Genomic DNA, 57,671 nt, shown 5'->3' with positions numbered 1-57,671 from the left:
GCGACACCCAGCGAGGTGTCGCAATCCTCGAGTCAGCGGCGCTCGAAGGCTCGCTGCTTGCGCACCGCATACTCGGAAACGTCTATCGCGACGGCACGGCGGTTCCTCAGGACTACACGGCGGCGCGCAAGTGGTTCGAATCGGCTGCTGCGCAAGGCGATGCAGTCTCGGCCGATGTGCTCGGCGCGATGAGCGCCAACGGCGAGGGACAACCGGTCGATAACACGGCCGCGTACCGGTACTTCGTCCAGGCCGCCGACGCAGGCTCCGCGAACGGCGCGGCCAACGCGGCGCAATTTGCTGCGTTCGGGCGCGGCGTGCCGCGCGACCCCGCCGTCGCCGCTGCGTGGATGATTCGAGGTGCGACCGGTGGCGATGCGGGCGCCCAGTTCCTGCTCGGCTTCGCGTTATTGCGCGGCGAAGGCGTACCGAGCGATCCCGCAAACGGCATTGGGTGGTTGCGCGCGGCCATGCGCCAGGGCAACCTCGCTGCCGGGGCAGTGCTGGGCGACGCGTATCTGGAGGGCGTGGGTGCGCCGCGTGACGCCCACCGTGGATTCGCTCTGATGTTGCGCGCAGCAACGCGAGGTTCGGTCTACGCGCAGCGCAGGGTTGGCGATTTCTATGCAACCGGCACCGGCGTCGCAAAGAACGATGTCGAGGCGCGCGACTGGTACCGAAAGGCGTCGCTCGAAGGCGATGCCGCCGCTCGCGCCGCGCTCTCCGGCCTCTATCGCACCGGCCGTGGCGGTCCCGTTGACCTGGAAGCCGCGCTCGGCTGGATGCGTGGCGCAGCGGACGCCGGTTCGGCGTCGGCACAAAACGATCTTGGCGTGATGTACCGCGAAGGCTGGGGCACGCACAAGAACCCCGCCGAAGCGCACAAGTGGTTTGCAAAAGCGCAGGCGCAGGGGCTTGCCGTCGCCTCGCTCAATCTCGCGGTGTATGCACTGCACGGAGAAGGTGAGCCGGTCGATCCCGTCAAGGCGTTCAGGCTCGCCAGACAGGGCGCCGAGCGCGGCAGCACCGCCGCGGCGGTCACTGCGGCCGCCTGGGCGTGGCAGGGGCAAGGCACGCCCGTCGACAAGGACCAGGCGATGCGCTGGTATCGCTTCGCTGCGGACCATGGCCACGTCGAGGCGGCGCGCTGGATCGGCAACCAGTATCTCGCCGGTACCGAAGTGCCGCGTGACGAATCTCTCGGGCTGCATTACCTGACGCTCGCGACGGACGCGGGCGATTCCGCGAGCAGCGTGTCGCTCGGGGCGTATCTGACGGAACATCATCAGTCTCTGGCGGGAAAGACGGGCGTCGAGTGGCTCGAAGCGGCTGCGACACGCCGTGTTCCCGCGGCTTATGGCGTACTCGGCTATACGTACGCGGGCGGCATCGCGGGCAAGCACGACGCTGGCGCAGCGCTGAACTGGTTTTCCCAGGGCGCGCAACTCGGCGATCCCGCGTCCCAAGCATGGCTTTGCAGCACGTACACGTTCGGGAGCCCGAGCGTGCAACGTCGTCCCGACTATGCGGCGCGCTGGTGTCAGGCCGCCGCACGCAGCGGCAACGCGATGGCGATGAAAGCGCTTGCCGACAAGGGCAACGGCATCGCCAGCGACACTGATCGTGTGTATTGGCAATGGACGGTCGCGAATCAAGGCGACGCGAAATACCAGTCGATGCTCGGCGACAGCTACGATCTCGGCGAAGGCGTCACGCCCGATCTGTCGGCGGCGACCTACTGGTTCCGGCGTGCTGCGGAACAGGGCAACGCATCGGCTCAAACTTCGCTCGCATGGCATCTCTTCACGGGCCTGGGCGGCCGGGTCGACGAGCATGAGGCGCTCACGTGGGCATCGAAGGCGGCGCCCGCCGACGCAGAGGCCAAACGGATGGTGGGTGTGGCGTACGCCTATGGGCGCGGCGTCGGGCGCGATCCCGACGCGGGCCGCGTCTGGTTAGGAAAAGCGCTGGCGGCCGGCGACGACTGGGCAGCCAGCGATCTCGCGACCCTGTACGAAATCGGGCCGCGCGCGATGCGCAACCCCGCGCAGGCGATGCAACTGCATCAACAAGGCGCGCGAGGCGGCGCGGAGCAGTCGCAGATTGCGCTCGCTTTGCATGCGTTGGCGACGGGCGCGGAATCGGAACTCACCAGCAATCAGCGGCGTTGGCTGGTTCCAGCCGACGCGGCGTCGAATCCGTGGCGCAACGATTCACTCACACCCGCGGACGAACTGCGTCAGCGCTGGGACGGTCTGTCATGTCTGAACGAGGCATTGCTGGGCAATCCCTTGATGCAATACGACATCGGCATGCGTTTTCTGGCCGGCAACGGCGTGCCGCGCGACCGTTCGCTCGGCGCGGCATGGATAGCCCGTGCGCGCGCCGGTTTCGAAGCGAATGGCGGGATACCGGCGTATGCCGCTGCGATCAGGATCATCGAGTCGAGACTGGCCGAACGCCTGAGCGACGACGAGAAACAACGCGCTCGCGAGATCGCCGCGAACCTGAGCGCGACGGTGACGGAATTGCGCTGAAGCGACAACACTGCCGTTTTGCTGAGTTCCGATGGCGCAGGCAAGCGCCGTGCGGCGGGCGCTTTCACATGCGGAACCGCCGCCGAAACGAACGCGGAGGAGGCGAGCAATGTCAGACATCGCACCCTTCATCGTGCGCCGTTCATGACTCCGTCGAAAATGGCCGCATGCCTCTGCGGAGGCGCGCGCCAGTACTGCCGGGGGGCTTCGACGGTAGCGCCGAGTGTCGCCGCTGCGTGCCACGTCCAACGTGGGTCGTAGAGCATGCCTCGAGCGATAGCCACAGCATCCGCCTGGCCACTGGATAGAATGTCCTCGGCCTGTTGCGCGTCTGTTATCAGACCCACGCAGATAGTCGTGACGCCTGTTGCTTTCCTGATCTGGTTGGCAAACGGAACCTGATAGCCCGGGCCCAACGTGATTTTCTGCAGCGGCGAAATGCCGCCTGAAGACACGTCGATCCAGTCAACGCCTCGTGTCTTCAGTGCCTTCGCAAACTCGATGGTCTGCTCTATGTCCCAGCCGGCGTCCATCCAGTCCGTAGCCGAAACCTTGACACCAAGCGGCTTGTGCTTCGGCCAGACAGCGCGCACCGCGTCAACTACCTCCAACGGATAACGCATTCTGTTCGCGACGGTCCCGCCGTACTCATCGGTCCGTGTGTTCGAAATCGGGGAAAGGAACTCGTGAAGCAGATAGCCATGGGCACAATGCAGTTCAATCGCGTCGATGCCAAGCCGGTCTGCGCGCCGCGCGGCCGAAACGAAAGCGTCCCGGATGCGGATCATCCCTGCGCGATCCAACTCACGCGGCAACTCCTCGCCTTCTTTCTGCGGCAACGCCGAGGGGGCGTCCGCGATCCAGCCTCCATCAGCCACAGCGATCTGTTGGCCGCCTTTCCACGGCACTTCGCTGGACGCCTTACGTCCTGCGTGCCCCAACTGGATGGCCAGACGAACGTTCGAGTGGCGCCGCACCGCGTCCACGACCGGCTTAAGCGACATTTCAGTTTCGTCGTCCCACAGGCCCAGGTCGCCAGGCGTGATACGGCCGCCTGGCTCCACTGCCGTTGCTTCGATGCAAAGCAAGCCCGCACCCGAGTTGGCCAGACCGCCCAGGTGAATCATGTGCCATGCGGTAGCTTTACCCTCTTCAGCAACGTATTGGCACATTGGCGAAACCATCACTCGATTCGCAAGCTTGAGTTCCCCCAATTCGAGCGGGGAAAACAGGATACTCATTTTCTTACCTCCAGAAAGGCGGCCGCAGATGCCCGATGTTTGTTATCGGGCGGCGGCAGGTGACGCGCAGGCTTTAAGCAGCAGTTCGTCCGCCGTTGACTCTAAGCACTTCTCCCGTCATATAACTCGCCTTATCCGACGCGACGAAAACGATTGCATCCGCAATTTCTTCCGGCGTTCCCGCGCGCTGAAGTGGCACGGTGGCGAGCATGGTCGCCTTGCTCTTTTCGGAGCCCGTTATCCGATCGAGCATTTCGGTTTGTATGGGCCCAGGTGCGACCGCATTGACACGAATATTGAATGCTGCGGCCTCGAGTGCAGCGGACTTTGTGAGACCCTCTACGGCGTGCTTGCTGGCGACATAAAGCGCATTCCTAGCAGCGCCGCGGATTCCCATCGTCGATGACACATTGACGATGCTCCCGCCGCGCTGGGCCGACATTGCCCGAAGTTCGTGCTTGATCGCGAGTAACGTGCCTAGCACATTCGCGTCAAAGACAGAGGCGTATCGATCGACAGTCTGTTCGACTATCGGTCCGGGCTCGCCCTCATAGCCTGCGCTATTCACCGCGATGTCCAAACGACCGAAGCGGGCAATAACGCTTTCCACCAGAGCTTGCACTTGCTCCTCGAATCGCACATCCGCTTGTACGAACTCTGCTTCGGCACCGAACGAGCGCAACTCCTCTGCTAGCCGCTTGCCCTCTTCCGGCCGGCGCCCCGAGACGACCAGCCGGGCTTTCTCCCTGGCGAAAGCAATGGCTGTCGCTCGACCGATACCGGCAAGCGCTCCAGTGACGAGTACTACAGGTGAACTATTCAATTTCGGATTCCTTCTTAAAACCTTCCCAATCACTCAAAGTTGTTCGAGTCGATCAGTGCAAAATGCATCGCGTCGCTCGCGCAACCTCACGCGCTATATCCGCCGTCGACTGGAATAATCGCTCCCGTGATGAAGCTCGCCGCAGGACTGGCGATAAAGGCGACTACGGAAGCAATCTCTTCCGGGCGGCCAAAGCGTCCGAGTGCAGTTGCAGCCGCTTGTGCTTCTGCAAAGGGGCTATTGTCCGGGTTCATCTCGGTGTTCGTCGATCCGGCACCGATGACATTCACAGTAATACCCTTCGCTCCGAGATCCCGGGCGACACCTTTGCTATAGCCCTCGATTGCGCGTTTTGTCGCGCTGTAGTCTGCAAGCCCGGGCCAGGTCGAGCGTAGCGCGAGGGCCGACGAGATAGAAATAATCCGGCCGCCGCTGACCATCACTCGCGAGGCTTCGCGGATCGCAGTCACGACCGCTTCGTAGTTGATCTTCAGTTGGCGTTCAAAGCCGGATGTCTCCGTGGTTTCCTCGACAGTGCCCGTTTCGAAAACGGCCGCGTTGTTGACCAGAATGTCGAGCTTGCCCAAACGCTTGACGACTTCCGCGACCAATGTTTTGACCGCGGTTGCGTCCGCCTGGTCAGCCTTCAGCGCAATCGCCTTACCACCCGACGCCTCGATTTGCGCGACGACATTCCTCGCTGCGGCTTCACTGCTGGAATAACTGAATGCTACGGTGGCGCCTTCCGAAGCCAGCTGGATAGCGGTTGCTGCACCGATACCGCGTGAGCCGCCCGTGACGAGGGCGACCTTTCCCTGAAGAGTATTTGCCATGATGTTGTCCAATATCGTGTGGACCCGTTGTGTCCGTTACGCGCGCGTAGTTCGCCCGCACGTTTTTCGTGACGCTCGAGATCCAGGTCAAAAGTTGCGCCAGGCCGGAAGCTCGCTCCCGGCTTCTGCCGCGATGACCCAAGCGTACTGGCAGCCCATCACGTCGTCTAATCAATGATTTAGTGGAGTATCATCATTTTTCGTGATGACAGAGGGCGGGCAAAACCGGCGGACACAGCATGAAAGACCTCGATCTCCATCTGGTTTCGATATTCGATGCGGTCATGACGGAAGGATCCGTTACCAAGGCGGCAGAGCGTCTGGCGCTAACCCAGTCCGCCGTCAGCAATGCAATCGCCCGGATGCGAGTGGTCTGGGATGATCCGCTGTTCACCCGACACGGCCGTGGCATCAAAGCCTCCGCCAGAGCGCAAGAGCTTTGGCGGGAAATCCAGGAACCGCTTGCGGCAATCCGCATGGCCGCGTCGCCTGTCCGATTCGATGCGGCCACATCGACCCGCGCATTCCGCGTCGCCGTGACCGATTACATGTCGGGTTCCCTGTGGCCGTCCCTGCGTCAGCATATCGAGCGGCACGCGCCTGGAATTCGAGTTCTCGCGGTGCCCTACACCAGTCAGGAAACGGGTGCCCGGCTACGAGACAACAATATCGACATATGCATCGGCGGGCTTCAGCATATGGGCGATGAAATCAAGCTTCAGCGGCTTTTCAGGGAAGACTGGGTCTGCGCGATGAGGCCGGATCATCCGCTCGCGCGGTCGCCACTGACTGAGGAGACGTTTCTCGAAGCCGAGCACCTTCTCGTCTCCCTTTCGGGCGATCCTGTTGGCATTGCGGATGCCGCGCTGGAGCGCGCCGGAAAGCGCCGTCGAGTCGCGATGACACTGAACAATTTTTCAGGCGCGCCATCGCTTCTTCTCTCGTCCAGCCTGATCGCTGTGCTGCCCGCAGGGGTGGTGCGAACCCATCCCCTCAAAGACCAGATTTACTCATGCGATGTACCGCTGACACTCGCACCGTTCGACTGTCAAATGGCCTGGCATACGCGATACGATCGGGATTCTGCTCACCGATGGATGCGGGCGCTCATCGTTCAAACCTGTAATCAGATTTGGACAGCGGGCTAATGGAATCAGGGGCTGGTTTTTTTCTGGTTGCTTGTGAAACGTACTTCTTCAAGCGAAGAAGCGGCAACCGCTGCCTGTTTGGGCGACTGCGCGGGCGACCGGATCGATACCGTTACTCTGCTTTTCCGACGCAGCCCCAATTTCACCCATGATGTCAGCCCACGCGGTGGACGCGTCCGTATTATCTTGTGCGAGCACGCCGCGCGACAATGCAGGTACGTTGTTTGCGTCGACCGCACTCACTGGTCCGGTTAATTAACCGCTCGTGAAGTGGCAGGCGAAAGAAAGCGCATCCGGAAAGATCACCGACAGCTAACTGACTCAAGATCAACTGAGCGGAGCCGCAGGGATCCCGGCGCATGAATCGTCATGCAAACAACCGACGGTTAGACCGCGCGCAACTTACTTCGCTCAAGGCGGCCGGACCAGCCTTCCGTCCCTCTCCAACACCAGCTGCTTTCGAAATCCACTATCTGCTATCTCGGGTGACCGCAGGTTTCGGGATCACCGCCAACCGGCAGTCGTCTAAATCTAATCGAGATACGCGAACGGCGCATGCGAATCCATCCAGTCATATCGACTGCTTGATGTCGTCCACGCCCACTTTCGCTCGAGATCGAGACTCATCTTGCCAAATTCGTCAATGCGCTGAATTTGCGTGCGGTTGCACTCGCCGTTACGTTGCCGAGCGGCGTGGTTTTCCTGTGTTTCGTGTTTCATGATTAACGTGTTTGAATGAAGTTGATGGTATGCACTCTTGTGTCTGCCTCTCGAGTCGAGAGGAGGCGAGCTATTCAAGGCCAACTGCGTCAGTCCCAGCTCCAGCAGTTGCGTCACAGCGCATGCCTAAGCGGCAAATGATTAGTTTGACTCGACGACATCGAGGTCCACCCCATGCAACCAGCACGCTGCAGGGCGGCACGCGTGGCCGGGAGAACATTTGAGTGAATCGTATCCTCGGAGGGCGCGGGCCGGGTGTCCAATCTGGACGATCTATTGACATCCTTGGCCACGTCGGGGCGGTTCAGGTACTTTGAACGGCGTTTTTAGAGCCCGTGCGCATCTAACCCGCCCCGTTCGCGCCGTTCAGGCAAACGCAGTCTCTAGGGCCGCTTTCGAATGCCCAACGGCCATCCAAGCACATCTAACCTCGGGGCATGCCAGGTTTAGGCAGTTTCGCCGATGCGTAAGCGAAGCGTTGCCCGAGATTCAGCGAGGCGATCCACGTCAAACGGGACTGGTCATTGAATAGAAGTCCCCACTGAGGCACTCCTGGCCAGGCGGGATAAGGGTTGTTGGGATGAACGACGAAACCTGGCGATGCAGGCACACCCGCTGGCAAGTGTGAATAGCTGCGCAACGCGAATTCATGCAGTTTTGGCAGCGGGCTGACAACAAAAATGTCGGCGCCCGTGTTCAGCTTCGAATTGGCCCAGAACCCAACCAGAGGTTCCGACTCAGTGCAAGGTCGCCTCGGCAATGCCGGCCAGCGCACATAGCGCGACGACGGCGAGCGGCGGAATCCTCCAGCGTGTCAGCAAAAAAAACCCAATGGCTGCGATGGCAAAGTCGAGCTTCGAGAGAACCGCGCTGGTCCAGACCGGCGAGTACAGCGCGGTGGCCAGCAGTCCAACGACCGCCGCATTCACCCCCGCAAGCAGCGCAGCCATCGATGGGTGAGCGCGCAGCGCTTGCCAGTAAGGGAGCGCCGCCAGCACGAGCAGAAGACCCGGCAAAAAAATGCCCACTGTGGCGAGCAACGCGCCGGTCCAGTGATTCGGCGCTTCGGTCATCATCCATCCAAGAAATGCAGCGAACGTGAATAAGGGGCCTGGGACGGCCTGTGCGGCACCGTAGCCTGCGAGAAAATCGTTCGGCGAGACCAGGCCGGCCTCAACGGTTTGCTGTTGAAGAAGCGGCAGCACAACGTGACCGCCGCCGAAGACCAGCGCGCCCGAGCGATAGAACGCATTGAAGACCTCGAGTGCCTGGCCCGCGTGGAATCGGACCAGCGCGGGAAGCCCGAACAGCAAGACACAGAACAGGATCAACGCGACGGCGCCCACCGTGCGGGATACACGGATTTCGTGCGTGTGTCGTGATACTCGACTGGTATCTGACAATGTCGTTGTCTGGCAGAACGCGAGTCCGAGCATAGCGCCGAGGGCGATAACGATGAGTTGCGCATAGACGGTCGTCAGAATGCTGAGCACCCCGATGGCGATGAGCGCGATGGCAGCACGGCGTTGATCCGGACAGAGGCGCCGTGCCATATCCCATACTGCTTGAGCGACGACAGCGACAGCGACGAGCTTCAGACCATGGATCAAACCGCCACCGACCGGGCCGCCAAGACTCGGGGCGATGGCAGCAAAGCTGAGCAACAACAGGACTGAAGGCAGCGTGAATCCGCACCAGGCCGCGAGTCCCCCAAGCCACCCAGCGCGCAGAAGACCGATGGCGTATCCCACCTGGCTGCTGGCAGGTCCAGGAAGGAACTGACAAAGCCCGACCAGATCCGTGAAGGTTTCGTCATCGAGCCAGCGGCGCCGCTCGACGAATTCCCGGCGAAAGTACCCGAGGTGGGCAATGGGACCGCCGAAGCAGGTCAATCCCAATTTCAGAAAAACCGCCAGAACCTCCGAAGCAGACCCCGGCCGAGTCGAGTGCGCAGCGGTGATACCGGTTTCCATAATTGGCGGTTTTCCAGATTAAGAAGATCAGCACGCCCGCTCGACGCGCTCGGTCATCGGTCGTCGTTCGGGGTGCGACAGCATCGGGATTTTAATCACGACTCGAACTGGTTTCACGGCGCAGCGGCGCGAACGGTTCATGTCGCCCCGTCCGCACCTCGATGAATTGGCCTTGTCCGGCGTTTTCATCCTATGGATGAGTGCCCACGCGAGTAACGTCAGAATCTTTGCACGCCGCAAGAGAATTGGCTTTCAAAAACACTACCCGATTCCTTCCCGCACGCTTGGCGTCGTATAGAGCGAGATTGGCGGCCTGAGTCAATTCACTCAGCAACGAGGGATGGGAGCGCGTCGCAGTGGCGCATCCGATACCCACGGTAAGCGAAGCACGGCCGATTGCCGTTGCGTCGCAGGCAAGACCTTCGACGTCAGTGTCGGGAAGAACGATTACGAACTCCTCTCCGCCATATCTGGAAGCGCAGTCACCCCAACGCTGAGCGTGCCGTCGAATGCAGTCTGCGAGGCGCCTTAAAGCATTGTCGCCTTCGGCATGCCCCTATACGTCGTTGTACTGCTTGAAATGGTCGGCAGCATCCACAAAACGCGCCGCAAAGCTCCACGAGCTTCTTGGCGGAAGGCAGCCGGAGTCGAACCGACCAGAGAGTGTCTGACACCCCCTACAGGGTTTGAAGCCCTGCCGCACCACCAGATACGAATGCCTTCCGTTGACACCTCGCTTCAACCACGCAGCCGATTATATCGACCGCGAAACAACACCGTTATTCGCAATCTCACACACCCGATTCGCAAGCAAGCGCCTCACGCAAATGCGAATCCGGCCTCAGCCAATGAACCTCACGCTGAAAGCGCGTATAGCCGATGCGATCGAAGAACTCCAGAATCTGGATTGCGCGCTTGCGGCCCAGGCCAGTCGCGTCGCGAAACCCCGACGCGCCCAGCGCGCCGCCATGCCCATTCGCAATCAACGCGACAAGCCGCGCAAGCTCATGTACAACCTCGCGGTGATAAAACAGATCGCGCACAACCTGATGCACGTCGCCTTGCCGCGCGAGTTTGCGCAACACCTGACGCACAACATCTTCGTGCTGCCCCGTCGTCTTCGCGAGATCACGCACCCACGGCGGGTCGAAGCGGCCCTCGAGAAGCAGCGGCAGCAGCCTGTCCGCGAGAACTTGCTCGTTCGAATCGAGCGCAATCGAATGCCCCGGTGAATGCAGCCACGGCCCGCTTCTCGCAACCACACCTTCCGTCACGAGCGAATCGATCAGCGCGCGCCACATCGCGTCGGGCACCAGCGGCGCCGCGATCCGCCGCAAGCGCGCGGCATCCGGTCCGAGTTCGTCGGGCGAGCGCGCGTGATATTGATCGAGCGCCGCAATCACATCCGATCGCAGACGCGCCAAGTGCGTGCGCAACACAACGACGGCGTCGCCCGCGTCCTTGCCATGCAGCGCGATCTCTTCGGCATCGGCTGGCAGCGGCAGCGCGTCGGCGGGCAGTCCCGTCAGTTGCGTCAGCATCGAACGCGTTACGCCGCGCGGTGCCTGTTCGAGCAGTGGCCCGATGCGGCCGTCGTCGAGCCACGCCTGCAAAGCGTCGAGCCACGCGCGCCGCTCCGCCGTCCTGCGTTTGCGCGGTGGCCCGAACGGATCGAGCACGCGCCCGCCGCCGACCGTGCGCGTCGCCTGGGCATTACGCACGATGAACCGATCGCCCGGCAACGCGCAGACAGGCGTATCGAACACCAGCTGCACGCGCGCACTGCAGCCAGCTGCGAGCGTATCGCCTTCGAGCAACGCAACATGCGCGACACGATGCAGCGTGCCGATATGCACATGCAGCGGCGCCCAGTGTTGCAGTGTGATATCCGCGTCCGCGAGCAGCGTCAGTTCGACGTCGAAGCGCTCGCCGGGATTTGCGAGCCGTGCATCGACGATCCAGTCGCCGCGCGCAATCGCGTCTTTATCGATACCGGCAAGATTGAGCGCGCAGCGCTGTCCCGCGCGCCCCACATCGGCTGCACGGTTTTGCGCGTGGATGCTGCGCACGCGCACGGCTCGATGCGCCGGTTCGAGCATCAGCGTGTCGCCCGTTGCGACACGCCCGGCGAACACCGTGCCCGTCACGATCGTGCCCTGCCCCGCCAGCGTGAACACACGGTCGACGGCGAGACGGAACAGCCCGTCGTCCCGTCGTGCGCGCCATGCAACGGCCATGTCGCGGAGATGACGCAACAGCGCTTGCACGCCGGCATCGTCGGGCGACGTCGCGTTCGTGTCGAACATGGGCGCATCGGCCAACGGCGTCGCGGCAAGCCACGCGCGAATCTCTTCGTGCACCTGCGCGACGCGCGCGGCATCCACGCGATCGGCTTTTGTTAAAGCAATCGCGCCGCGCGTGACGCCAAGCAGTTGCAGGATCGCGAGATGCTCGCGTGTCTGCGGCATGATGCCGTCGTCGGCGGCGATCACGAGCAGCGCATAGTCGATGCCGCACGCGCCCGCCGCCATCGTATGCACGAGCTTTTCGTGGCCCGGCACGTCGATCATGCCGAGTACGTCGCCGTTGTCGAGCGGCGTGTAGGCGTAGCCGAGTTCAATCGAAATGCCGCGCGCCTTCTCTTCCTTCAGGCGGTCGGTGTCGACACCCGTCAGCGCACGTACCAGAGTCGTCTTGCCGTGATCGATATGGCCCGCCGTGCCGACGATCATATGCGCAGCTCCGCGCATTGCGCGACGAATGTGGCTTCGTCAGCGGCTTCGAGGCAACGCAGATCGAGACGCAGCGCGTCGTCGGCGATACGTCCGAGCACCGGGCGCGGCAGTGCGCGCAGCGCTTCTTCGAGCTTCATCAGCGCGCGACCGCCGCGCTTGCCCGCGGCATTGCGCATTGCAAGACCGAAGCTCGGCAACTGATCGACAGGCAACGCGCCGCTGCCGATCTGGCTCATCATCGGCTCGGCGGTCACGCTGTACGCCTCGCCGAGCGTGCGTTGCAGCACTGCTTGCAAACGCGAAGCCTGTTCCTGCATGTCGACGGCGGGACGCGTCAACAGACGTAATGTCGTCAGCCGTTCGCGCAGCAACTCGGGCGCGCGATAAAGCTGCAACACGGGTTCGAGCGCCGCGAGCGTCAGCTTGCCGACGCGCAGCGCGCGTTTGAGCGGATGCTTCTTGATCTTGCGGATCAACTCGGCGCGCCCGACGATCAATCCCGCCTGCGGCCCGCCCAGTAGTTTGTCGCCGCTGAACGTAACGAGATCAGCGCCCGCTTCGACCGTCTCGCGCACGGTCGGCTCGGTCGGCAAACCGAACTGCGCGAGATCGACGAGCGTGCCGCTGCCGAGATCGACGGCCATCGGCAGGCCACGCGCATGCGCGAGCTGCGCGACTTCATCGACGGACACGCTTTTCGTGAAGCCTTCTATCGCGTAGTTGCTGCAATGAACCTTCATCAGCAGCGCGGTGCGCGCGTTGATCGCTTCGTCGTAATCCTTCAGATGCGTGCGGTTCGTCGTGCCGATCTCGCGCAGCTTCGCGCCCGCGCGGGACATGATGTCGGGAATGCGGAACGCGCCGCCAATCTCCACCAGTTCGCCGCGCGACACGACCACTTCTTTCTTCGACGCGAGCGCCGACAATGTCAGCAGCACGGCCGCCGCGTTGTTGTTGACCACCGTCGCCGCCTCGGCGCCCGTTAGTTCGCAGATGAGTTCGTCGATGAGATCGTCGCGATCGCCGCGGCTGCCCGTCGCGAGATCGAATTCCAGATTCATCGGCCGGGTGAGCGCTTCGATCACCGCGCGCACCGCTTCGTCGGGCAGCAGTGCGCGCCCGAGATTCGTGTGGAGCACGGTGCCCGTCAGATTGAACACCGCGCGCAAATGAGGCCGCGCGCGCGCAGCGAGCGTACGCGACGCATCGTCGATCAGCTTGGTTTCGAGGCTGAATGATTCATCGAACGTAGTGCCCGCGAGCAGATCACGCCTTAACGAATCGGCGGCCGCGCGTATCGCGTCGACGACCTGCGTGCGGCCGTATTCATCGATCAATGGTTGCGCTTGTGCCGACGACAGCACGCGTTCGACAGCCGGCACACGCGCGAGCAACGCGCGCGTGTCCCTGTTCAGCTGGTTTCCCGACACTTCGCTCACGCTTGCGTTCCCCCGCGCGGTTGCTATGACGACGGCTCACTCGTCCGAAGGCACTTCCGGCCACAGCATCGGATTCGGACTGCTGCGTTTATAGCCTGCTTCGTTCATCAGCAGATCGAGCGTGAGGCTCGCGAGATCGTCGGCGAGCGGCTCGAAGTCGTAGTCTTTCTCCTGATAACCGATCTTGCGATACGTGTGACATTCGTCGCACGATTCGGCCTTGAGCGCTTCGCTGCCGCCGTCGATGCCGTGATAGGCGATGCCCTTCGTCGAATCGCAATTCGTGCACTTGACGCGCACCACGTGCCACTCGGTCGAGCACAGGCCGCATTGCACGTAGCGATAACCCTCGAACTGCCCGCCGACGCGCACGATGCTCGCGACGGGCGGCACGCCGCACACGGGACACGCGCCGGACGCGTCGAGATACGGCACGGCACGTTGATCGATGCGGCTCGCGATGTCCGTCCACACCACCTGCAGCGCCGCCATCACGAATGGCGCGGACGCTGGCTCGACTTCGTTGAAGCGCAGTGCAAGCACCGCGTCGGCGAGCGCGTCGAGTTCTTCCGCACGCTTTACGCGCAAGTCGTCGATCACGCGGGCGAGCATCGGCGTCACCAGTCCCGCCGCTTCGACGCGATCGAGCAGACGCTGCAATACGTCGCGCCACAATGGGTCGCGCTCCGCCGTGGTCGCGGGCGCGATGGGCATCGAGTGCTGCTGCGCGAGGGCGATGGATTCGGTGGAGGGCATCGTCGCGCTGATCTGCGCAAGCGTTTGCTGCTGCGCATCGGCCAGCGTCGCCATCAGCCGGATATAGCCGCCTATCGGACTCGCGCCCGCCAGTTGGCGAAGACGCGCGGCACGCGTCGAGAACACAGTCGCGCGCTCCGGCATGCGCAGGCGCGGAATGGCGGAGTGATCGATCGATTCGATCTGGCCGGGATCCAGGATGCGTTGCACCAATTCAGGTTCCTGCTAGTCAGAAACATGGATGGCGTCACAGTAGCAGATATGCCGACGCAGCGCGCACTACCGGCCCGGCGCGCGCCGCGCAGCTTACTTGATACTCTCGCGAAACCATTTCGGATGATGCTTGCGCGCCCAGCCGAGCGTCACCGTGCCGCGCACCATCGCGCCGATCGAACCCTTCACCCAGATCGCCGCGTAGATATGCACGATGATGCTGCAGATCAGCACGAACGCCGTCACCGCATGAATCACGGCCGCGACGCGCACCACTTCGATCGGAAAATAGAACGCGAAATACGCGCGCCAGATGACGATGCCGCTCAGCAGCAACAGCAGCAGGCACAGCACCAGAACAAAGAACAGCAGCTTCTGCCCGGCGTTGTATTTGCCGACTTCGGGCAGCCGGTCTTCGCGGTTGGTGAGTACATCGTTGATCTGGCGCAGCCACTGCCGGTCGTCGGCATCGAGGTAGTTGTGATGCCAGAAGCGCAGCGCAAGAATCATGAACGACACGAACATCACGAGACCGACGAACGGATGCAGAATACGCGTCCACTGTCCGCCGCCGAACAGCGCGGACAGCCAGAACATCGACGGATGAAACAGCGCCAGGCCCGACAGCGCGAGCAGCACGAACGTGATTGCCGTGATCCAGTGATTCGTGCGCTCGTTCGGCGTATAGCGCACGATCAGGTCCGGGTTCTCATGCCGATGATGTTTCATTTGACGGGCTCCTCGGGCTTGTGCTCGCGACGCTCGCGGATATCGCGCGCGGCGTTGCGGGCGGCGTCTTCGTCTTCTTCGCTGACTTCGTTCGGTCCGATGCGCGTGTAGTGGAAGAAGCCTGCCAGCGCCGTCAGCGCCATTACCGCAACGGCCAGCGGCTTGGCGACGCCTTTCCACAGCTTCACGAACGGGCTGATGTGCGGATCGTCAGGCAGGCCGTGATACAGCGATGGCTGGTCCGCATGGTGCAGCACGTACATCACGTGCGTGCCGCCCACGCCGGCCGGGTTGTACAGTCCCGCGTGTTCGAAGCCGCGTTCCTTCAGGTCGACGATGCGTTCTTCCGCGTGCTGGATCATGTCGACCTTGGTGCCGAACACGATCGCGCCCGTCGGGCAGGTTTTGACGCACGCCGGTTCCTGGCCCACCCCTACGCGGTCCGAGCAGAGCGTGCACTTGTAGACGCGATGATCGGTCTTCGACAGCCGTGGGATGTTGAACGGGCAGCCCGCAATGCAATAGCCGCAGCCGATGCAGTTCTCCTCGTGAAAATCCACGATGCCGTTCGTGTACTGCACGATCGCGCCCGGCGACGGACACGCCTTCAGGCAACCGGGATCTTCGCAGTGCATGCAGCCGTCCTTGCGGATCAGCCATTCGAGATCGCCTTTCGGGTTTTCATACTCGGTGAAACGCATCACCGTCCACGAATGCTCGGTGAGGTCGCGCGGGTTGTCGTAGATGCCCGTCGTGATGCCGACCTCGTCGCGCAGGTCGTTCCATTCCATGCACGCCGTCTGGCACGCCTTGCAGCCGATGCACTTGGTCACGTCGATCAGCTTCGCGACTTCTCCCGTGACGGGCTCGCGCACCGACGTCGGCTGCACCGTGGTGGCGGAGAGGCGTCTGATATCCAGCGATTGAAATGCCATGGCGCCTCCCCTATGCCTTCTCGACCTTCACGAGGAACGACTTGAATTCCGGTGTCTGCGAATTCGCGTCGGCCACGACAGGCGTCAACGTGTTGGTGATATAGCCCGGTTTCGTGAGCCCCTTGAAACCCCAGTGCAACGGAATGCCGACCGTCTGCACCTTCTTGCCGTCGATCATCAGCGGCTTGATCCGCTTCGTCACGACGGCCACGGCGATGATGTACCCACGATTGCTCGACACCTTCACGCGATCGCCCGCCACCACGCCGACCTGCTTTGCGAGGTCCTCGCCGATCTCGACGAACTGCTGCGGCTGGATGATCGCGTTCAGACGCGCGTGCTTGGTCCAGAAGTGGAAGTGTTCCGTCAGACGATAGGTCGTCGCCGTATGCGGGAAATTGGCCGCCTTGCCGAACGCCTTGCGGTCGTCCGGGAACACGCGCGCAGCCGGGTTATTCGTCGCCAGCGGATTGTTCGGATGGAAGGTGTTGTAGCCGAGCGGTGTTTCGAACGGCTCGTAGTGCTCTGGGAACGGCCCTTCGTTCATGCCGTCGCGCGCGAAGAACCGCGCGACGCCTTCGGGGTTCATGATGAACGGTCCCATGCCGTTTTCGGGCGCCTCGTCGATCTTGAAGTCGGGAATGTCGGGGCCGCTCCAGCTCGTGCCGTTCCACGCGATCAGCTTGCGTTTCGGATCGAACGGCTTGCCGTTCACATCACACGATGCGCGGTTGTACAGCACGCGCCGGTTCGCAGGCCACGCCCACGCCCAGCCGAGCGTCTGGCCGATCCCCGTCGGGTCACTGTTGTCGCGACGGCCCATCTGGTTGCCCGCCTGGGTCCACGCGCCGCAGAAGATCCAGCAGCCGCTCGCCGTCGTGCCGTCGTCCTTCAGTTGCGCGAAGCCGGCCAGCTGGTCGCCTTTCTTGACGAGCACCTTGCTCGCATCTTTGGGATCGGGCAGATCCGCGAGCGCCTTGCCGCTGAACTCCATCGCGATCTCTTCGGGCGTCGGGCTGTCGGGACGCGCGTATGTCCAGTTCAGGTTGACGATGGGATCGGGATACTTGCCGCCCTGCTCCTTGTACGCCTTGCGCATCCGCAGGAAGAGGCCCGACATGATTTCCAGGTCGCTGCGCGCCTCGCCCGGCCCCTCCACGCCTTGCCAGTGCCATTGCAGCACGCGGCTCGAACTGACGAGCGAGCCGCGCTCTTCGGCGAAGCAGGTTGTCGGCAGCCGGAACACTTCCGTCTGGATCTTCGATGCGTCGACGTCGTTGTACTCGCCGTGGTTCTTCCAGAACTCCGAGGTTTCCGTCGCGAGCGGGTCCATGATGACGAGCCACTTCAGCTTCGCGAGGCTCACCGCCGTTTTCCCCTTGTTCGGCGCGGCCGCGAGCGGATTGAAGCCCTGGCAGATATAGCCGTTCATCTTGCCCTGGTACATCAGCTCGATGGTCTGCAAGAGGTCGTACGGCTTGTCGAGCTTCGGCAGGTAGTCGTAGCCCCAGTTGTTGTCGGCCGTCACGGCGTCGCCCCACCACGACTTCATCATGCTCACGTGGAAAGCGCGGTAATTCTTCCAGTAGCTCAACTGGTTGGGCCGCAGCGGCTGCGCCGCGCGCTTCTTGATGTAGGCGTCGAAGTCCTGTTCCGGCTCGTTCGGCAGCGTCATGTAGCCCGGCAGCAGATTCGACATCAGGCCGAGGTCCGTCAACCCCTGGATGTTCGAGTGGCCGCGCAATGCGTTCATCCCGCCGCCCGCGATGCCGATATTGCCCAGCAGCAGTTGCACCATCGCGCCCGTGCGGATCATCTGCGCGCCGATCGAATGATGCGTCCAGCCGAGCGCATAGAGAATCGTGCCCGCGCGTCCGGGCGCTGCAGTCGTCGCAAGTGTCTCGCAGACGTGCAGGAACTTGTCCTTCGGCGTGCCGCAGGTCTTTTCGACCATCTCCGGCGTGTAGCGCGAATAGTGCTGCTTGAGCAGGTTGTAGACGCAACGCGGATGCTGCAGCGTCGCGTCGACTTTCACGAAGCCGTCGTCGCCGCGCTCGTAGTCCCACGTCGATTTGTCTGCGTACTTGTGTGCGTTCGCGTCGTAGCCGGAATAGATGCCGTCGTTGAACGCAAAGTCTTCACGGACGATGAAAGGCATGTCCGTGTAGTTCTTCACGTACTCGTGCTGGATCTTGTCATTGGTCAGCAGATAGTTGATCACGCCGCCAAGAAACGCGATGTCGGTGCCCGTGCGGATCGGCGCATAGAAGTCCGCGATCGACGCCGTGCGCGTGAAGCGCGGATCGACCACCATCAGCTTCGCCTTGTTGTGCGCCTTCGCCTCGGTCACCCATTTGAAACCGCATGGGTGCGCCTCGGCTGCATTGCCGCCCATCACCAGAATCACGTCCGCGTTCTTGATGTCGACCCAATGGTTCGTCATCGCACCACGGCCAAACGTCGGGGCAAGACCTGCCACCGTCGGGCCGTGTCAGACACGCGCCTGGTTGTCGAACGCGAGCATCCCCATCGATCGCACAGTCTTGTGCGTCAGATAGCCGACCTCGTTGCTGCCCGCCGACGCCGCCAGCATGCCCGTGGTCAGCCAGCGGTTGACCTTCTTGCCGTCGGGCGTGCTTTCGACGAAGTTGGCGTCGCGGTCTTCCTTCATCAGCTTCGCGATGCGGTCGAGCGCCTCGTTCCACGAGATGCGTTGCCACTGATCCGAGCCCGGCGCGCGATACTCGGGATACTTCAGACGGCTCGGGCTATGGATGAAGTCGATCAGGCTCGCACCCTTCGGGCACAACGTGCCGCGATTGACCGGGTGGTCCGGGTCGCCTTCAATGTGGATGATGCTGGAAGTCGCGTTCTTCGCGCCGTCGCCCAGGCCGTACATCAGGATGCCGCAGCCGACGGAGCAATAAGGACACGTGTTGCGTGTTTCGGTAGTACGAGCCAGTTTGTACTGTCGGACCTCGGCGAGCGCGGGTTCCGGTGAGAAGCCCATCAGGGCCAAACTCGATCCGGCCAGCGTGCTCGCCGTCACCTTCAGGAACTGACGGCGGGACATTTGCAACATGATCGCCTCTCGTTCTATTTGTGGGGAGGTGAAAAAAGTATAAGTCGTTTCCTGACGATCGTAAGCACACAGAAGCACAAACCGCTGCACGATCTATGCTCAACGGCTTGGCGCGGTGGCTCAGTCTTGTTGTATTCGCATAGGTAGATGGGCATGACGCTTGCGTAATACGATTGTCAGATGCGTGGCCCGGCGTGCGGCAATGCGCGATGAATCCGCGGCGTCATGCGCTGTGCGTCCGACGTTTCAACCCTCGTCATGAAGGACCGTCATGGAACTCGATTCACTGTCCGCCGACAAGCTGCAAACGGTCGCGAAGAAGCAGGCGTCGTGGGCTGTCGGCGCGTTGCGGCAATTCTCCGAGAACCGCTGCGCGGCGATGGCGGCGAGCATCGCGTTCTATGCGGCGTTCTCGCTCGCGCCGACGCTGGTGATGGTGATCGCGATCTCCGGCTGGTTCTTCGGCGCGGAAGCCGCGCGCGGCGAATTGTTCAGACAGGTGCACAGCGTGCTCGGCAACGATGCCGCAGCCGCCGTCACGACGATCGTGCAGAACGCGCATCGCAGCGGCGGTGCGGGCGGCGTCGCCGCGATCATCTCGTTCGTCCTGCTGGCCGTGGGCGCGTCGGCCACGTTTTCGTCGCTGAACAGTGCGCTCAATATCGTGTGGCCGTCGGTGGCGCCGCGTGCGTCGAGCGTGTTCGCGCTGGTGCGCGTGCGGCTGATCTCGTTCGGACTCGTGCTCGGCGTGGCATTCCTGCTGATCGTGTCGCTGGTGCTCGACACGGCGATCACGTTTATCGGCAACTGGATCTGGGGCGACTCGCCTTATGTGGTGATCGGCAATCTGTTGCAACTGGCCGTCGGCTGGATGGTGCTCGCGTTCGCGTTCGCCGCGCTGCTCAAGTTTCTGCCCGATGCGCCCGTGCGCTGGCGCGACGCGCTGGTCGGCGGGACGGTGGCGGCTGCGCTCTTCTCGGCGGGCAAGAAACTCTTTGCGCTCTACCTCGCGCATGCCGGCATGGCGAATTCGTTCGGCGCGGCCGGCTCGCTCGCGGTGCTGCTGATGTGGCTGTACTTCTCGGCGGTCGTGTTGCTGCTCGGCGCGGAATTCTCCGCCGCGCGAGGCCGCATGCACGATCCGCGCGGCGCGTGGGGGGTTGCGCCCGCCACGCCGCCGGGTAGCCGCGCGATGCTGGCGTCCGTGCTGGCGGCATCGACGGTGGCGAGAGACGCGAGGCCGGGAGGACCGGTTAGCGGCCCGGCAAGTAGCCCCGTCAGCGGTCCGCAGCCGGCTCCAACCGACACACCGGCCACGCCGCCGGTCCCGCGTCGCTCCATCGCAACGCGATTGCTGGCGAAGCATGACGAGGGTATTGCTCAGGCCCTGTCGATCGGCAAGACGGTCATCAAGGCGGAATCGCATGCGACGCGCGCCGCCGCGGTGACGATCGTCGAAGCCGGACGCAGGGCCGGTGCGGCGGACCGTTACGTCAGGCGACATCCGTGGGAGTCGATGCTGATCGCGGCGAGTACCGCAATGGCCCTGGTCGCGTTCGCCCGGCGCCGCGGCGCTTCGAACGACGCCGAAACGCCGCTTTCGGATCACGCCAGCCGTTAAGCGTCCGCTTCAACGGTTTCGGACGGCCAAGATCATATCCGCCCGAAACTGTCCACCTGAAACATCAAGCTGAGCGCGAGAAGCCTTTACGACTTCTTTATGTGGAAGCGGAAATTTCCATAGTCGACTAGACAACTTTCTTACACGAAACATGCTCTCGACCACGTAAAACGTACCGATACCATCGATCACTGTCATAAAAAGAACAATAATCCACAGTCAAAGATTCAATATTGCTGAAACAGAAACAATCGTTGGCAAGCTTACGATACAAGGCTTCTACCGGGCTGTCGGTTTTTCGATACACCTTAATTTTTTTCAGTTCTTACACTTAGAGACACTGCGCTATTCTCCGTTTCGCAACAACGAAAACCAATCATCTGCGTGGAGAAATGGATGAAACGAATCGCACTGTCGACGCTCTCGCTGGCACTGCTCGGCGCTGCAGGCGCAGCACATGCACAGAGCAGCGTGACGCTTTATGGCTTGATCGATGACTCGATCCAGTACATTCACAACGCCAACACGGCCAATGACAACCTGTGGCAACTCGCCGCGGGCAACCTGCAAGGCAGCCGTTGGGGCATGAAGGGTACGGAAGACCTGGGCGGTGGCCTGAAGGCGATCTTCCAGTTGGAAAGCGGCTTCAACCCGAACAACGGCAAGATGGGTTCGTACGGCACGGGCACGAAGCTGTTCGGCCGCCAGGCATATGTCGGCGTGACGCACGATGCGTACGGTACGGTCACGTTGGGTCGCCAGTACGACCCGCTGGTCGACCTGGTTCAGCCGCTGACGGCTGACAACTACTTCGGCAGCACGTTCACGACGCCGGGCGACGTTGACAACAACGACAACAGCTCGCGTACGAACAACGCCATCAAGTACGTGTCGCCGGTGTGGAGCGGCTTCCAGTTCGAAGGCATGTACGCTCTCGGCGGCGTCGCTGGCGCAACGGGTGCAGGCCAATCGTGGGCAGGCGCAGCAACGTGGAGCGGCGGTCCGTTCAGCGTTGCAGCTGGCTACTTCCGCATGGAAAACGCGAACACGCTGGCAAGCCGCGGCGTCGTCCCGGGCGTGAACCAGGGTGGCACGTGGAATACGGGCGTGACGTCGGACGCTACGTTTGACGGCTCGAACATCAACGGCGCGTACCAGTCAGCCAAGCAGATCGACATCACGTCGGTGGCTGGCCAATATGTCACGGGTCCGTTCACGTTCAACCTGCGTTACAGCTTCGCGCAGTACAAGCCGGACGCATTCTCGGGCTTCGCGTCGCAGCAGAAGTACCAGGTTGCTGGCGCCTTCGCTGGCTACCAGATCACGCCGGCAATGCTGCTCGGTCTGGGCTACACCTACACGCACGGCTCTGGCGACGCGTCGGCAAGCTACAACCAGGTTTCGCTGGGCGGCGACTACAATCTGTCCAAGCGTACCGACCTGTACCTGATCGGTGCTTACCAGAAGGCAAGCGGCCATCAGCGCGATGCAAGCACTGGCGCCATCGTCGATGCAGGCGCATCGGTTGGCTCGTACGGTGCACAAGCAGGCTCGAGCTCGCAAGAGATCATCAGCCTGGGTATCCGTCACAAGTTCTAATAGAACAATATGACGCACGGCTCGAGACGTCGGGCCGTACTCTGAAGCCAGCAGCGGCGCAAGCCAACGCTGGCTTTTTTCATTGCACTAGTGGAAAAAATGGATACGCCCTGAAGCGGGCGCACTGTGTCGGCGTGATCAGCCGCGCGTTTTAGGCTTGTCGGCTTGAGCCAAAGTCTGCGCGGGCCGCGCGTCGGGGCCCGGCGTGCCGCGCTGTGCATCCGTATGCAACTCGCCCGGCGGCCGATACAGCACCATCTCCCCGACATGCCCGTTCTGCGGCACCTCGCCCGTGATTTGCCAGTCCGGATCGGGAATCTCGCCGAACACCTGCCGAAGCCGCTCGCCCCACGTGCGATGGATCATCTGGAAATAGGCATTGTCCTGATCGATCGACACGAAACGGGTCACCTTCAGCGAATCCTTCTCGTAGACGAGCAGATCGAGCGGCAGCCCGACCGAGAGGTTCGAGCGCAGCGTCGAGTCCATCGAGATCAGCGCGCACTTGGCGGCCTCGTCGAGCGGCGTGGAGGGGATCAGCACGCGGTCGATGATCGGCTTGCCGTACTTCGACTCGCCGATCTGAAAGTAAGGGTTCACGCGCGACGATTCGATGAAGTTGCCCGCCGCATAGATCATGAAGAGACGCGGCCGCGGTTGCCCGGCGCCATTGCCGCTCTCCGCGTTCTCACGGATCTGCCCGCCGAGAATGAAGCTGCAATTGAAGTCGACGCCGAATTCCTGCAGCGCATTCGCCTCGCGCACATGCACGTCGCGCACGGCCTGGCCCACCACGCGCGCGGCGTCGGCCATGGTCGGCACGGTCCAAAGCGTGGGCTTTGACGAAGCAGAAGGTCCGGTCGGCTCGGACAACTCTTGCAGCACGGCCTGCGTGAGCGACAGATTGCCCGCGCCGAGCAGCACCAGCATGCGTTCGCCGGGCTCTTCGAACACCGACATCTTGCGCGCGGTGCTGATGTGATCGACGCCGGCATTGGTCCGTGTATCCGACAGGAACACGAGCCCTTCATCGACGCACATCGCCACACAGTAAGTCATGACAGGAATCCAGACGGCTGCCCCGAATGAACGATTGGGCGAGCCGGAAAAAGGCACGGGCCGCGGGCGCGCCGCGGGACGCTGCCATTGTAATGCGCGCGCCTGGCGCGCTGCAGCCGATGTGTGCCCGCCCCGCAAAGACCCCAGGTTACGCGGCGCGCTTCTTATTGCGGAGACTGCTCCTGCGCCTTCACGGCAACGGACACATCGAGCGTCTCTTCCAGTCCGCCGATACGCCGTCCGCGCACCGGCGACGCCGCTTCGTAGTCACGCGCCGCTGCGAGCCGGCAATACATCTCGCTGGCAAACGCAGCATGTGTGACGTCGACGGAAACCCAGCCAATGCCCGTGAGCCACACATCGACCCACGCGTGACTCGCCGCATGCTCGACGTCGCCCGGTTCGATATAACCGCTCACATAGCGCGCTGGAATCCCGCGCGCACGGCAGCACGCGAGCATCAGATGCGCGTGGTCCTGGCAGACGCCCTTGCCGAGCGCGAGCGCCTGCGACGCCGTGCTCGTCACACCCGTCGCGCCTGTTTCGAACTGCACGCGGTCGATGATCTTCTCCGCCAGCGCGATCAGCGTAGCCGGCTTGTCGAGCGACGGCACGGACGCCGCCAGCTCGCGAATCGCGGGATCGCAGTCGGTCAGGCGCGTGGCGCAGGTGAAATGCTCGAGCGGAATCGCACCCGCATCGTCGCCAAGGCGCCCGTCGATCAGCGCAAACGTGTCGATTTCGCCCGACACGTGCACGCGTATCTCGTCGTGCTGCTTGTTGAGCACGAGCGTGTGCAGCACGTTGCCGTAGGCGTCGAAGGTCGAGTCGAGCTTGCCGGGCGCGTCGAGCGTCCAGCGCCGCACGATCTGTGAAGCACCGCTCGACGGCGTGAGACGCAGTTGCTGGATCGAGTAATGGACCGTCGATTCGTAGCGGTAAGAAGTGTCGTGGCGGATCGTCAGATACATTGAGGGCACTCCATCAGGCAACGGGCAGCATCAGGTACGTGCGCGCGACCATGTTGCCGAGTTCGAACACGCGGGCGAGAAACTGTGTGAGCCACGCATGCAGACCGGCTTCGAAAATCTGCCGGATATCCGAGTAAAGCAATTCGGCGCGCAGCTTGCCCGCAAAGCGCTCGCATTGATTCGAGCCCTGCGTGCGCAGCATCGCGAGGTTTTCGCAGACGCGATCGAGGGACGCCAGCAGCGAGCGCGGCATCTGCGAGTTCAGGATCATCAACTCCACCACGCGCGCCGGCGTCACGACATCGCGATACACCTTGCGGTAGATCTCCAGCGCCGACACGGAACTGAGAATCGACGTCCAGTAATAGAAGTCCTCGAGCTGGCGCGCCGCCTCGCGCGAGTTCGGCTCAGCATCGGCGAAGCGCACGTCGAGAATGCGCGCCGTGTTGTCCGCGCGTTCGAGAAAGGTGCCGAGTTGCGTAAAGAAGAACGCGTCGTCCTGTAACGCGGTGCCGATCGTCACGCCGCGCGACAGATGCGAGCGGAACTTCACCCATTCGAACAGCGCCGACAGATTGTTCGCCACCTCGCCGTGCGCCGTGCGCTCGTTGAATTCGAGCCACGTGTCGTTGATCGTTTCCCACCATTCCGTCGTCAGCGTGCCGCGCACCGCGCGTGCGTTTTCGCGTGCTGCCTGCAGACACGAATGAATGCTCGACGGGTTGGTCGGATCGGCGACCATGAAATCGAGCACGTTTTCGCGCGTCGGCTCGTCGTAGCGCTGTGCAAACGCGTGCTCCAGTTCGGAGATGCGCAGCACCGAACGCTGCGCGCGATCCTCCTGTTCGGGCGTCTGCGGCAGCAGTTGCGCCTTCAGGTTGATGTCGAGCATGCGCGCGGTATTCTCGGCGCGCTCCATGTAACGGGCCATCCAGAACAGATGATCGGCAGTGCGGCTCAGCATGTCGGCTTTCCGTATTGTTTGGACGCGCTCTCGTCGCCGTATGACGCGAAGCGCGCCGGGTTGCCCGTGGTTTGTCGGCTTTGCGCCTGCATCGCGCGATGCGGGCGCTTAGGAACATCGGTCGAATGTCGTCAGTCGACCATCCAGGTGTCTTTGGTGCCGCCTCCCTGCGACGAGTTGACGACCAGCGAGCCCTCCTGCAAGGCGACGCGCGTGAGGCCGCCAGCGCACATCGTCACCGTCTTGCCCGACAGGACGAACGGCCGCAGATCGATATGGCGCGGCGCAACGCCGGACTCGACGAAGGTCGGGCAGGCGGACAGCGCGAGCGTCGGCTGCGCGATGTAGCCAGCCGGCTTTTCGATCAGCCGCTGGCGGAACGCCTCGATTTCCGCCGACGTCGACGCCGGCCCGACGAGCATCCCGTAGCCGCCTGCGCCGTGCACTTCCTTCACGACGAGCTCGGACAGATGCGCGAGCGTGTACGCGAGGTCATCGGGCTTGCGGCACTGGTAGGTCGGCACGTTGTTCAGGATGGGCTTTTCGCCCAGATAGAACTCGATCATGTCGGGGACGTACGGATAGATCGACTTGTCGTCGGCGATGCCGGTGCCCATCGCGTTTGCCAGCGCGACGCGCCCTGCGCGATACGCCGTCAGCAGACCCGGCACGCCGAGCGCCGAATCCTGGCGGAACGCGAGCGGATCGAGAAAGTCGTCGTCGACCCGCCGATAGATCACATCCACGCGCCGCGGCCCTTGTGTGGTGCGCATGAACACGTAGTTGTCGTCGACGAAGAGGTCCTTGCCTTCCACCAGTTCGACGCCCATCTGCTGCGCGAGGAAGGTGTGCTCGAAGTAGGCGGAGTTGTACATGCCGGGCGTCAGCACGACCACGACGGGATCGTCGACGCCTTCGGGCGCCACCGAGCGCAGCGTGTCGAGCAGCAGGTCGGGATAGTGCGCGACGGGCGCGATGCGGTTCTGCACGAACAGTTCGGGGAAGAGCCGCATCATCATCTTGCGGTTCTCGAGCATGTACGACACGCCCGACGGCACGCGCAGATTATCTTCGAGCACGTAGAACTCGCCGTTCTCGCCGGCGCGCACGACGTCGACGCCTGCGATATGCGCATAGACGGCGAGCGGTACGTCGACGCCCTGCATTTCCGGCCGGTACTGCGCGTTGGTGTAGACCTGATCGGCGGGCACGATGCCGGCGCGGACGATGTTGCGGTCGTGATAGACGTCGTGGATGAAGAGGTTGAGCGCCTGGACGCGCTGCCTGAGGCCGGCTTCGAGCGTTTGCCATTCGCTGCGCGGGATGATGCGCGGGATCAGATCGAACGGAATGAGCCGTTCGGTGCCCGACAGGTCACCGTTGACGGCGAACGTGATGCCGACGCGGCGAAACAGCAGATCGGCTTCGGCCCGCTTTCTCTCGATTGCCTCGCTGCCCTGCTGCACGAGCCAGCGTTCGAACCGCTGATAATGCGGCCGCACGGCGTCATCGAACTGACGCATCTCGTCAAAGCATCGCATGTTACGCCCCACTCTTTTTGTCGGATAGAAGGCGAATGCGCTGCGCATTCGGTTTTCAATCTCGATCAAGCAAGCGTTATGCCATTCAGGATTTGTGCGCTGCGCGTGGTGGATGCACTGTGAACGCGCACTGCGATGGCGCTCGATTGTCGGTGTCATCGTAGCGCGGAGGGGGAGTATGCGCTACTCCGGTGCGTGTTGTTGCGCACACGGTGCGTTTGGGCGCTGGCGCGGGCCTGGTTTGGGGAAGGGGTTTGGGTTGGGTTTGGGTTTTATGCGTCGCGGCGCGGGTGGCGTGTTTTGGGTTTTTTCCCTTTGCGCGGATATCCGGGTTTGTCGTCTCCGACGGTGGTCCTGTTCTGGTCTTTGCGCTGGCATACGCGCTTTGCCTTCGTGCTGGCATCCGCGATTCGTTAGCGTGCTTCGAGCGTTGCCCCTGTGCGGGGCGGCACCTACTTTTCTTTGCCGCCGCAAAGAAAAGTAGGCAAAAGAAAGCGGCTCACACCGCCAGCACGTGTTCTTATCCACGGGCCCCCAACGTCCCCACCCTTCACACGGCAACGCCGCTGTTCGCGTGCGTTGCCAACGCTTTGAATAGATGCCTCACCCGCTTCACACAACCGAACAAGGGCGGTCGGCAGCGAATGGCTTGTGCCGCCCAGGTGGCAAACTGTGTGTAGGTCGTAGTACCGAAAAGATCAGCGTTCTTACCAGCGACACCAATCTTGCTACCCAGTCCGAAGTGATGCGTGCAAAGCGCGAAAGCCTGCACACAGTTTGCCACCTGGGCGGCCGTGGACTGTCTGGTACGGCGTGCTGTACTGCGGGAGCGTGAAGCGGGTGAGGCGCACTGCAAGAGCGCTGGCAACGAGCGTGGGTCACGTGGTTGCCGTGTGAAGTGTAAGACCCTTTGGGGGCCCTCAGGCAAACACTAGAACTGGCGGTGTGAGCCGCTTTCTTTTGCCTACTTTTCTTTGCGGCGGCAAAGAAAAGTAGGTGCCGCCCCGCACAGGGGCAACGCATCCACACCAAAGACATAACGCGGATGCCAGCGCAAACACAAGCCCAGAACCTAAAAGCTTGCGCAGCACCCCCACCGTCGAAGACAAAAAAAATCCCCACACACTTCCGCATGCGGGGACCGCGATAAAGCAAAGCAACCAAACGACAGCGGCTCGCGCCGCCATCGAGGCGCATCAACTTTTACGCTGCTGCGTCCTTCAGCTTCTTCAACGCGCGAGCCTTGACTCGCACGCTTGCCGGCTTGGCCGGGAACCAGCGCTCCTGACCCGTGAACGGGTCCTTGCCGAAGCGCTTCTTCTTCGCCGGAACGGTCTGAACGACGATCTTCAGAAGACCCGACAGCGTGAATTCGCCAGCGCCCTTCTTGTGAACCGAACCGAGGATCGTGTCTTCGAGTGCAGCCAGAACTGCCTTCGCCGACTTCGGCTCGACACCCGCACGCTCCGCAACGTGTGCAGCCAGCGAGGCCTTCGTGAAGGTGTCCTTGATCGGCGAGGGAACGCCGGACGCCTTCACGGCGACCTTCTTAGCCGTGACTTTCTTTGCGGGAGCAGCAGCTTTCTTTGCAGCAACCTTCTTGGTCGGAACCGTAGCAGCCTTCTTGGCTACCTTTTTTGCGGAAGTCGCCATATTTCTCCTACCTCTAAGGGTCAGTAATTGCGAGAAGCGCACGCGATATGCACACGCTTCAACGCCGGATTCTACAAGCGCTTTTGCTTTCTGCGCGAATCTTTTGTGTATAACGGTTACGGTTTGTTGCGTGGCGCTGACTACCTCGCGCATTTGGAGCCTGTTTTTAAGGGGTAAACGCGATCGCCGAGCGATTTCGCCGCACCTGTCCAGCTCCAATCGTCAACCGCATCGTCAGCGGGAAGACGCTCATCACATTGATGAAGTGACCCGCACTTCACGCGCGCGAGCGTCGGGGACGCCTGACAGAACGGCATGTATGCGCGTCCGAAGGCACGCTCAAGTCCTTGATTCGACACGCGGCAGCAGCTTCGCGAGCGTCGCGAGCGCGGCGTCGATCTGTTCGGCCTCGATGCCGCCATAGCCAAATACGAGCCCTGGTTGCGGCTTCGCGCGCACATAGAAAGGCGCGAGCCCGTGCAGCGCGATCGATTCGTCGCGCGCCGCTTCGATCACGGCCGCCTCCGTCAGCGGCGCCTTGAGCAATGCAGCCATATGGATGCCCGCCGTCGGCACGATAGGCTCGAACCAGCGTGCGAGGTCGCCGTGCAGATGCGCAAGCAGGCTTGCACGGCGCGCTGCGTAGAGCTTGTGCATCCGCTTCAGATGCTTGGCGAAGTCACCGTTCAGCATGAAACTGGCGAGCGCGGTCTGCGTCAGCGAGCAACCATGCCAGTCGCCGATCTGCCGCGCCTTGCGCAGCGTGTCGAATAGCGACGCGGGCGGCACCATGTAACCGACGCGCAGCTCGGGAAAGATCGTCTTTGAAAACGTTCCCACGTACGCGACGAGGCCGGTACGGTCGAGGCTCTTCAGCGGCTCCATCGGCCGTCCTTCGAAGCGGTATTCGCAGTCGTAGTCGTCTTCGATGATGACGGCGTCGCGCTGTTGCGCCCATTCGAGCAACTCGACGCGCCGCGCGAGACTCATCGGCATGCCGAGCGGAAACTGGTGCGACGGCGTCACGTAGACGAGCCGCGCGTTCTTCGGCAGCTTGCTGACGATCAGGCCTTCGGCATCGACGGGCACGGCGACGACTTTCGCGCCCACGGCCGTGAGGCACGCACGCGCGGGCGGATAGCCGGGGTCTTCGATGACGGCGACGTCGCCGGGACGCAGCGTCACGCGCGCGATGAGGTCGAGCGCATGCTGCGCGCCCTGCGTCACAATGACGTCCTCCCAGTTGCTCGCGACGGCGCGATTAAACGCGAGGTATCGCGAGATCGCGAGCCTCAATTCCTGTTCGCCGGCGGCATCGCGATAGGTGCCGCGTCCGCGCGACTGCACGCGCAGCGCGTGGTTCACGCAGCGGCGCCAGACATCGAAGGGGAAATGGGACTTGTCGGTAATGCCGCCGATGAAGTCGTACGGCGTGCCGGGTGTCGGCTGAGGACTGAGTACCTCGGGAACGGTGTGCCAGACCGGCTGCGCTCGGGCGCTGGAGGTGGGGGCCGTTTTCGCGTCATGTGCGGCGCGTGCATGTGCGGTTTTTTCGGCGGGCAGCCGCTGTAAACCTTCGGCGACAAAGGTACCCGAGCCGGCGCGCGCGTGCAGGAAGCCCTCGGCGAGCAGGCGCTCGAAGACGTCGAGGGTCGTTTTGCGGGAGACCCCGAGTTGCGTGGCGAGATCGCGGGTCGATGGCAGTTGTGTGCCGCCTGCCAGGCGGCCTTCGATTATTCCTGCGCGCAGTTGTCGGTAGATTTGCCCCGCCAGGTCGTGGCGGCCCTCTACGGATAGGTGGATTTCCATTTTGGGTTTTGGTTTGGTTGTTTGCCTGCGGCGCTTTGGGTTGTTGTTAGCTTAGCGTGTGCGTCGGTGTTCGGTGTTGTAAGGGGTTTGTTCTTTGCACTGGCGTCCGTGATTTGGCTTCGCGGCGTGGCTGGTGGGGTTTGCTTGTGTTTGCGCTGGCATCCGTGATTTGCCTTCGTGGCGTGGCCGGTGGGGTTTGCTTGTGTTTGCGCTGGCATCCGCGATTTGCCTTCGTGGCGTGGCTGGTGGGGTTTGCTTGTGTTTGCGCTGGCATCCGCATTTTGCCTTCGTGCTTCACGCGTCGCCCCTGTGCGGGGCGGCACCTACTTTTCTTTGCCGCCGCAAAGAAAAGTAGGCAAAAGAAAGCGGCTCACACCGCCAGCACGTGTGCCTGTCCACGGGCCCCCAACATCCCCACCCTTCACACGGCAGTGCCCTGGTTGGTGCTCGTTGCCAACGCTTTAACCAATTGCATCACCCACCCCAAACACCCATACAACAGCAAGCGGCAGCGAACGGTATGCGCCGCCCAGGTAGCAAACTGTGTGCAGGCCGTAGTACTCCACCCGTCTCACTTCGGACCGATAGCGCACGCGTCCCACGCTGTAAGAGCCCCAGGCTACCCGACGCGACAACCTACACACAGTTTGCCACCTGGGCGGCGGTGGACTATCTGGCGCGGCGTGCTGTACTGCGGGAGCGTGAAGCGGGTGAGGCGCACTGCAAGAGCGCTGGCAACGAACGTGGGTCACTTGGTTGCCGTGTGAAGCGTAAGAACCTGTGGGGGCCCTCAGGCAGGAACAAGGATTGGCGGTGTGAGCCGCTTTCTTTTGCCTACTTTTCTTTGCGGCGGCAAAGAAAAGTAGGTGCCGCCCCGCACAGGGGCGACGCCTGAAGCACGCTAACAAAACGCGGATGCCGGCGAAAACACGAGCAAACCAAAACACCAAAACCAAAACACCAACACCAAAACAAAAAGGCGCACCCAAAAACGGCACGCCTTGAAGAACCACTCCGCCCGAAGGGGCAAAAGAAAACCTTACTGCACTGAGGCCGCCACACCCTCACCGCTGCCCGCTTGCCCAGCACACTGCTGATGCGCCCGCGAAAGCCGCCCCATCAGCGGCAGCAGCAAGATAGCAACTACAGCCCCAACAGCAGCCAACCACCCAAGCTCAGCAAAGAGCTTCGTATACAGCGGTAAAGAGACCAAAGGATCAAGATCCCCCGCAGGCATCTTCGCCAGATTGGCAACAACACTACCCAGATACTGCGACACGCCCGTCGCCACAAAATAAGCGCCCATCATAAAACCGCTCATCCGCGACGGCACATAGCGCGCAATCATCGCAAGCCCGAGGCCGCTCACCAGCAGCTCGCCGAGCGAGTACAAACCATAACCCCCAACCATCCACCACGACGACACCCGCCCATTCACCGCGAAACTGCCGCTCCACGCATAGACGAAAAATCCCCCCGCCACCACAGCAAAACCAAACGCATACTTCGCAGCAACGGGCACATCCTTACCGTTGTTAGCAAGCTTCGTATACAGCACCGCGAGCAGCGGACTCAACATCATGATCCAGATCGGATTCAGCGCCTGGAACTGCGCGGCACTCCACGTAAACAGATGCGAGCCAAACAGCGTGAACGTCGGGTCGACGTTGCGCAGCGCAAACAGCGTCAGCGACGTCGACATCTGCTGATAGAACACGAAGAACAGAATCACCTGCAGCGTCAGAATCAGCGCGGCCAGCAAGCCCGAACGCTCCGACCGCTCGCAGCTGATCAGCATGTACGCGAAAATCGCCAGAATCGCGATGCCCGCTGTGTACACGCATGCGACAGCAATCGCCTTGTGCTGCAGCACGAACGTCGTCGCCGTGCCGAGCGCGATCCCGCCGATCGCCACAGCCAGCACGCGCTTCCAGCGGATCGGCTCGGCATCCGGCGCGGAGCCGACGTGCGACAACGTGCGGAACATCAGGAAGTAGTTGACGACAGCGATCAACATGCCGCCGCAGCAAACGGCAAACGCCGTGTGCCAGCCCCAGTGATCCTTGATCCACGGCGTCGCCAGCATCGACACCGTCGAGCCGATGTTCACCGCCATGTAATAAATCGTGAACGCGCTGTCGATACGCCCATCGTCGCCTTCGTAAATGCGGCGCACGAGATTCGCGGCGTTCGACTTGAACAGCCCATTGCCGACCACGATCACGCCCAGAGACGCATACATGAACTCGAGGCTGTCGTTCGGCAGCGAGAGCATCAGGTAGCCGGCCGCGAGCACCAGCGCGCCGAAAATCATCGAGCGGCGCGCACCGAGAATCTTGTCGCCGATCCAGCCGCCGATCGACGGCGACGCATACACGAGCGCCGCGAACGCGCCCCATGTGAGCGTCGCGCGGCTGTCGTCGAAGCCGAGCCGGTCAATCATGAACAGCACGAGCAGCGCCGCCATGCCGTAGTAGCCGAAGCGCTCCCACATCTCGATGAGAAAGACCGTCGAAAACGACCGGGTCTGGGATACGGGTGATTTCATGCTTTCCTCTTATTTACGCGATAGCAGCCGCGCGCGCACGCGTCGGTCGAGCGGACGCATGCCACGGGGCGAAGCTGGAAAAACTGGAGATCGTCGATGACTTGCCGTGGCCGATGCGCAAAGCGCCATCGAGACACAGTTCAGTGCGATACGAGCAACGGACAGCGCGGTCCGCGTCGAAAACGGAACAACCAGGACTTCAGCGGGAGGCCGTCAACGCGAACAGCGCGTGACGAAAGGCTCAATGATAAAGCATCGCGCGAGCGGATCGCTTTGGCGGCTGCATCGAAATACGCGTGCTGGATATGCGGGATGAATGTGGAAAGACTGCGAAAGAAATCGACATGGATGTTCACCTTCATTCGTCGGTGGCAGTCCGGTCAGGACGTACCGATCAAAACGCCGCCGCAGGATCGCTGCAAACGGGAGTGCAGGCGGATCAGCCCGGCCGGGCCAACCCGCGCGAGGTTGCGATTGTGCGCATCGAAACGCGACTTGTCGCTTCGGGAATTCACTGACATGCGCGGCGCCCCTGCACGATCCTTCTCAATGCATTACTGCTCTTCTAACGCAAATCCGATAAGTGCTCTTTGCGATCTGGCAACATAGAGTGCTTTCTCGAAAAGATCGGATCTGCGTGAACGGCATGAAAGAGTTGTCAAGTTGCGCAAGGCTTGCCGGGAAAGAGCAACACGTCATCAAACAACATTTGCTTATATCAAACTAATTTTGACGGACTAATTTGGTTTTGTTATGGTCACGACACTTGAGAAAGACACGGCACTTGCACTGGGGAGCAAGATCCGCGCGCTGAGGCAAAGGCTGAAGCGTACGCTCGACGAAACAGCGACAGCAGCAGGCATTTCCAAGCCGTTCCTGTCCCAAGTCGAGCGCGGTCTCGCGTCGCCGTCCATCACGTCGCTGGCAGGTATTGCGAATGCGTTGGGAGTGAAGGTGCAGTATTTCGTCGACACACCAAGCGAAGAGCGCTCGGTGTGTCGAGCAAACGAGCTGAAGTTTTTTGGTTTTGCAGACTCGGCGAATCTGTTTGCCCGGATGACCAATCTGTCGGGGGGCCGTCAGTTGGAAGCCATCCTTGTGAGGATGCCCCCCGGGCAAAAGCGTTCCGAAGTCACGACACATGCCGGTGAAGAGTTCATCTATGTCATCGAAGGGCAAGTGTCGTTGACGCTGGAAGGCAAGACCTTCGTGCTGCGCGCCGGAGACAGCGCGCATTACGAATCGACGGTACCGCATAGCTGGGCCAACACGGCCCGCAAGGAATCGGTCGTCGTGTGGGTAGGTACGCCGAGGTTGTTTTAGAAGGCAGGCATTCGATCCTGGTTGGAAGCGCTTCCGCAAGTCGGGGCGCATGACATTCCGCTGTAGGATGCCTGTAATAATAATTGTAAGGAATCCTGCATGCTGTACACCGAACAAGGGCCACCTCGGCCTTCATCACGCGGATAACCGTTAGTGGCGTCCGCGCCGCTTGCGTTTCTCTCCCGACTTTTTCTGCGAATCCAACCATGAAAACACCGTTCGTTTACACGACGGCGCTGGCCGCGCTCGTCCTCACGTTTCAGCACAACGCATCGGCCGTCACGGTCCCGTCGGGCGCCACGCTCGCCGCGAGCCAGGAACTGACCCGTCAGGTTCCCGCCGAAACCGAATCGCTCGACCCCGCTCACATCGAATCGTGGACGGGCAACACGATCGGCCTCGACCTGTTCGAAGGCTTGACGCGCATCGACGCAACGGGCGCGATCGTGCCCGGCGTCGCGCAGTCGTGGACGCGCACCGCGCCCGACACGTGGGTCTTCAAGCTGCGTCACGATGCGAAGTGGAGCAACGGCCAGCCCGTCACGGCAGCGGACTTCGTGTATGCATGGCAACGCGTCGTCGATCCGAAGACGGGTTCGAAGTACACGGTGCTCGTCGAGTTCGTGAAGAACGGGAAGGAAATCATTGCGGGCAAGGCGCCCGTGACGAGCCTCGGCGCGCGCGCCGTCGATCCGTACACGCTCGAAGTGAAGACCGACGTGCCCGCCGCCTTCTTCCCGCAACTGACAGCGATGGCGACGATGGCCCCCGTCGATAAAGCCGTCGTGACGAAGTTCGGCAATGACTGGACGCGCCCGGCGAACTTCGTCGGCAACGGCGCGTTTGCGCTGACCGACTGGCAGCCGAACAACCGCCTCGTCATCAACAAGAACGGCAACTACTGGAACGCACCGAAGGTCGCGATCTCGAAGGTCACGTATCTGCCGATCGAAAGCGACGAAACGGCAATGCGCATGTACCAGGCCGGCCAGTTCGATTACACGTACACGATTCCGTCGGGCATCTTCAACCAGGTCGACAAGCAGTTCGGCCCGCAGTTGCAGAAGGGCCTGCAGATCGCAACGTATTACTACAGCCTCAATAACGACGACCCCGTCTTCAAGGACAAGCGCGTGCGCCAGGCGCTGTCGATGGTGGTCGATCGCGAGCTGCTGACGTCGAAGCTCACGTCGAGCGGCGAACTGCCGATGTACGGTCTGATCTCGAAGGGCACGGAAGGCGCCGCCGTCTTCAAGCCGGAATGGGCATCGTGGCCGATGGCCAAGCGTGTCGAATACGCGCGCAATTTGCTGAAGGAAGCCGGCTACTCGGATGCGAAGCCGCTCACGTTCACCTTCACGTACAACACGAACGATCTGCACAAGAAGGTTGCCCTCTTCGTCACGTCGGAATGGCGCACCAAGCTGGGCGTCACCGCGAAACTCGAGAACGTCGAGTACAAGGTGCTGCTCAAGCAGCGTCATGACGGCAAGGTGCAGGCGTCGCGCGACGGCTGGTTCGTCGACTACAACGACGCCATGTCGTATTTCGATCTGATCCGCTGCGGCAGCGTGCAGAACGACCAGCACTACTGCAACCCGAAGGTCGACGCGCTGATCGATCAGGCCAACCAGCAGACGGACGACAAGCAGCGCACCGCCCTGCTCTCGCAGGCGCATGACCTCGCGATGAACGACTATCCGATGATCCCGCTGTTCCAGTACTCGGCGGCGCGTCTGGTGAAGCCGTATGTTGGCGGCTATACGTCGACCAACTATCTCGACATGCGCGCGTCGCAAGACATGTACTTGCTCAAGCACTAAACGGCAGCGAAAGCACAGGAAAGGCACCCATGCTTGCATACACGTTGCGCCGCACGCTGTGGGCGATCCCGACGATACTCGCCGTGATCACCGCATGCTATCTGCTGCTGCATCTCACGCCCGGCGGTCCGTTCGATACCGAGAAGCATCTGTCGGAGGCCACGCTCGCGAATCTGAACGCGCGCTACCACCTCGACGAGCCGCTGTGGAAGCAGTATCTGCATTATCTGTGGGCATTGCTGCACGGCGACCTCGGTCTGTCGTTCCGCTACACCGACTGGTCCGTCACCGATCTCGTGATGAAGGCGCTGCCCGTGAGTCTCGGCGTCGGCGGCGTGTCGGTGCCCATCGCCGTCGTGATCGGCGTCACGCTCGGCACGGTTGCCGCCGTGCGTCGCGACAGCGTGATCGATCACGCGGTGATGGTGCTCGGCAATATCGGCAACGTCGTGCCGCCGTTCGTGCTCGGCCCGTTGCTGGTGTGGGTGTTCGCCATTCTGCTGAAGACTGCGGACGGCCATGGCTGGCTGCCCGCGGGCGGCTGGGGAGAAGGCGAGTGGCGTTATCGCGTGCTGCCCATCGCACTTCTGACGATCATCAACGTGGCGCTGATCGCGCGTGTGATGCGCGGCAGCATGATCGAAGTGCTGTCGGGCAACTTCATCCGCACCGCGCGGGCGAAGGGCCTGCCCGCGCGCACGATCGTCCTGCGCCACGCAATGAAGCCTGCGCTGATGCCTGTCGTGTCGCTGCTCGGCTCGGTGTGCATTTCGTCGATCACGGCGGCGGTCGTCACCGAATCGGTGTTCGCGCTGCCCGGTATCGGCCAGCTCGTCGTCAACGGCGCGATCAACCGCGACTACACGCTGGTGCTCGGCCTCGTCGTGCTGACGACAGCCGTCGCCGTCCTGTTCAACCTGCTCGTCGACCTTGCGTACGCATGGCTCGATCCGCGTATCCGCTACTGACACCGATGAGAATGCCACCTGTTTCATTGACCGTCGTCGACGCGCCGCCGTCGCGCAGTCCGCTCGCGACGGCCGCGCGCCGCTTCGTGCGCAATCGCGCGGCGTTCGTCGCGCTGCTGTTGCTGGTCGTCATCATGCTCGCGTGCTTCGTCGGGCCGCTGCTGTCGCCGAACAATGCGATCGACAGCGACTGGTCCTCGATCAGCCTCGCGCCCACATGGCAGAACATGCACTGGTTCGGCACCGACGAACTCGGCCGCGATCTGCTGGTGCGCACGCTGGTCGGCGGGCGCGTGTCGCTCGAAGTCGGTCTGCTCGGCACGCTCGTGTCGGGACTGATCGGCGTCGCGTGGGGCGCAACGGCCGGTTATCTGGGCGGACGTGTCGATGCCGTGATGATGCGCATCGTCGACATGATGTACGCGATTCCCTACATGCTGATCGCGATCCTGATGATGACGCTGTTCGGCCGCGCGTTCTATCTGGTCGTGCTGACGATCAGCGCGTTTTCGTGGCTCGACATGGCGCGTGTGGTGCGCGGGCAAACGTTGTCATTGCGCTCGCGCGAGTTCATCGACGCAGCCAAAGCGATCGGCGTCGATTCGCGCTCGATCATCACGCGACACATCGTGCCGAATCTGATCGGCGTGGTGGTCGTCTACGCGACGGTCACGGTGCCGGGCATCGTGCTGACGGAATCGGTGCTGTCGTTTCTCGGCCTCGGCGTGCAGGAACCGATGACGAGCTGGGGCGTGCTGATCCAGGACGGCGCGCAGAAGCTCGAATCGACGCCGTGGCTGCTGCTGTGCCCGGCCCTCATGCTGTGCGCGACACTTTATGCCGTGAGCTTCGTCGGCGACGGCCTGCGCGATGCACTCGATCCGAAGGACCGCTGAGATGGCACAGAACAAGGCATTACTCGAAGTCAAGGACCTGAGCGTGCGCTTCTCGCGTCGCGACGGCGCGCCCGTCGACGCCGTGCAACGCGTGTCGTTCTCGCTCGACAAAGGCAAGACGCTCGGCATCGTGGGCGAATCGGGTTCGGGCAAAAGCCAGACCGTGATGGCGCTGCTCGGCCTGCTCGCGAAGAACGGCAAGGTCAGCGGCGAAGCGCTCTACAACGGCGCGAACCTGCTGACGATGAACGACGCCGCGCTCAACCGCATTCGCGGCGACCGCATCGGCATGATCTTCCAGGACCCGATGACGTCGCTCAATCCGTTCCTCACGATCGAACGGCAGATGACGGAGACGCTGCAACTGCATCGCAAGCTGTCGCGCCGAGAGGCGAAGCAGCGCGCGATCGAAACGCTTGAACGCGTGCGCATTCCCGATGCGGCGCGCCGTATCGGCATGTATCCGCACGAGTTCTCGGGCGGCATGCGCCAGCGCGTGATGATCGCGATGGCGCTGTTGTCGGAACCCGAAATCCTGATCGCCGACGAACCGACCACGGCCCTCGACGTCACCGTGCAGGCGCAGATCATCGAACTGCTGCGTGAACTGAACCGCGAGCGCGGCACCGCGATCATCCTGATCACGCACGACATGGGTGTAGTGGCCGGCCTGTGCGACGACGTGATGGTGATGTACGCGGGGCAAACGGTCGAGCAGGCACCCGCGCAGCAACTGTTCGCCGCGCCGACGCATCCGTACACGATCGGCCTGCTGAACGCGCTGCCGCGACTTACCGACGACGACGATCAGCCGCTGCAAACCATTCCGGGCAATCCGCCTTTGCCGGGCATGGCGACGCAAGGCTGCGCGTTCGCGCCGCGCTGCACGTTCGCCGAAGAGCGATGCCGCGCGACGCGTCCGTCGCTCGAACCGATCGAAGGCGAAGTGCATGCGCTGCGCGCGTGCCATCGTCCTGTCCAGGCTATCGCGGAGGTGCTATGAGCGCCCAGGAAACCCTACTCAAGGTCGACAACCTCAGCGTGCACTTCAGCATCGCGCAGGGCGGCTATCCGTGGTCGAAGAAGGCGACGCTGCGCGCCGTCGACGGCGTGTCGTTTGATGTGCGTCGTGGCGAGACGGTGGGCCTCGTCGGAGAATCCGGATGCGGAAAATCGACGCTCGCGCGCGCGATCATTGGCCTGACGCCCGTGACGTCGGGCAGTGTGCAATGGAAAGGACACGAGTCGGTAAAAGGCACGTCCCGCGATACGACGCAGATTCGCCGCGACGTGCAGATGATTTTTCAGGACCCGCTCGCGTCGCTCGATCCGCGCATGACGATCGAACAGATTGTCGCGGAGCCGCTCAAGACGCATCAGCCGCAACTCGGCCGCGAGGAGATACGCGTTCGCGTGCGGACGATGCTCGAACGCGTCGGCTTGAGCAATCATCATCTGCGCCGCTATCCGCATGAATTCTCGGGCGGGCAGTGCCAGCGCGTGGGCATTGCGCGCGCGTTGATCGGCGAGCCGCAACTCGTGATCTGCGACGAGCCGGTCTCCGCGCTCGATGTGTCGATCCAGGCGCAGATCGTCAATCTGCTGCGCGATCTGCAACGCGAACTGTCGCTGTCGCTGCTGTTCGTCGCGCACGATCTGGCCGTCGTGAAGGCGATCAGCCAGCGCGTGCTCGTGATGTACCTGGGTCGCGTGATGGAGTTCGGCGACAAGCGCGACGTGTACCGCGAGCCGCAGCATCCGTACACGCGGGCGCTGCTGTCGGCCGTGCCGCTGCCCGACCCGGTCGCCGAGCGTGCGCGCAAGCATGTGCTGTTGCGCGGCGAGATTCCGTCGCCACTCAAGCCGCCTTCGGGCTGCGCGTTCCGTACGCGCTGCCCGGATGCGATCGACGCGTGCGCGCACGAGCGGCCCGTTACGAGCGCAACGGGCATCGGTCATACGCAGGTCGCCTGCATACGCGCTGTCATGACCTGACAACCCTTTAGCTTCACACAAACCTTTTTCCACGACGCAGCTAGCCGCTGCGCCGAGGGAGGCGTTCGTTCGCGCGACGGCGGGAACGGGCGAGAAAGCGTGGCACGGCCGACCGCCGCGCCACTGTTTCATCAACTAGAAAAAATGGAACTGCAATGACAACCCAACGATCCACATCAGGAGCATCGAAGTTCGCCTTGCTGGCAGTGGGCCTGCCGGCACTGACGATCGCCACCGCCGCATTCGCCGACGACGCAGCCGCGCCCGCCGCCGCCAGCGCAGCCGTGGCGCAGGCTGCGCCCGCGGCACCCGCCGCACCAGCCAAACCGAAGCTGAAACACATGCCGAACGTCGCGGAGGTGCAGCCCGAAACCAACAACGCGCTCGTGAATGCAGAAGCCGACCAGGTTGCGACGCCGCCCGCGCCGTTGTCGAGCCAGGCGAAGAGCAAAGGCCTGATCGCCGACAGCCATCTGAACCTGCTGTTCCGCAATTACGCCGACCAGTTCGACAACGAAGGTGGCCCGCACCGCCACGCGTGGGTTCAGGGCATGCAGGCGAACTTCGAATCCGGCTACACGCAAGGGCCCGTCGGTCTCGGCTTCGATGCATCGCTGTTCGCCGCACTCAAGCTCGACGGCGGCAACGGCGCGGGCAACATGGTGCACGTGGCGAAGGGCGGCGGCGGTTCGGACCAGCTCGCATGGGCGTATCCGGGCATGTACGACATCAAGGGGCGCATCTCCGAGACGGTCGTCAAGTATGGTTTGCAGATCGTCGACAACAATCCGTTCATGGAACCGCACGACAACCGCGCGTTGCCGCCGACGTTCCTCGGCGTATCGGCAGTGAGCAACGACATCCATAACGTCACGATGCAGGCCGGTAGCTTCACGAAGGTCGACGCGCGCGGCCACACGAACCTGATCGACCTGACGTCGTCGTACGGCGGCACGACGATCAAGCGCCTGTCCTACTTCGGCGGCAACTGGGACTATTCGCCCAACGGCACGGTCACGTTGTACGCGGATCAGGCGGAAGACGTGTGGAATCAGTTCTACGCGGCGATCTCACATTCGATCGGCGATGTGAACACGGTCAAGTGGGCTGGACTCGCGAACATCTACTCGACGCATCAGACGGGTTCGGCGCTGCAAGGGCATATCAACAACAATGCGTATAGCCTGTCGCTGTCGGCGCAACATGGTCCGCATCAGGTGTTGCTCGGCTATCAGCAGATTCTCGGCGACCAGTTCTTCGATTATGTGAACGAGACCAACGGTATCTATCTCGTGAACTCGATGGATGTCGACTACAACGCGCCGCATGAAAAGTCGTTCCAGCTGCGGTATACGTTCGATGGCAAGTATGCCGGCTTGCCTGGCTTCAAGGCGATGCTGTGGGGCGTGACGGGCTGGGGAGCGGATGCTTCGGCTGGCGCCGCGTCGAATGCGATCGGGCCTTACACGCGGAATGGCGAGTATGTGCATGGCACGCATCATGAGATCGGGTTTATTCCGAGCTATACGCTGCAGAGCGGACGGTTCAAGGATACGAAGATCACGTTTATCGCGATGTATCACAAGTCGACAGCGCATTACTCGGACCCGGATAATATGGAATACCGGCTTGTGGTGAATGTGCCGGTGAAGGTGTTCTGATTTTTTTTGTCTGCGACGCTGGATGGTTCGCCTGGTTTACTGCTCTGCTGGCATCCGCGTTTTGTTTGCGTGCTTCAGGCGTCGCCCCTGTGCGGGGCGGCACCTGCTTTTGGTTGTCTGCGACGCTGGATGGTTCGCCTGGTTTACTGCTCTGCGGGCATCCGCGTTTTGTTAGCGTGCTTCATGCGTCGCCCCTGTGCGGGGCGGCACCTGCTTTGGGTTGTCTGCGACGCTGGATGGTTCGCCTGGTTTGCTGCTCTGCGGGCATCCGCGTTTTGTTAGCGTGCTTCATGCGTCGCCCCTGTGCGGGGCGGCACCTACTTTTCTTTGCCGCCGCAAAGAAAAGTAGGCAAAAGAAAGCGGCTCACACCGCCAGCCCATGTGCCGACCCACGGGCCCCCAACGTCCCCATCCTTCACACCGCAGCAATCCTGTTCATGTGCGTTGCCAACGCTCTCTCCTTGCGCCTCACCCGCTTCGAATACCCGTGCAAAGGCCAGCGGCAGCGAATGCTATGCGCCGCCCAGGTGGCAAACTGTGTGCAGGTTGTCGCGCCGTTTAGCCTGGGGCTCTTACAGCGTGGGGCGCGTGCGCTATCGGTTCGGAGTGAGGCGTGTGTGGCTCTACGGCCGACACACAGTTTGCCACCTGGGCGGCCGTGGACTGTCTGGCGCGGCCTGCTGTCGTGTGGGGGCGTGAAGCGGGTGAGGCGCACTGCAAGAGCGCTGGCAACGAGCGTCGGTCAGGTGGTTGCCGTGTGAAGCATAAGAACCTTTGGGGGCCCTCAGGCGAATACTAGAACTGGCGGTGTTAGCCGCTTTCTTTTGCCTACTTTTCTTTGCGGCGGCAAAGAAAAGTAGGTGCCGCCCCGCACAGGGGCAACGCTTGCAGACCAATAACATCACGCGGATGCCAGCGCAAAGCACAAGCAAACCACCCCAGAGTCGCAGACAGAAAAAACCCTCAGCCCCTCTTCTCAATCACCGCATACGCCGAATGATTATGAATAGACTCGAAGTTCTCCGCTTCGAGCACATAAGCGGCAATACGCTTATCATCATTCAACCGCTGCGCGACATCCCGCACCAGGTCTTCGACGAACTTCGGGTTCTCATAAGCGCGTTCGGTCACGAACTTCTCATCAGGCCGCTTGAGCAATCCCCACAACTCACACGAAGCCTCTTCCTCCGCAATACGGATCAGATCCTCGACAGGCACATCATCCATCAACTCAGCGTTAATCGTCACATGCGAGCGCTGGTTATGCGCGCCATACTGCGAAATCTTCTTCGAGCACGGGCACAGGCTGGTGACGGGCACCAGAACCTTGAGAAACATCCGCGTGGCGCCATCGCGCGAATCCGCCGTCAGCGTCACTTCGTAGTCCAGCAGACTTTGCACGCCCGACACAGGCGCCGTCTTGTTGACGAAATACGGAAACGACACCTCGATACGGCCCGCACGCGCCTCAAGCTTCTCGAGCATCGCCGCGAGCATCGCGCGAAACGCAGCAGAATCCAGCGGCGCCTTGTTCTCCTCGAGCAGCGCGACGAAGCGCGACATATGCGTGCCCTTTACCTCGGCCGGCAGATGAACGTCGAGATTCCACGTACCGATAGTCGGCTGCACGCTGCCGTCTGGCGTACGGACCGTCAGCGGATGACGCACCGCCTTCACGCCGACCCGCTGAATCGGAATCTGGCGGGTGTCGACCGTGCTTTGCACGTCGGGCATCACGAAGGCGGGGTTCATCTGGTTCATGTCCTTGTCCTCAACTGGCAGCGCGAATCGACGCGCAAAATGACAACCGCCGGCTTGCGCCGGCGGAGCCCGGCGGGTACGCAACCCGCCGATTCATATTGGAGTAGATGCAACGAGCCGCTTGTTTGTTCCGGCGGCCCGCTATGTTACGCGACGCGTTTGACCGACTTGCCGCTCGCGTGCTCCACAAATCGCTCGCGGATGGACTTCGCGATGCCCGCAGCGTCAAGGCCGCACGACGCGAGCAGCTTCGCGGGATCTCCGTGATCGATGAAGCGATCGGGAAGGCCCAATTGTAGTACGGGTCGGATAACCCCACTCTCCATCATGGCTTCCACGCAGGCCGAGCCCGCGCCGCCCATCACGCAGCCTTCTTCCACCGTGACGATGGCGTCGTGCGTCTCGGCCAGCTCGCGGACCAGATCGGCGTCGATCGGCTTCACGAAGCGCATGTTGGCGACCGTCGCGTCCAGCTGTTCCGCTGCCGCGAGCGACGGCGCGACCATCGTGCCGAACGCGAGAATCGCGATGCGCTTGCCGGCCGGTTGCGTCGACTGGCGGCGGACTTCGCCCTTGCCGAGCGGAAGCGCAGCCATCTGCTTGACCGTTGCGACGCCCGTGCCCGCGCCGCGCGGATAACGCACGGCCGTCGGGTTCGGCTGCTGCAGCGCCGTGTACAGCATCTGGCGGCACTCGTTTTCGTCCGACGCAGCCATCACCGTCATGTTCGGGATGCAGCGCAGGAACGCGAGATCGTACGCGCCCGCGTGCGTTGCGCCGTCCGCGCCGACGAGGCCCGCGCGATCGATTGCGAACACAACGGGCAGATTTTGCAGCGCAACGTCGTGGATCAGCTGGTCATACGCGCGTTGCAGGAACGTCGAGTAGATCGCGACGACAGGCTTGAGCCCTTCCGTCGCCAGACCGCCCGCGAACGTCACGGCGTGCTGCTCGGCAATGCCGACGTCGTAATAGCGATCCGGGAAGCGCTTTTCGAACTCGACCATGCCCGAGCCTTCGCGCATCGCCGGCGTGATGCCGACCACGCGCGAATCGAGCTCGGCCGCGTCGCACAGCCATTCGCCGAACACTTGCGTGTAGGTCTTCTTGGCAGGCGTCGTCGACGGCTTGATGCCTTCGGCCGGGTTGAACTTGCCGGGGCCGTGGTACAGCACCGGGTCGGCTTCGGCCAGCTTGTAGCCCTGGCCCTTCTTCGTCACGACGTGCAGGAATTGCGGACCGCGCAGTTCCTTGATGTTCTGCAGCGTCGGGATCAGCGAGTCGAGATCGTGGCCGTCGATCGGTCCGATGTAGTTGAAGCCGAACTCTTCGAACAGCGTGGCCGGCACGATCATGCCCTTCGCGTGTTCTTCGAGCTTGCGCGCGAGGTCGAGCACGGGCGGCGCATGGCGCAGCACGCGTTCGACGCCGGCACGCGCAGCCGCGTAGAAACGGCCCGACATCAGGCGCGCGAGATGGCGATTCAGCGCGCCCACGGGCGGCGAAATCGACATGTCGTTGTCGTTGAGGATCACGAGCAGCGGCACGTCGTCTTCGACGCCGGCGTTGTTCATCGCCTCGAAGGCCATGCCCGCCGTCATCGCGCCGTCGCCGATCACGGCGATCGCGAAACGGTCTTCGCCGCGCAGCTTGCTGCCGATCGCCATGCCGAGCGCCGCCGAGATCGACGTGCTCGAGTGCGCCGTGCCGAACGTGTCGTACGGCGACTCGTCGCGTTTCGGGAAGCCCGAAATGCCGCCCAGCTGACGCAGCGAGTGCATCTGGTCGCGGCGGCCCGTCAGGATCTTGTGGGGATAGGTCTGATGACCCACGTCCCAGACGATGCGGTCGCGCGGCGTGTCGAACACGTAGTGCAGCGCGATCGTCAGTTCGACCGTGCCGAGGTTGGACGACAGGTGGCCGCCCGTCTGCGACACGCTGTCGAGCACGAAGGCACGCAACTCGTCGGCAAGCGGGTGCAACTGGCGGCGATCGAGGCGGCGCAGGTCCGCGGGGTCGTCAATGGTTTTCAGCAAGTCGTACATCGTCGTTCCATTGTAGGAAAACTTACGCGCCCGCACTTCATTCGCGCACACCCGAAGAGTCTTGTGCGGGCGGCGGGCTTTCGCGTTACAGCTTCATCAGCTGACCCGGTTCACCACGAGGTCAGCCAGCTCGGCGAGCCGCTGTGCGCGGGCGCCAAAAGGTGCAAGTGCTGCGTGGGCATCGCTGCGCAGCTGCGCTGCGAGCGCACGCGAAGCGTCGAGCCCGATGATCGACACGTAGGTCGGTTTGCCGTCCTTCGCGTCCTTTCCAGCCGTTTTGCCAAGCGTCGCGGAATCGGTCGTGACGTCGAGAATATCGTCGACGACCTGAAACGCGAGGCCCACGGCAGCCGAATAGGCATCCAGCGACTCCAGCGCCTTCGCGTCGGGCCCGCCGTTGCCGATCTGGCCTGTCAATGCGCCCATCCGCACGGCGGCGCGCAGCAGCGCGCCCGTTTTCAGGCGGTGCATGGTTTCGAGCTGCGGGCGCGTCAGCGTATGGCCGACGCTCGCCAGATCAATCGCCTGTCCGCCCGCCATGCCGATCGAGCCGCTCGCCAGCGCCAGTTCGCGCACCAGCGCGGCCTGCTGCGCGGGCGCGAGCACGTCCGATGTCAGCGCAACGAAAGCTTGCGACTGCAGCGCGTCACCGACCAGCAGTGCCGTCGCTTCGTCATATTTGACGTGTACCGTGGGCTTGCCGCGGCGCAGTTCGTCGTCGTCCATGCAGGGCATGTCATCGTGCACGAGCGAGTAGACGTGAATCATCTCCAGCGCTGCCGATGCCGCGTCGAGGCACTCGGCCTTCGCGCCCGTCAGTTCGCCCGCCGCGTGACACAGCAGCGGGCGTACCCGCTTGCCGCCGCCCAGCACGGCATAGCGCATTGCTTCATGCAGCCGGGCGGGCTCGGTCGATTCCGCCGGCAAATATTGCTCGAGTGCGCCCTCTACCCGGTCCAGCACCGAGCGCATCCATTGTTCGAAGGTCATAGATCGTCTCCGCTGTCGGCAGCGGTTGTACCTGCTGTGTTCACGGGAAGCGGCTTGAGCGTTTCGCCATCGAGGACGCGCACCTGCTGCTCCACTTTTTCGAGTTGCTGCTGGCAGAACGCCACGAGCACGGCGCCGCGCCGGTAAGCCGCAAGCGACTCTTCCAGGCTGAGGCTGCCGCCCTCCATGCGCCCAACGAGCCCCTCCAGCTCCGCCAGCGCTGCCTCGTAGCTCTCGGGCAGCGGTGAGTTGTCGGAACCTTCGGTGCTGGTGGGGGACAAACCAGCCGTATCCGTGGAAGCCGTCTTCGCCATGAATCGTCGCAAAATTAAAACAAGTCGGACATTCTACGGCAAAAGCGACATTTTCGACCTGTGAGCCCACCAATGGGTATCCGCACGGCCGTTGCGCAACACTTTGGACGATAGAAATAAATCCAACGTTTGCGTGGCGAAATCGCGAGCTTCCCCGACATTTTTAACCCAAATCAGGTACTTAAGCGCCCCAAGGAGGGGGAAACGGGTATAATCGCGGGCTCCCTAAATCGAATCTTCGATGGTTGGGTTGTTCACTGCTTTCACGTCTTCATCGGGAGTGGGAATGTCCAATCTGAGCAATGCATTGCAGCTCAAGGCTATTCACAGCCAGCTGCCAGTCACGGCTTACTTTGACCAGGCGCTCCACGAGCGCGAACTCGAAACCCTTTTCAAGAAAGGTCCTCGCTACGTCGGGCACGAACTCATGGTTCCCGAAGCGGGTAACTATTTTGCCTTGCCCAGCGAACGCGAGGGGCGCGTGCTCGTCCGCAACCAGCAGTCGCAGATCGAACTGCTGTCGAACGTGTGCCGCCATCGTCAGGCAATCATGCTGAACGGCCGCGGGCAGACGGAGAACATCGTCTGTCCCCTGCACCGCTGGACCTACGACCTGAACGGCCAGTTGCTCGGCGCGCCGCATTTCGCCGACAACCCCTGCCTGAACCTCGGCGCCACCCCGCTCCAAAGCTGGAACGGCCTGCTGTTCGAAACGCAGGGCCGCGACGTCGCGAAAGACCTGGCGCGCCTCGGCACGGCAAAGCACTTCGACTTCACGGACTACATGTTCGATCACGTCGAAGTGCACGAGTGCAACTACAACTGGAAGACCTTCATCGAGGTCTATCTCGAGGACTATCACGTCGTACCATTCCATCCGGGCCTCGGCAGCTTCGTCAATTGCGACGATCTGAAGTGGGAATTCGGCGACTGGTACAGCGTGCAGACGGTCGGCGTGCACAACGAACTCGCGCGTCCGGGCAGCCCGACGTATCGCAAGTGGCACGACGAAGTGCTGCGCTACCGCGACGGCAAGATGCCCGAGTTCGGCGCGATCTGGATGGTGTACTACCCGGGCATCATGGTCGAGTGGTATCCGCATGTGCTCGTCGTGTCGTGGCTGATTCCGCGCGGTCCGCAAAAGACGACGAACGTCGTCGAGTTCTATTACCCTGAGGAAATCGCGCTGTTCGAGCGTGACTTCGTCGAAGCGGAGCGCGCCGCGTACATGGAAACGGCACGCGAAGACGACGAAATCGCCGAACGCATGGACGCCGGCCGCCGCGCGCTGCTGGAGCGCGGCGAATCGCAGGTCGGTCCGTATCAGAGCCCGATGGAAGACGGCATGCAGCACTTCCACGAGTTCCTGCGCCGCGAACTTGTCACGATCTGAACGAACCGCCGCGAGCGGCGTTCACGGCTTCACAAGGAATGACGGGCTTCGGCCCGTCATTTTTGTTTAGACTAGAGATATCGTTCGGCGCTGCCGAAGTCAGTCTCTCAGGAGCCGTCATGCCACACACTCACTACACCACGCTGATCTCCGCAGGCAATCTCGCCGAACGTCTGGCCGCCGCGCCGGGCAGCGTGTTCATCGTCGATTGCCATTTCGATCTGGTCGACACCGAAGCAGGTAAAAAAGCCTACGCGGCGGGTCATCTGCCGCAAGCGCACTATCTGCACCTCGACCGCGATCTGTCCGGACCCAAGACGGGCAGCAACGGACGTCATCCGTTGCCGGACCGTCAGAAGCTGGTCGAGCGTCTCGCCGCACTCGGCCTCAAGCAAGGCCAGCAAGTGATCGCGTACGACGCGCAGGGCGGCATGTACGCGGCGCGTCTGTGGTGGCTGCTGCGCTGGCTGGGTCACGATTCCGTCGCGCTGCTCGACGGCGGCCTGCAGGCGTGGGAAGCGGCCGGTCATCCGCTGACGCAGGACGTGCCGCCCCAGACGACCGGCGACTTCAAGGCGGGCGCGCCACTGGCCGTGACCGTCGATGCGCAGGCCGTCGAACGCAATATCGGCACGAAGGAACGCCTGGTGATCGACGCGCGCGCCGCCGACCGCTATCGCGGCGAGAACGAAACGCTGGACCGCGTAGGCGGCCACATTCCGGGCGCGCGCAACCGCTTCTTCAAGGACAACCTGACGGCGGACGGCCGCTTCAAGTCCGCGCACACGCTGCGCGACGACTTCAACGCGGTGATTCCAGCGGGCGTGTCCGCCGAGCACGTGGTGCTGCAATGCGGCTCGGGCGTCACCGCTTGCCACAACGCGCTGGCGATGGAAATCGCCGGGTTGCACGGCGCGGCGCTGTACCCGGGATCGTGGAGCGAATGGAGTTCGGATTCGTCGCGGCCTGTGGCGACGGGACCGAATCCGTAAGCGCTGTTAGTCTGCGGTGCCGATAACCGCCAACAAGCACCGGCGGCGCAGACACAAGCAAGACTCAACTGACGCCGTGCGCCTTGAACCACGCAAGCGCGCGGCGCCAGCCATCTTCGGCATCGGCCTGCTTGTAGCTCGGCCGATAGTCCGCGAAGAACGCATGCCCCGCGTCGTCGTACACGACGAACTCCGAGCCGCGACCCGCCTGCGGCCCCTGCGCGATCGCCTGCTTCATCTTCTCGAGCGAGTCCTGCGGGATGCTCTGGTCCTGACGTCCGTATAGGCCCAGCACCGGCACCTGCAGATCGGACACGCGGTCGATCGGATTGGCAGGGTTCATCGGCGTCTGGTTGCCGACCACGCGCCCATACCACGCCACACCCGCCTTCAGCCGCGGATTGTGCTCCGCGTACAGCCACGCGATACGCCCGCCCCAGCAGAAGCCGTTGATGCCCACCTTGTTCACGTCGCCGCCATGCTCGCCCGCCCATTTGAAGGTCGCGTCGAGATCGGCGAGCACCTGCGCATCGGGCACCTTGCTCACGAGCTGCTCGTTGAGCTGCTGCATCGTCGGGTACTTCGTCGGATCGCCCTGCCGCGTATAGAGGTCCGGCGCGATGGCCAGATAACCCTGCTTCGCGAAGCGCCGGCACACATCGGCGATATGCTCGTGCACGCCGAAAATCTCGTGAACCACGATGATAACGGGCAGATGCGTCTTGCCCTTCGGCTGCGCGCGATAGGCGGGCACCAGGGTATCGCCCGATTTGATGCCGACTTCACCCGCCTCGAGGCCTTCGCTGTCCGTATGGATGGTCTGTGCGGACACGGGCAGCACGCACGCCGCGAAGCCAGTGCCGAGCGCCGCCTTGATGAAGGTGCGGCGGTCGAAAGGAACGTGTGGAACGAGACTGTCGACTTCTGGCTTCAACATGCTGTGCTCCTCTTCTGGAATGGGGGTGGACGGCAAGGAGCCAACAGGATACGCGCAAAGCGCATCCTGTTGCAGAAGCATCGATATCGGTCAGTGAACGTTCAATGAGGGATCAGTGCAATTTGACGCGCGGCAGCGTCGTGCGCCGCAGCCAGTGCGCGAAGGTATCGAGCACCATGCGCGCATAGCCGTGCAGCGCGGCGATATGCAGCCGGTACAGCGACATGTACATGAAGCGCGCGAACAACCCTTCGATCAGCATGTTGCCGCCAATCACGCCGCCCATCAGATTGCCCACGGCGCTGAAGTGCCCGAGCGACACCAGCGAGCCGAAGTCGCGATACGTGAACTCCGGCAGCGGCCGGCCTTCTAGCCGGTTGCCAAGCGCCCGCAGCAGAAAGCTCGCCTGCTGGTGCGCGGCCTGCGCGCGCGGCGGCACGTTGCGTTCGTTGCCCGGCCACGCGCAGGCGGCACAATCGCCGAGCGCGAAGACGTTGTCGTCGATCATGGTCTGCAGCGTGGGACGCACTTCGAGCTGACCCAGCCGGTTCACAGGCAGGCCGTCGAGCTGACTGAGCACGGGCGGCGCCTTGATGCCCGCTGCCCACACGGTCAGGTCGGCGCGCACCATCTTGCCGCTCGCCGTGCGCACGACGCCCGGCGCGACTTCCGCCACCGTCTCGCCGACCATCAGCTTCACGCCGAGCTTTTGCAGCAGTTCGGACGTGGCCGTCGATACGCGCTCCTGAAGTGCCGGCAGAATGCGCGGCCCCGCTTCGATCAGCACGATGCCGACATCGTGGCGCGGATCGAGCTTGTGCAACCCATAGGCGGACAGCACCTGCGCCGTATTGCGCAGTTCCGCCGACAATTCCACACCCGTCGCGCCGCCGCCGACAATCGCGACCTGAATGCGCGGCTCAGTCGACGTCGTGCCGGGATTCGTTTCGACGGGTTCGTGCGCCTGATGCTCGGCGCGCATGCAGGCGGCGATCAGGCGCTTGCGGAAGCGCTCGGCCTGCTGAACGGTATCGAGCGCGAGCGAATATTCGGGCGCGCCCTGCACGCCGAAGAAGTGCGTCGTACTGCCGATAGCGATGACCAGCGTGTCGTATTCCAGAACCCGTTCGGGGAGAAGCTCGGCGCCATCGTCGTCGAGCACGCGGCCAAGCCTGATGGACTTCGCCGTGCGGTCGAGGCCAACCAGTTCGCCCTGCTGAAACTCAAAGCCATGCCAGCGCGCCTGCGCGGCGTATTCGAGTTCCTGCGTGAACGGGTCCATGCTGCCCGCTGCCACCTCATGCAGCAGCGGCTTCCAGATATGCGTCGGATAACGATCGACCAGCGTGACTTGTGCGCGCGGCTCACCGCCACTCTTTCTGCGCGCATAGCGATCGCCGAGCCGTGTCGCCAGCTCCAGGCCTCCCGCGCCTCCACCTACGACGACAAAACGATGCATCAGAACTCTCCGTATTGACCGATAAAGCTGTGCGTCGATGCGGCGCGCGTGCGGCCGCTGTGTAATCGCGTAGTGTCGATTGTCTGCGAGCAATGGGACAAGTCACAAGCCTGTCAAAAGATAACTGTGACATGCGAGCGACGTTATCCCATTGACCTGAAGAAGCAACAATGCTGTGTCAGTGTGGCATGAAAAGCATGACTGACATGTCAGTGCGTCCTCTTGGGCCTCGATATGCGCTCAGTGCGCTTCCTCCCAGTTTGCGCCCGCGCCCACTTCGGCGACGAGTGGCACCTTCAGTTGCGCGACGCCGCACATCAATTCCGGCAAGCGCTTACGTACGTCGGATAGTTCGTCGTCCGGCACTTCGAGTATCAGTTCGTCGTGTACCTGCATGATCATGCGCGTGCGGATGCCCGACTCCTCGATCCACTTCTGCACGGCGATCATCGACATCTTGATCAGATCGGCAGCTGTGCCTTGCATCGGCGCATTGATCGCGGCACGCTCCGCCGCCTGACGGCGCGGGCCGTTGCCGCCATTGATCTCGGGCAGCCACAGGCGGCGGCCGAACACGGTTTCGACATAGCCCTTCATCTTGGCGCTCGTCCGCGTGTTCTCCATGTAAGCAGCAACGCCCGGATAACGCGCGAAATAGCGGTCGATATAAAGCTTGGCCGCATCGCGCGTAATGCCGAGATTCGACGCGAGACCGAACGAACTCATGCCGTAGATCAGGCCGAAGTTGATGACCTTCGCGATACGCCGCTGATCGTTCGACACTTCGAGCGGCGTCACGCTGAACACTTCGGCAGCGGTGGCGCGGTGAATGTCCTCGCCCTGCTTGAACGCGCGCAGCAGCGCTTCGTCGCCAGAGATATGCGCCATGATGCGCAATTCGATCTGCGAGTAGTCCGCCGACACCAGCTTGTGTCCCGGCGGCGCGATGAACGCCTCGCGAATGCGGCGGCCTTCGCCCGTGCGCACGGGAATGTTCTGCAGATTCGGATCGTTCGATGCCAGGCGTCCCGTCACCGCGACGGCCTGCGCGTAGTTCGTATGCACGCGGCCCGTGGTGGCGTTGATCATGCGCGGCAGCTTGTCGGTGTACGTCGACTTGAGCTTCGACAGGCCGCGATGTTCGAGCAGGACCTTTGGCAGCGGATAGTCTTCCGCGAGCTTTTGCAGCACTTCTTCGTCAGTGGAAGGCGCGCCGCTCGGCGTCTTCTTGATGACGGGCAATTCGAGCTTCTCGAAGAAGATCTGCCCGATTTGTTTCGGCGAGCCGAGATTGAACTCGCCGCCTGCGAATTCGTACGCCTGCTTTTCGAGTTCGACGAGACGCGTCGCGATCTCGTTGCTTTGCACGCGCAACTTTTCGGAGTCGATGAGCACGCCGTTGCGCTCCATCTTGCGCAGCACGCGCGAAGTCGGCACTTCGATATCGCGGTACACGTGATCGAGCTGCGCTTCCGCTGCGACCTGCGGATACAGCGTCTGATGCAGACGCAACGTGATGTCGGCGTCTTCGGCGGCGTATTCGGCGGCCTTGTCGAGCGCGACTTCGTCGAAGCCGATCTGCGATGCGCCCTTGCCCGCGACGTCCTCGTACTTGATCGTCTTCAGACCGAGGTGACGCAGCGCGAGGTTGTCCATGTCGTGAGGACGATGCGATTCGAGCACGTACGACTGCAACAGCGTGTCATGCTCGATGCCGTCCATCACGATGCCGTAGTTCGCGAGCACCTGCTCGTCGTACTTCAGATGCTGGCCGACCTTCTTCTTCTCGCGGCTTTCGAGCCACGGCTTGAGCTTCGCGAGCACTTCGTCGCGCGGCAACTGAACGGGCGCATCCGGCCCGCGATGCGCGAGCGGAATATATGCGGCCTTGCCCGCTTCGACCGCGATCGAGATGCCGACGATCTGCGCCGTCATCGGATCGAGCGACGTGGTTTCCGTATCGAATGAGGTGATCTCGGCGGCGTTGATCTTGTCGAACCATGCGTCGAACTGCTCCCACGTCTGCACGGTGTCGTATTCACGCTCGCCCTCGACAGTCGGCGCGGGCGGCACATCCGTTTCGGGTCCTTCGACGGCATCGGCAATTTCCACCTCACGCAGCCAGGTCTTGAAGCCGCTGCGCGTGAACACGTCGCGCAGTTCTTCGCGCGACTCGGGGCGAGTAGCAAGCGTCTCTTCGAACGAGTTGACCTGCGCGGTCAGATCGCAATCCGTCTCGACGGTGACGAGCTTGCGCGCCATCGGCAGGAAATCGAGCGCGCGTCGCAGATTGTCTCCTACCGCACCTTTGATTTCATCGGCGTGTGCGACGATGCCATCGAGGGTTTCAAATTGCGTGAGCCATTTGATCGCGGTTTTCGGGCCGCATTTTTCGACGCCGGGCACGTTGTCGACGGTATCGCCGATCAGCGACAGATAGTCGACGATGCGCTCGGGCGGCACGCCGAACTTCGCAACGACGCCTTCGCGGTCGAGCTTCTCGTTCGTCATCGTATTGATGAGGGTGACATGATCCGTCACGAGCTGCGCCAGATCCTTGTCCCCGGTGGATACGATCACGTTCATGCCGCGCGCCTCGGCGCGTTTGGCGAGCGTGCCGATCACGTCGTCGGCCTCGACGCCTTCGAGCATCAGCAGCGGCCAGCCGAGCGAACGCACAGCGACGTGAATCGGTTCGATCTGCTTCGAGAGATCGTCGGGCATCGACGGACGGTTCGCCTTGTATTGCGGATACCAGTCGTCGCGAAACGTCTTGCCTTTGGCATCGAACACGCACGCGCTATACTCTGCCGTAACCTCCTTGCGCATACGGCGCAGCATGTTGATGATCCCGTAGAGTGCTCCCGTTGGTGCACCGTCGGGACCGCGCAAATCAGGCATCGCATGGTAGGCCCGGTACAGATAACTCGAACCGTCAACCAATAGCAGGGTCTTACCTTCCAGGTTCTGTTCTTCAGGCATTATGACTAAGAGAAAAGTGATTCCGAGTCTGCGATCGCTCGCAGATCAAGAGCGCGCAACAGCCAAGAAGGCCCGCGCATCGTGGCAGATGTTCACGATTATGGCAGAGTTTATCGAGGCGACCGAGTACCTGTCGGAGATCCGCCCGGCCGTGAGCATCTATGGTTCGGCGCGTCTGAAACCGAACTCGCCGTACTACAAACTGGCCACGCAGATCGCGCGCAAACTGTCCGACGCGGGCTTTGCCGTGATCTCCGGCGGCGGCCCCGGCATCATGGAAGCGGCCAACAAGGGCGCCCATGCAGGCAAGGCGCCGTCGGTCGGCCTGAACATCGAGTTGCCGCACGAGCAGTCGGGCAACCAGTGGCAGGACATCTCGTTGCGCTTCCGTCACTTCTTCACGCGCAAGGTCACGTTCGTGAAGAACTCGGATGCCGTGATCGTGATGCCGGGTGGATTCGGCACGCTCGACGAACTGGCCGAAGTGCTCACGCTGATTCAAACCAAGAAGTCGCGGCACGTGCCTATCATCCTGGTCGGCGCGGAGTTCTGGAAAGGACTGCTCGGCTGGTTCGAATCGCAACTGGTGCCGATGGGCCTCATCAATCCGGGCGACATGAACCTGATGCAGGTGATCGACGATCCCGACCAGGTGCTCGAAGCGGTGCTCGCGTTCTATGAAGAGCGGGAAGAGCAGCCCGAACAGCAGCCGAAGTCGGACGAAGACCGGATGTTCTATCTGTGAGCTTCTGACGCGATTGCATCGCGGATGCGTGCTGTAGAAGCAGCTTCCGCGATGCGTGTTATTGCTTCGTGACGCGCGCCTTGCCGCGCGTCTTTTCTTGCGTGTTGTCTTGCGTCGTTTCCTTTGCCTGCGCTTCGAGCCAACGGCAGAACTGCTCGACGAGCGGCGCATTCGCCACCTCGCGCCGCGCGACCCACCAGTAGCCACGTGCGTCGATGCGCGGCCCTTCTAGAGGCGTCACCAGCCGGCCTGACGCGAGTTCGTCATCGAGCAGCGGCAGCGGTCCGAGCGCCACACCCAGCCCATCGACGGCCGCCTGCAAGGCCAGATAGAAATGGTCGAACGACTGTTTCTTGCGGCACTTCACCTTGACGCCCGCCGCCTGCAGCCAGTGATGCCACGCGTCCGGCCGCGTATCCGAGTGCAGCAATACATGGCGCGCGAGATCGTCGGCGGTGTGGATGGGCAGGCGTTGCAGCAGCGCCGGACTGCACACGGGAATCTCACTTTCATCGAGGAACTGGCCGCTCGCGCAATTCGGCCAGTGCGCGGGCCCGCGCCGCACGGCGACGTCGAAACTATCGAGCGTCTCCACGGGCTCGTTCGATGTCGCGAGCCTCAACTCGACGTTCGGCGCCATCCGTTGAAAATGCGATAGCCGCGGCAACAGCCACTTCATCGCGAAGGTAGGCAGCGCGTTCACGCGCAGCACATGGACGACGCCTGTGTCGCGCAACTGGTCGGTCGCGGCCGCGATGCTGTCGAACGCGGCCTGCACCTTCGTCAGATAGCGCCGGCCGTCTTCCGTGAGCCGCACGCGCTTGCCGTTGCGATGAAACACCTGCACGCCGACCCACGCCTCGAACGCGGCCACCTGCCGGCTGATTGCACCATGGGTCACATGAAGCTCGTCGGCTGCAGCCGTGAAGCTGTTGTGCCGGGCCGCGACCTCGAAGGCGCGCAGCGCCGGAAAGGGTGGAAGCTTGCGGTTCATCCTTGTGATTCTAGATCACAAAGACTTGCCCAAGAAATCGTTTTGAGCGGCAGGCAAACGGCGTTAACCTTCACGACTTGTACTGGATAGTGAACGTCATGGATCAGCACCCCGACGCGCCGGAGCACGCGCCCGCTCCGACCACGCGCGAAATCTTCATGGGCTTTCTGGGCCTTGGCCTGACGTCGTTCGGCGGCGCGCTGCCGCTCGCGCGGCGGACCATCGTCGACCAGCGCCGCTGGCTGACAGCCGCCGAATTCACCGATCTGCTCGGCCTGTGCCAGTTTCTGCCGGGCGGTAACGTGATCAATCTGTCGGTGGCGCTCGGCATGCGCTTTCGGGGCTTGCGCGGCGCGCTCGCGGGCATTCTCGGTTTGATCGCCGGGCCGTCGCTGGTGGTGATCGCGCTCGGCGTGCTTTACGAGCACACGCAGAACGATCCGCATATCAAGCATCTGTTTGCCGGATTGGCAGCAGCCGCGGCGGGATTGCTGGTCGCGATGGCCGTCAAAATCCTGATGCCGCTGCGCCACGATCCGCGCGCGGCGGCGATCGCTGCGCTCGGTTTCGTCGCGATTGCGCTGCTGCGCTTCCCGCTGCTGCCGACAATGCTCGTGCTGACGCCGCTCAGCATTTTCCTCGCGTCGCGCGTGGCTAGACCTGAAGCGGCTGCCGCGTCGACACAGCCGAACGAGGTGTCGAAATAATGGAAACGCTGATCGCCCTTGCCGTCATCTTCAGCCAGTTGTCGCTGCTCGCTTTCGGCGGCGGCAACACGATCCTGCCGGAGATGCAGCGGCAGGTCGTCGAGGTGCATCACTGGATGCCTGCCAGCGAGTTCAGTGCGCTGTTCGCGCTTGCGCAGGCCGCGCCTGGTCCGAACATGATGGTCGTAACGCTGGTCGGCTGGCACGTCGCGGGGTGGGCGGGGATGCTGGTGACGTCGCTGGCGAAGTTCGGGCCGTCGTCCATCGTGACGATTCTTGCGATGCATGCCTGGAATCGCTTCAAGGATCGTCCCTGGCGGCGTGTTGCGCAGAAGGGTCTGGTGCCTGTGACGGCAGGGCTGGTCGCGGCGAGTGCGTTGTTGATCGCGCGGTCGTCGGATACGTCCTGGCTTGCATGGGTGATCACGGGCGCGTGCGCGGTGCTTGCATTCAGGACGCGTATTCATCCGTTGTGGTTGCTGGGAGGCGGGGCGGTTGTGGGGCTTGTTGGGTTGGCGTATGTGTAGGTGAATGTCGTTGTTTGCGACGCTGGGTGGTTCGCCTGGTTTTACTGCTCCGCTGGCATCCGCGTTTTGCTATCTTGCTTCACGCGTTGCCCCTGTGCGGGGCGGCGCCTGCTTTTGATTGTCTGCGACGCTGGATGGTTCGCCTGGGCGTTGCCCCTCCCCGGGGCGGCGCCTGCTTTTGATTGTCTGCGACGCTGGATGGTTCGCCTGGTTTGCTGCTGGCATCCGCG

At 62.5% G+C, this 57,671-nt stretch carries 42 protein-coding genes, 1 tRNA gene and 1 pseudogene (1 of these 44 running past the window's edge); 16 read left to right on the top strand and 28 right to left on the bottom strand.

Features of this window, described 5'->3' with window-relative positions; translation table 11 throughout:
* Positions 1 to 2,537: the 3' portion of an SEL1-like repeat protein gene (locus tag PPGU16_RS26295; RefSeq protein WP_243460614.1), read on the top strand. Its footprint begins 334 nt before the window's first position; 2,537 of the gene's 2,871 nt are visible here — the last part of the coding sequence; its start codon lies off the left edge, out of view; the stop codon is at positions 2,535 to 2,537.
* 128 nt (positions 2,538 to 2,665) lie between these two features.
* On the opposite strand, the gene PPGU16_RS26290 is transcribed toward PPGU16_RS26295, so the two are convergent.
* From PPGU16_RS26290 to PPGU16_RS26280, 3 genes are all read right to left on the bottom strand, one after another.
* The gene (locus PPGU16_RS26290; RefSeq protein ID WP_180723312.1) at positions 2,666 to 3,778 is read right to left on the bottom strand and encodes an NADH:flavin oxidoreductase/NADH oxidase; all 1,113 of its coding nucleotides are present in this window, start codon (positions 3,776 to 3,778) and stop codon (positions 2,666 to 2,668) included.
* Between the two features lie 73 nt (positions 3,779 to 3,851).
* Positions 3,852 to 4,601, bottom strand: a complete 750-nt coding sequence (locus tag PPGU16_RS26285; RefSeq protein ID WP_180723311.1) for an SDR family NAD(P)-dependent oxidoreductase — start codon at positions 4,599 to 4,601, stop codon at positions 3,852 to 3,854.
* Between the two features lie 86 nt (positions 4,602 to 4,687).
* Positions 4,688 to 5,434, bottom strand: a complete 747-nt coding sequence (locus tag PPGU16_RS26280) for an SDR family NAD(P)-dependent oxidoreductase (protein WP_180723310.1) — start codon at positions 5,432 to 5,434, stop codon at positions 4,688 to 4,690.
* 239 nt (positions 5,435 to 5,673) lie between these two features.
* Between PPGU16_RS26280 and PPGU16_RS26275 the strand changes: the two genes are divergently transcribed.
* Complete coding sequence (locus PPGU16_RS26275; RefSeq protein ID WP_180723309.1) at positions 5,674 to 6,582, top strand: LysR family transcriptional regulator; 909 nt, start codon at positions 5,674 to 5,676, stop codon at positions 6,580 to 6,582.
* 1,457 nt (positions 6,583 to 8,039) lie between these two features.
* Here the strand turns inward: PPGU16_RS26275 and chrA are convergent.
* The 9 genes and pseudogenes from chrA to fdnG form a co-directional block, all read right to left on the bottom strand.
* A complete protein-coding gene (gene chrA / locus PPGU16_RS26270) occupies positions 8,040 to 9,275 on the bottom strand; it encodes a chromate efflux transporter (protein WP_180723308.1) in 1,236 nt (411 codons plus the stop codon).
* A 190-nt stretch (positions 9,276 to 9,465) separates the two neighbouring features.
* Positions 9,466 to 9,876 (bottom strand): annotated as a pseudogene (locus PPGU16_RS26265) (GGDEF domain-containing protein); the annotation flags it as partial.
* Positions 9,877 to 9,903: 27 nt separating this feature from the next.
* Positions 9,904 to 9,999, bottom strand: a tRNA-Sec gene (locus tag PPGU16_RS26260).
* Between the two features lie 67 nt (positions 10,000 to 10,066).
* The gene (gene selB / locus PPGU16_RS26255) at positions 10,067 to 12,007 is read right to left on the bottom strand and encodes a selenocysteine-specific translation elongation factor (protein WP_180723307.1); all 1,941 of its coding nucleotides are present in this window, start codon (positions 12,005 to 12,007) and stop codon (positions 10,067 to 10,069) included.
* Positions 12,004 to 13,449, bottom strand: a complete 1,446-nt coding sequence (gene selA / locus PPGU16_RS26250) for an L-seryl-tRNA(Sec) selenium transferase (protein WP_180723306.1) — start codon at positions 13,447 to 13,449, stop codon at positions 12,004 to 12,006. The genes selB and selA overlap by 4 nt, the downstream gene beginning before the upstream one ends.
* A gap of 36 nt (positions 13,450 to 13,485) precedes the next feature.
* Complete coding sequence (gene fdhE / locus PPGU16_RS26245) at positions 13,486 to 14,418, bottom strand: formate dehydrogenase accessory protein FdhE (RefSeq protein ID WP_180723305.1); 933 nt, start codon at positions 14,416 to 14,418, stop codon at positions 13,486 to 13,488.
* 93 nt (positions 14,419 to 14,511) lie between these two features.
* Complete coding sequence (locus tag PPGU16_RS26240; RefSeq protein WP_180723304.1) at positions 14,512 to 15,147, bottom strand: formate dehydrogenase subunit gamma; 636 nt, start codon at positions 15,145 to 15,147, stop codon at positions 14,512 to 14,514.
* The gene (gene fdxH / locus PPGU16_RS26235) at positions 15,144 to 16,082 is read right to left on the bottom strand and encodes a formate dehydrogenase subunit beta (RefSeq protein ID WP_180723303.1); all 939 of its coding nucleotides are present in this window, start codon (positions 16,080 to 16,082) and stop codon (positions 15,144 to 15,146) included. The genes PPGU16_RS26240 and fdxH overlap by 4 nt, the downstream gene beginning before the upstream one ends.
* A 10-nt stretch (positions 16,083 to 16,092) precedes the next feature.
* The gene (fdnG, locus tag PPGU16_RS26230; RefSeq protein ID WP_180723302.1) at positions 16,093 to 19,164 is read right to left on the bottom strand and encodes a formate dehydrogenase-N subunit alpha; all 3,072 of its coding nucleotides are present in this window, start codon (positions 19,162 to 19,164) and stop codon (positions 16,093 to 16,095) included.
* A 271-nt stretch (positions 19,165 to 19,435) separates the two neighbouring features.
* Here fdnG and PPGU16_RS26225 point away from each other — a divergent pair, with 271 nt between their 5' ends.
* Positions 19,436 to 20,785 carry a YhjD/YihY/BrkB family envelope integrity protein gene (locus tag PPGU16_RS26225; protein ID WP_180723301.1) on the top strand — a complete coding sequence of 450 codons (1,350 nt, stop codon included), beginning with the start codon at positions 19,436 to 19,438 and terminating at the stop codon, positions 20,783 to 20,785.
* Between the two features lie 396 nt (positions 20,786 to 21,181).
* The gene (locus tag PPGU16_RS26220; RefSeq protein WP_180723300.1) at positions 21,182 to 22,384 is read left to right on the top strand and encodes a porin; all 1,203 of its coding nucleotides are present in this window, start codon (positions 21,182 to 21,184) and stop codon (positions 22,382 to 22,384) included.
* A gap of 138 nt (positions 22,385 to 22,522) precedes the next feature.
* Here PPGU16_RS26220 and PPGU16_RS26215 read toward each other — a convergent pair whose 3' ends face one another.
* From PPGU16_RS26215 to PPGU16_RS26180, 8 genes are all read right to left on the bottom strand, one after another.
* On the bottom strand, positions 22,523 to 23,443 hold the full coding sequence (locus tag PPGU16_RS26215) for a proteasome-type protease (RefSeq protein WP_180723299.1): 921 nt from the start codon (positions 23,441 to 23,443) through the stop codon (positions 22,523 to 22,525).
* 164 nt (positions 23,444 to 23,607) lie between these two features.
* Positions 23,608 to 24,414 (bottom strand): transglutaminase family protein, encoded by an 807-nt coding sequence (locus tag PPGU16_RS26210; RefSeq protein WP_180723298.1) that lies wholly within the window; start codon positions 24,412 to 24,414, stop codon positions 23,608 to 23,610.
* 13 nt (positions 24,415 to 24,427) lie between these two features.
* A complete protein-coding gene (locus PPGU16_RS26205; protein ID WP_180723297.1) occupies positions 24,428 to 25,378 on the bottom strand; it encodes an alpha-E domain-containing protein in 951 nt (316 codons plus the stop codon).
* A 131-nt stretch (positions 25,379 to 25,509) separates the two neighbouring features.
* A complete protein-coding gene (locus tag PPGU16_RS26200; protein WP_180723296.1) occupies positions 25,510 to 26,919 on the bottom strand; it encodes a circularly permuted type 2 ATP-grasp protein in 1,410 nt (469 codons plus the stop codon).
* 1,203 nt (positions 26,920 to 28,122) lie between these two features.
* On the bottom strand, positions 28,123 to 28,572 hold the full coding sequence (locus PPGU16_RS26195; protein ID WP_180723295.1) for an HU family DNA-binding protein: 450 nt from the start codon (positions 28,570 to 28,572) through the stop codon (positions 28,123 to 28,125).
* 339 nt (positions 28,573 to 28,911) lie between these two features.
* Positions 28,912 to 30,381 carry a MocR-like pyridoxine biosynthesis transcription factor PdxR gene (gene pdxR, locus PPGU16_RS26190; protein ID WP_180723294.1) on the bottom strand — a complete coding sequence of 490 codons (1,470 nt, stop codon included), beginning with the start codon at positions 30,379 to 30,381 and terminating at the stop codon, positions 28,912 to 28,914.
* Between the two features lie 1,039 nt (positions 30,382 to 31,420).
* Positions 31,421 to 32,929 carry a peptide MFS transporter gene (locus tag PPGU16_RS26185; protein WP_180723293.1) on the bottom strand — a complete coding sequence of 503 codons (1,509 nt, stop codon included), beginning with the start codon at positions 32,927 to 32,929 and terminating at the stop codon, positions 31,421 to 31,423.
* A 140-nt stretch (positions 32,930 to 33,069) separates the two neighbouring features.
* The gene (locus PPGU16_RS26180; protein ID WP_180723292.1) at positions 33,070 to 33,291 is read right to left on the bottom strand and encodes a hypothetical protein; all 222 of its coding nucleotides are present in this window, start codon (positions 33,289 to 33,291) and stop codon (positions 33,070 to 33,072) included.
* A gap of 391 nt (positions 33,292 to 33,682) precedes the next feature.
* Here PPGU16_RS26180 and PPGU16_RS26175 point away from each other — a divergent pair, with 391 nt between their 5' ends.
* The 7 genes from PPGU16_RS26175 (at position 33,683) to PPGU16_RS26145 (ending at position 41,595) form a co-directional block, all read left to right on the top strand.
* The gene (locus PPGU16_RS26175; RefSeq protein WP_007743723.1) at positions 33,683 to 34,252 is read left to right on the top strand and encodes a cupin domain-containing protein; all 570 of its coding nucleotides are present in this window, start codon (positions 33,683 to 33,685) and stop codon (positions 34,250 to 34,252) included.
* Positions 34,253 to 34,458: 206 nt separating this feature from the next.
* Entirely contained in the window at positions 34,459 to 36,075 is a 1,617-nt protein-coding gene (locus PPGU16_RS26170) for a peptide ABC transporter substrate-binding protein (protein WP_180723291.1), read from the top strand.
* Positions 36,076 to 36,104: 29 nt separating this feature from the next.
* Positions 36,105 to 37,043: an ABC transporter permease subunit gene (locus tag PPGU16_RS26165; RefSeq protein WP_180723290.1), complete on the top strand. Its 939-nt coding sequence runs from the start codon at positions 36,105 to 36,107 to the stop codon at positions 37,041 to 37,043.
* A gap of 11 nt (positions 37,044 to 37,054) precedes the next feature.
* On the top strand, positions 37,055 to 37,939 hold the full coding sequence (locus tag PPGU16_RS26160) for an ABC transporter permease (RefSeq protein ID WP_180725213.1): 885 nt from the start codon (positions 37,055 to 37,057) through the stop codon (positions 37,937 to 37,939).
* Between the two features lies 1 nt (position 37,940).
* Positions 37,941 to 38,942, top strand: coding sequence for an ABC transporter ATP-binding protein (locus PPGU16_RS26155; RefSeq protein ID WP_180723289.1), 1,002 nt, complete (start codon positions 37,941 to 37,943; stop codon positions 38,940 to 38,942).
* Positions 38,939 to 39,934, top strand: a complete 996-nt coding sequence (locus PPGU16_RS26150) for an ABC transporter ATP-binding protein (RefSeq protein ID WP_180723288.1) — start codon at positions 38,939 to 38,941, stop codon at positions 39,932 to 39,934. The genes PPGU16_RS26155 and PPGU16_RS26150 overlap by 4 nt, the downstream gene beginning before the upstream one ends.
* Positions 39,935 to 40,089: 155 nt before the next feature.
* On the top strand, positions 40,090 to 41,595 hold the full coding sequence (locus tag PPGU16_RS26145) for an OprD family outer membrane porin (RefSeq protein WP_180723287.1): 1,506 nt from the start codon (positions 40,090 to 40,092) through the stop codon (positions 41,593 to 41,595).
* Between the two features lie 963 nt (positions 41,596 to 42,558).
* On the opposite strand, the gene folE2 is transcribed toward PPGU16_RS26145, so the two are convergent.
* The 4 genes from folE2 to PPGU16_RS26125 all read right to left on the bottom strand — a co-directional run bounded on the left by folE2 (position 42,559) and on the right by PPGU16_RS26125 (position 46,705).
* On the bottom strand, positions 42,559 to 43,356 hold the full coding sequence (gene folE2, locus PPGU16_RS26140; protein ID WP_180723286.1) for a GTP cyclohydrolase FolE2: 798 nt from the start codon (positions 43,354 to 43,356) through the stop codon (positions 42,559 to 42,561).
* Between the two features lie 146 nt (positions 43,357 to 43,502).
* The gene (dxs, locus tag PPGU16_RS26135) at positions 43,503 to 45,401 is read right to left on the bottom strand and encodes a 1-deoxy-D-xylulose-5-phosphate synthase (protein WP_180723285.1); all 1,899 of its coding nucleotides are present in this window, start codon (positions 45,399 to 45,401) and stop codon (positions 43,503 to 43,505) included.
* Between the two features lie 96 nt (positions 45,402 to 45,497).
* On the bottom strand, positions 45,498 to 46,391 hold the full coding sequence (locus PPGU16_RS26130; protein WP_180723284.1) for a polyprenyl synthetase family protein: 894 nt from the start codon (positions 46,389 to 46,391) through the stop codon (positions 45,498 to 45,500).
* Positions 46,388 to 46,705 (bottom strand): exodeoxyribonuclease VII small subunit, encoded by a 318-nt coding sequence (locus PPGU16_RS26125; RefSeq protein ID WP_007733039.1) that lies wholly within the window; start codon positions 46,703 to 46,705, stop codon positions 46,388 to 46,390. Before PPGU16_RS26125 ends, PPGU16_RS26130 begins: the two co-directional genes overlap by 4 nt.
* A gap of 286 nt (positions 46,706 to 46,991) precedes the next feature.
* Between PPGU16_RS26125 and PPGU16_RS26120 the strand changes: the two genes are divergently transcribed.
* Both PPGU16_RS26120 and PPGU16_RS26115 read left to right on the top strand, forming a co-directional pair.
* Positions 46,992 to 48,098: an aromatic ring-hydroxylating oxygenase subunit alpha gene (locus PPGU16_RS26120; RefSeq protein ID WP_180723283.1), complete on the top strand. Its 1,107-nt coding sequence runs from the start codon at positions 46,992 to 46,994 to the stop codon at positions 48,096 to 48,098.
* Between the two features lie 119 nt (positions 48,099 to 48,217).
* On the top strand, positions 48,218 to 49,090 hold the full coding sequence (locus tag PPGU16_RS26115; RefSeq protein WP_180723282.1) for a sulfurtransferase: 873 nt from the start codon (positions 48,218 to 48,220) through the stop codon (positions 49,088 to 49,090).
* 64 nt (positions 49,091 to 49,154) lie between these two features.
* Here PPGU16_RS26115 and PPGU16_RS26110 read toward each other — a convergent pair whose 3' ends face one another.
* From PPGU16_RS26110 to polA, 3 genes are all read right to left on the bottom strand, one after another.
* Positions 49,155 to 50,027 carry a dienelactone hydrolase family protein gene (locus PPGU16_RS26110; protein WP_180723281.1) on the bottom strand — a complete coding sequence of 291 codons (873 nt, stop codon included), beginning with the start codon at positions 50,025 to 50,027 and terminating at the stop codon, positions 49,155 to 49,157.
* A gap of 112 nt (positions 50,028 to 50,139) precedes the next feature.
* A complete protein-coding gene (locus PPGU16_RS26105) occupies positions 50,140 to 51,486 on the bottom strand; it encodes an NAD(P)/FAD-dependent oxidoreductase (protein ID WP_180723280.1) in 1,347 nt (448 codons plus the stop codon).
* Between the two features lie 240 nt (positions 51,487 to 51,726).
* Positions 51,727 to 54,468: a DNA polymerase I gene (gene polA, locus PPGU16_RS26100; protein ID WP_180723279.1), complete on the bottom strand. Its 2,742-nt coding sequence runs from the start codon at positions 54,466 to 54,468 to the stop codon at positions 51,727 to 51,729.
* A 1-nt stretch (position 54,469) separates the two neighbouring features.
* On the opposite strand from polA, the gene PPGU16_RS26095 reads away from it, so the two are divergent.
* Positions 54,470 to 55,213: an LOG family protein gene (locus PPGU16_RS26095; RefSeq protein ID WP_007733054.1), complete on the top strand. Its 744-nt coding sequence runs from the start codon at positions 54,470 to 54,472 to the stop codon at positions 55,211 to 55,213.
* Positions 55,214 to 55,271: 58 nt separating this feature from the next.
* On the opposite strand, the gene PPGU16_RS26090 is transcribed toward PPGU16_RS26095, so the two are convergent.
* Positions 55,272 to 56,207 (bottom strand): transcriptional regulator GcvA, encoded by a 936-nt coding sequence (locus PPGU16_RS26090; protein WP_180723278.1) that lies wholly within the window; start codon positions 56,205 to 56,207, stop codon positions 55,272 to 55,274.
* A gap of 98 nt (positions 56,208 to 56,305) precedes the next feature.
* Between PPGU16_RS26090 and PPGU16_RS26085 the strand changes: the two genes are divergently transcribed.
* Together PPGU16_RS26085 and PPGU16_RS26080 are read left to right on the top strand one after the other, a co-directional pair.
* Complete coding sequence (locus PPGU16_RS26085; protein ID WP_180723277.1) at positions 56,306 to 56,914, top strand: chromate transporter; 609 nt, start codon at positions 56,306 to 56,308, stop codon at positions 56,912 to 56,914.
* The gene (locus tag PPGU16_RS26080) at positions 56,911 to 57,441 is read left to right on the top strand and encodes a chromate transporter (RefSeq protein ID WP_180725212.1); all 531 of its coding nucleotides are present in this window, start codon (positions 56,911 to 56,913) and stop codon (positions 57,439 to 57,441) included. Before PPGU16_RS26085 ends, PPGU16_RS26080 begins: the two co-directional genes overlap by 4 nt.
* Positions 57,442 to 57,671: the final 230 nt, after the last annotated feature.

Source organism: Paraburkholderia largidicola (assembly GCF_013426895.1).
In the GTDB taxonomy this organism is placed as follows: Bacteria; Pseudomonadota; Gammaproteobacteria; order Burkholderiales; family Burkholderiaceae; genus Paraburkholderia; species Paraburkholderia largidicola.
The sequence above is the reverse complement of the archived record's forward strand: the minus strand, read 5'-3'. Positions and strand labels throughout refer to the sequence as shown.

Excerpts from the sequence above, each read along its gene's own strand:
- PPGU16_RS26110 (WP_180723281.1), bottom strand. The coding sequence starts at position 50,027 with ATGTTGAAGCCAGAAGTCGACAGTCTCGTTCCACACGTTCCTTTCGAC.
- PPGU16_RS26290 (WP_180723312.1), bottom strand. The coding sequence starts at position 3,778 with ATGAGTATCCTGTTTTCCCCGCTCGAATTGGGGGAACTCAAGCTTGCG.
- PPGU16_RS26170 (WP_180723291.1), top strand. The coding sequence starts at position 34,459 with ATGAAAACACCGTTCGTTTACACGACGGCGCTGGCCGCGCTCGTCCTC.
- PPGU16_RS26280 (WP_180723310.1), bottom strand. The coding sequence starts at position 5,434 with ATGGCAAATACTCTTCAGGGAAAGGTCGCCCTCGTCACGGGCGGCTCA.
- PPGU16_RS26175 (WP_007743723.1), top strand. The coding sequence starts at position 33,683 with ATGGTCACGACACTTGAGAAAGACACGGCACTTGCACTGGGGAGCAAG.
- PPGU16_RS26120 (WP_180723283.1), top strand. The coding sequence starts at position 46,992 with ATGTCCAATCTGAGCAATGCATTGCAGCTCAAGGCTATTCACAGCCAG.
- PPGU16_RS26115 (WP_180723282.1), top strand. The coding sequence starts at position 48,218 with ATGCCACACACTCACTACACCACGCTGATCTCCGCAGGCAATCTCGCC.
- PPGU16_RS26200 (WP_180723296.1), bottom strand. The coding sequence starts at position 26,919 with ATGCGATGCTTTGACGAGATGCGTCAGTTCGATGACGCCGTGCGGCCG.
- PPGU16_RS26215 (WP_180723299.1), bottom strand. The coding sequence starts at position 23,443 with ATGACTTACTGTGTGGCGATGTGCGTCGATGAAGGGCTCGTGTTCCTG.
- PPGU16_RS26090 (WP_180723278.1), bottom strand. The coding sequence starts at position 56,207 with ATGAACCGCAAGCTTCCACCCTTTCCGGCGCTGCGCGCCTTCGAGGTC.
- PPGU16_RS26150 (WP_180723288.1), top strand. The coding sequence starts at position 38,939 with ATGAGCGCCCAGGAAACCCTACTCAAGGTCGACAACCTCAGCGTGCAC.
- selB (WP_180723307.1), bottom strand. The coding sequence starts at position 12,007 with ATGATCGTCGGCACGGCGGGCCATATCGATCACGGCAAGACGACTCTG.
- PPGU16_RS26195 (WP_180723295.1), bottom strand. The coding sequence starts at position 28,572 with ATGGCGACTTCCGCAAAAAAGGTAGCCAAGAAGGCTGCTACGGTTCCG.
- PPGU16_RS26180 (WP_180723292.1), bottom strand. The coding sequence starts at position 33,291 with ATGAAGGTGAACATCCATGTCGATTTCTTTCGCAGTCTTTCCACATTC.
- PPGU16_RS26275 (WP_180723309.1), top strand. The coding sequence starts at position 5,674 with ATGAAAGACCTCGATCTCCATCTGGTTTCGATATTCGATGCGGTCATG.
- PPGU16_RS26155 (WP_180723289.1), top strand. The coding sequence starts at position 37,941 with ATGGCACAGAACAAGGCATTACTCGAAGTCAAGGACCTGAGCGTGCGC.
- PPGU16_RS26205 (WP_180723297.1), bottom strand. The coding sequence starts at position 25,378 with ATGCTGAGCCGCACTGCCGATCATCTGTTCTGGATGGCCCGTTACATG.
- PPGU16_RS26210 (WP_180723298.1), bottom strand. The coding sequence starts at position 24,414 with ATGTATCTGACGATCCGCCACGACACTTCTTACCGCTACGAATCGACG.
- PPGU16_RS26095 (WP_007733054.1), top strand. The coding sequence starts at position 54,470 with ATGACTAAGAGAAAAGTGATTCCGAGTCTGCGATCGCTCGCAGATCAA.
- polA (WP_180723279.1), bottom strand. The coding sequence starts at position 54,468 with ATGCCTGAAGAACAGAACCTGGAAGGTAAGACCCTGCTATTGGTTGAC.
- PPGU16_RS26225 (WP_180723301.1), top strand. The coding sequence starts at position 19,436 with ATGGAACTCGATTCACTGTCCGCCGACAAGCTGCAAACGGTCGCGAAG.
- PPGU16_RS26220 (WP_180723300.1), top strand. The coding sequence starts at position 21,182 with ATGAAACGAATCGCACTGTCGACGCTCTCGCTGGCACTGCTCGGCGCT.
- PPGU16_RS26185 (WP_180723293.1), bottom strand. The coding sequence starts at position 32,929 with ATGAAATCACCCGTATCCCAGACCCGGTCGTTTTCGACGGTCTTTCTC.
- PPGU16_RS26240 (WP_180723304.1), bottom strand. The coding sequence starts at position 15,147 with ATGAAACATCATCGGCATGAGAACCCGGACCTGATCGTGCGCTATACG.
- PPGU16_RS26145 (WP_180723287.1), top strand. The coding sequence starts at position 40,090 with ATGACAACCCAACGATCCACATCAGGAGCATCGAAGTTCGCCTTGCTG.
- fdxH (WP_180723303.1), bottom strand. The coding sequence starts at position 16,082 with ATGGCATTTCAATCGCTGGATATCAGACGCCTCTCCGCCACCACGGTG.
- PPGU16_RS26165 (WP_180723290.1), top strand. The coding sequence starts at position 36,105 with ATGCTTGCATACACGTTGCGCCGCACGCTGTGGGCGATCCCGACGATA.
- PPGU16_RS26105 (WP_180723280.1), bottom strand. The coding sequence starts at position 51,486 with ATGCATCGTTTTGTCGTCGTAGGTGGAGGCGCGGGAGGCCTGGAGCTG.
- PPGU16_RS26130 (WP_180723284.1), bottom strand. The coding sequence starts at position 46,391 with ATGACCTTCGAACAATGGATGCGCTCGGTGCTGGACCGGGTAGAGGGC.
- PPGU16_RS26125 (WP_007733039.1), bottom strand. The coding sequence starts at position 46,705 with ATGGCGAAGACGGCTTCCACGGATACGGCTGGTTTGTCCCCCACCAGC.
- chrA (WP_180723308.1), bottom strand. The coding sequence starts at position 9,275 with ATGGAAACCGGTATCACCGCTGCGCACTCGACTCGGCCGGGGTCTGCT.
- pdxR (WP_180723294.1), bottom strand. The coding sequence starts at position 30,381 with ATGGAAATCCACCTATCCGTAGAGGGCCGCCACGACCTGGCGGGGCAA.
- PPGU16_RS26160 (WP_180725213.1), top strand. The coding sequence starts at position 37,055 with ATGCCACCTGTTTCATTGACCGTCGTCGACGCGCCGCCGTCGCGCAGT.
- PPGU16_RS26085 (WP_180723277.1), top strand. The coding sequence starts at position 56,306 with ATGGATCAGCACCCCGACGCGCCGGAGCACGCGCCCGCTCCGACCACG.
- folE2 (WP_180723286.1), bottom strand. The coding sequence starts at position 43,356 with ATGAACCAGATGAACCCCGCCTTCGTGATGCCCGACGTGCAAAGCACG.
- dxs (WP_180723285.1), bottom strand. The coding sequence starts at position 45,401 with ATGTACGACTTGCTGAAAACCATTGACGACCCCGCGGACCTGCGCCGC.